This is a genomic window from Clostridium sp. (assembly GCF_036639235.1).
GTDB lineage: Bacteria > Bacillota > Clostridia > Clostridiales > Caloramatoraceae > Clostridium_AB.
Genome location: NZ_JAVWJB010000013.1, coordinates 1 through 47,160, shown reverse-complemented (window position 1 = coordinate 47,160; position 47,160 = coordinate 1). Strand labels below are relative to the sequence as shown.

At 33.2% G+C, this 47,160-nt stretch carries 48 protein-coding genes, 1 tRNA gene and 1 pseudogene; 44 read left to right on the top strand and 6 right to left on the bottom strand.

The annotated features are described in order from the left end of the window. From RR539_RS05465 to proB, 3 genes are all read right to left on the bottom strand, one after another. On the bottom strand, positions 1-788 hold a 788-nt coding region (locus tag RR539_RS05465; RefSeq protein ID WP_332474885.1), incomplete at its 3' end, for a tyrosine-type recombinase/integrase. 263 nt (positions 789-1,051) lie between these two features. Next, positions 1,052-2,308, bottom strand: coding sequence for a glutamate-5-semialdehyde dehydrogenase (locus tag RR539_RS05460; RefSeq protein ID WP_332474884.1), 1,257 nt, complete (start codon positions 2,306-2,308; stop codon positions 1,052-1,054). A gap of 18 nt (positions 2,309-2,326) precedes the next feature. Further along, positions 2,327-3,460: a glutamate 5-kinase gene (gene proB / locus RR539_RS05455; RefSeq protein WP_332483549.1), complete on the bottom strand. Its 1,134-nt coding sequence runs from the start codon at positions 3,458-3,460 to the stop codon at positions 2,327-2,329. 373 nt (positions 3,461-3,833) lie between these two features. Here proB and RR539_RS05450 point away from each other — a divergent pair, with 373 nt between their 5' ends. The 5 genes from RR539_RS05450 to RR539_RS05430 all read left to right on the top strand — a co-directional run bounded on the left by RR539_RS05450 (position 3,834) and on the right by RR539_RS05430 (position 10,620). Beyond that, the gene (locus RR539_RS05450; protein ID WP_442878393.1) at positions 3,834-5,270 is read left to right on the top strand and encodes a 2-isopropylmalate synthase; all 1,437 of its coding nucleotides are present in this window, start codon (positions 3,834-3,836) and stop codon (positions 5,268-5,270) included. Positions 5,271-5,293: 23 nt separating this feature from the next. Continuing rightward, the gene (locus tag RR539_RS05445; protein ID WP_332473487.1) at positions 5,294-7,219 is read left to right on the top strand and encodes an aconitate hydratase; all 1,926 of its coding nucleotides are present in this window, start codon (positions 5,294-5,296) and stop codon (positions 7,217-7,219) included. 29 nt (positions 7,220-7,248) lie between these two features. Beyond that, a complete protein-coding gene (locus tag RR539_RS05440) occupies positions 7,249-8,256 on the top strand; it encodes an isocitrate/isopropylmalate dehydrogenase family protein (protein ID WP_332473486.1) in 1,008 nt (335 codons plus the stop codon). 152 nt (positions 8,257-8,408) lie between these two features. Continuing rightward, a complete protein-coding gene (gene cls / locus RR539_RS05435; RefSeq protein ID WP_332473485.1) occupies positions 8,409-9,836 on the top strand; it encodes a cardiolipin synthase in 1,428 nt (475 codons plus the stop codon). 22 nt (positions 9,837-9,858) lie between these two features. Beyond that, positions 9,859-10,620, top strand: a complete 762-nt coding sequence (locus RR539_RS05430; RefSeq protein ID WP_332473484.1) for an exodeoxyribonuclease III — start codon at positions 9,859-9,861, stop codon at positions 10,618-10,620. A 61-nt stretch (positions 10,621-10,681) separates the two neighbouring features. Here RR539_RS05430 and RR539_RS05425 read toward each other — a convergent pair whose 3' ends face one another. Then, positions 10,682-10,999, bottom strand: a complete 318-nt coding sequence (locus tag RR539_RS05425) for a hypothetical protein (protein ID WP_332473483.1) — start codon at positions 10,997-10,999, stop codon at positions 10,682-10,684. Positions 11,000-11,156: 157 nt separating this feature from the next. Here RR539_RS05425 and polA point away from each other — a divergent pair, with 157 nt between their 5' ends. From polA to RR539_RS05260, 34 genes and pseudogenes are all read left to right on the top strand, one after another. Further along, entirely contained in the window at positions 11,157-13,724 is a 2,568-nt protein-coding gene (polA, locus tag RR539_RS05420; RefSeq protein WP_332473482.1) for a DNA polymerase I, read from the top strand. Beyond that, entirely contained in the window at positions 13,711-14,328 is a 618-nt protein-coding gene (coaE, locus tag RR539_RS05415; protein WP_332473481.1) for a dephospho-CoA kinase, read from the top strand. Before polA ends, coaE begins: the two co-directional genes overlap by 14 nt. Continuing rightward, entirely contained in the window at positions 14,321-14,866 is a 546-nt protein-coding gene (locus tag RR539_RS05410) for a lytic transglycosylase domain-containing protein (protein WP_332473480.1), read from the top strand. The genes coaE and RR539_RS05410 overlap by 8 nt, the downstream gene beginning before the upstream one ends. 139 nt (positions 14,867-15,005) lie before the next feature. Beyond that, positions 15,006-15,185 carry a MarR family transcriptional regulator gene (locus RR539_RS05405; protein ID WP_332473479.1) on the top strand — a complete coding sequence of 60 codons (180 nt, stop codon included), beginning with the start codon at positions 15,006-15,008 and terminating at the stop codon, positions 15,183-15,185. Between the two features lie 172 nt (positions 15,186-15,357). Continuing rightward, positions 15,358-15,876: a GNAT family N-acetyltransferase gene (locus RR539_RS05400; RefSeq protein WP_332473478.1), complete on the top strand. Its 519-nt coding sequence runs from the start codon at positions 15,358-15,360 to the stop codon at positions 15,874-15,876. Continuing rightward, positions 15,866-16,507, top strand: coding sequence for a lactate utilization protein (locus RR539_RS05395; RefSeq protein ID WP_332473477.1), 642 nt, complete (start codon positions 15,866-15,868; stop codon positions 16,505-16,507). Before RR539_RS05400 ends, RR539_RS05395 begins: the two co-directional genes overlap by 11 nt. A 58-nt stretch (positions 16,508-16,565) precedes the next feature. Then, entirely contained in the window at positions 16,566-17,222 is a 657-nt protein-coding gene (locus tag RR539_RS05390; RefSeq protein ID WP_332483551.1) for an SPOR domain-containing protein, read from the top strand. 179 nt (positions 17,223-17,401) lie between these two features. Beyond that, positions 17,402-17,668, top strand: a complete 267-nt coding sequence (locus tag RR539_RS05385) for a DUF4321 domain-containing protein (protein ID WP_332473475.1) — start codon at positions 17,402-17,404, stop codon at positions 17,666-17,668. Next, positions 17,643-18,251, top strand: a complete 609-nt coding sequence (locus RR539_RS05380; RefSeq protein WP_332483552.1) for a Maf family protein — start codon at positions 17,643-17,645, stop codon at positions 18,249-18,251. The genes RR539_RS05385 and RR539_RS05380 overlap by 26 nt, the downstream gene beginning before the upstream one ends. 4 nt (positions 18,252-18,255) lie before the next feature. Then, entirely contained in the window at positions 18,256-18,942 is a 687-nt protein-coding gene (gene radC, locus RR539_RS05375) for a RadC family protein (protein ID WP_332473473.1), read from the top strand. A 45-nt stretch (positions 18,943-18,987) separates the two neighbouring features. Then, complete coding sequence (locus RR539_RS05370) at positions 18,988-19,989, top strand: rod shape-determining protein (RefSeq protein WP_332473472.1); 1,002 nt, start codon at positions 18,988-18,990, stop codon at positions 19,987-19,989. 27 nt (positions 19,990-20,016) lie between these two features. Beyond that, positions 20,017-20,850, top strand: a complete 834-nt coding sequence (gene mreC / locus RR539_RS05365; RefSeq protein WP_332473471.1) for a rod shape-determining protein MreC — start codon at positions 20,017-20,019, stop codon at positions 20,848-20,850. Positions 20,851-20,858: 8 nt separating this feature from the next. Then, complete coding sequence (gene mreD, locus RR539_RS05360; RefSeq protein ID WP_332473470.1) at positions 20,859-21,374, top strand: rod shape-determining protein MreD; 516 nt, start codon at positions 20,859-20,861, stop codon at positions 21,372-21,374. A 23-nt stretch (positions 21,375-21,397) separates the two neighbouring features. Then, positions 21,398-23,908 (top strand): penicillin-binding transpeptidase domain-containing protein, encoded by a 2,511-nt coding sequence (locus RR539_RS05355; RefSeq protein ID WP_332473469.1) that lies wholly within the window; start codon positions 21,398-21,400, stop codon positions 23,906-23,908. 182 nt (positions 23,909-24,090) lie between these two features. Continuing rightward, positions 24,091-24,744 (top strand): septum site-determining protein MinC, encoded by a 654-nt coding sequence (gene minC / locus RR539_RS05350; protein ID WP_332473468.1) that lies wholly within the window; start codon positions 24,091-24,093, stop codon positions 24,742-24,744. A 31-nt stretch (positions 24,745-24,775) separates the two neighbouring features. Further along, on the top strand, positions 24,776-25,573 hold the full coding sequence (gene minD / locus RR539_RS05345; RefSeq protein ID WP_332473467.1) for a septum site-determining protein MinD: 798 nt from the start codon (positions 24,776-24,778) through the stop codon (positions 25,571-25,573). 11 nt (positions 25,574-25,584) lie between these two features. Further along, positions 25,585-25,857: a cell division topological specificity factor MinE gene (gene minE, locus RR539_RS05340; protein ID WP_332473466.1), complete on the top strand. Its 273-nt coding sequence runs from the start codon at positions 25,585-25,587 to the stop codon at positions 25,855-25,857. A gap of 111 nt (positions 25,858-25,968) precedes the next feature. Beyond that, positions 25,969-27,078: a rod shape-determining protein RodA gene (rodA, locus tag RR539_RS05335; protein WP_332473465.1), complete on the top strand. Its 1,110-nt coding sequence runs from the start codon at positions 25,969-25,971 to the stop codon at positions 27,076-27,078. A gap of 11 nt (positions 27,079-27,089) precedes the next feature. Then, the gene (gene mgsA / locus RR539_RS05330) at positions 27,090-27,461 is read left to right on the top strand and encodes a methylglyoxal synthase (protein ID WP_332473464.1); all 372 of its coding nucleotides are present in this window, start codon (positions 27,090-27,092) and stop codon (positions 27,459-27,461) included. A gap of 109 nt (positions 27,462-27,570) precedes the next feature. Continuing rightward, positions 27,571-27,852 (top strand): hypothetical protein, encoded by a 282-nt coding sequence (locus RR539_RS05325; protein WP_332473463.1) that lies wholly within the window; start codon positions 27,571-27,573, stop codon positions 27,850-27,852. Between the two features lie 14 nt (positions 27,853-27,866). Further along, a pseudogene (locus tag RR539_RS10890) lies at positions 27,867-28,289 on the top strand (site-2 protease family protein); the annotation flags it as partial. A gap of 204 nt (positions 28,290-28,493) precedes the next feature. After that, the gene (locus RR539_RS05320) at positions 28,494-28,739 is read left to right on the top strand and encodes a hypothetical protein (RefSeq protein ID WP_332473462.1); all 246 of its coding nucleotides are present in this window, start codon (positions 28,494-28,496) and stop codon (positions 28,737-28,739) included. After that, on the top strand, positions 28,702-30,558 hold the full coding sequence (locus RR539_RS05315) for a TIGR03960 family B12-binding radical SAM protein (protein WP_332473461.1): 1,857 nt from the start codon (positions 28,702-28,704) through the stop codon (positions 30,556-30,558). The genes RR539_RS05320 and RR539_RS05315 overlap by 38 nt, the downstream gene beginning before the upstream one ends. Continuing rightward, positions 30,539-31,237 (top strand): TIGR03936 family radical SAM-associated protein, encoded by a 699-nt coding sequence (locus RR539_RS05310; RefSeq protein ID WP_332473460.1) that lies wholly within the window; start codon positions 30,539-30,541, stop codon positions 31,235-31,237. Before RR539_RS05315 ends, RR539_RS05310 begins: the two co-directional genes overlap by 20 nt. Positions 31,238-31,250: 13 nt before the next feature. Next, on the top strand, positions 31,251-32,729 hold the full coding sequence (locus tag RR539_RS05305) for a ribonuclease E/G (protein ID WP_332473459.1): 1,479 nt from the start codon (positions 31,251-31,253) through the stop codon (positions 32,727-32,729). Between the two features lie 148 nt (positions 32,730-32,877). Further along, the gene (rplU, locus tag RR539_RS05300; protein ID WP_332473458.1) at positions 32,878-33,189 is read left to right on the top strand and encodes a 50S ribosomal protein L21; all 312 of its coding nucleotides are present in this window, start codon (positions 32,878-32,880) and stop codon (positions 33,187-33,189) included. 41 nt (positions 33,190-33,230) lie between these two features. Then, positions 33,231-33,494 carry a 50S ribosomal protein L27 gene (gene rpmA, locus RR539_RS05295; protein WP_332473457.1) on the top strand — a complete coding sequence of 88 codons (264 nt, stop codon included), beginning with the start codon at positions 33,231-33,233 and terminating at the stop codon, positions 33,492-33,494. Positions 33,495-33,624: 130 nt separating this feature from the next. Further along, entirely contained in the window at positions 33,625-34,896 is a 1,272-nt protein-coding gene (gene obgE, locus RR539_RS05290; RefSeq protein WP_332473456.1) for a GTPase ObgE, read from the top strand. 13 nt (positions 34,897-34,909) lie between these two features. After that, a complete protein-coding gene (gene yhbY / locus RR539_RS05285; RefSeq protein ID WP_332473455.1) occupies positions 34,910-35,221 on the top strand; it encodes a ribosome assembly RNA-binding protein YhbY in 312 nt (103 codons plus the stop codon). Positions 35,222-35,354: 133 nt separating this feature from the next. Then, on the top strand, positions 35,355-35,960 hold the full coding sequence (gene nadD, locus RR539_RS05280) for a nicotinate-nucleotide adenylyltransferase (RefSeq protein ID WP_332473454.1): 606 nt from the start codon (positions 35,355-35,357) through the stop codon (positions 35,958-35,960). Positions 35,961-35,965: 5 nt separating this feature from the next. Continuing rightward, positions 35,966-36,544: a bis(5'-nucleosyl)-tetraphosphatase (symmetrical) YqeK gene (gene yqeK / locus RR539_RS05275; protein WP_332473453.1), complete on the top strand. Its 579-nt coding sequence runs from the start codon at positions 35,966-35,968 to the stop codon at positions 36,542-36,544. Continuing rightward, positions 36,537-38,141: an LCP family protein gene (locus RR539_RS05270; RefSeq protein WP_332473452.1), complete on the top strand. Its 1,605-nt coding sequence runs from the start codon at positions 36,537-36,539 to the stop codon at positions 38,139-38,141. Before yqeK ends, RR539_RS05270 begins: the two co-directional genes overlap by 8 nt. Before the next feature lie 36 nt (positions 38,142-38,177). Continuing rightward, positions 38,178-38,519 (top strand): ribosome silencing factor, encoded by a 342-nt coding sequence (gene rsfS, locus RR539_RS05265; RefSeq protein WP_332474597.1) that lies wholly within the window; start codon positions 38,178-38,180, stop codon positions 38,517-38,519. 148 nt (positions 38,520-38,667) lie between these two features. Continuing rightward, a complete protein-coding gene (locus RR539_RS05260; RefSeq protein WP_332483554.1) occupies positions 38,668-39,051 on the top strand; it encodes a RidA family protein in 384 nt (127 codons plus the stop codon). Positions 39,052-39,098: 47 nt separating this feature from the next. Here the strand turns inward: RR539_RS05260 and RR539_RS05255 are convergent, their stop codons facing one another. Continuing rightward, positions 39,099-40,322, bottom strand: a complete 1,224-nt coding sequence (locus RR539_RS05255; RefSeq protein ID WP_332474599.1) for a D-alanyl-D-alanine carboxypeptidase family protein — start codon at positions 40,320-40,322, stop codon at positions 39,099-39,101. 109 nt (positions 40,323-40,431) lie between these two features. Between RR539_RS05255 and RR539_RS05250 the strand changes: the two genes are divergently transcribed. The 5 genes from RR539_RS05250 to RR539_RS05230 all read left to right on the top strand — a co-directional run bounded on the left by RR539_RS05250 (position 40,432) and on the right by RR539_RS05230 (position 45,708). After that, positions 40,432-41,115, top strand: coding sequence for a ComEA family DNA-binding protein (locus RR539_RS05250; RefSeq protein WP_332474600.1), 684 nt, complete (start codon positions 40,432-40,434; stop codon positions 41,113-41,115). 78 nt (positions 41,116-41,193) lie between these two features. After that, the gene (gene selD / locus RR539_RS05245; RefSeq protein WP_332500239.1) at positions 41,194-42,225 is read left to right on the top strand and encodes a selenide, water dikinase SelD; all 1,032 of its coding nucleotides are present in this window, start codon (positions 41,194-41,196) and stop codon (positions 42,223-42,225) included. A 16-nt stretch (positions 42,226-42,241) separates the two neighbouring features. Further along, complete coding sequence (gene selA / locus RR539_RS05240) at positions 42,242-43,624, top strand: L-seryl-tRNA(Sec) selenium transferase (RefSeq protein ID WP_332483557.1); 1,383 nt, start codon at positions 42,242-42,244, stop codon at positions 43,622-43,624. Between the two features lie 11 nt (positions 43,625-43,635). After that, positions 43,636-45,543 carry a selenocysteine-specific translation elongation factor gene (gene selB, locus RR539_RS05235; protein WP_332483555.1) on the top strand — a complete coding sequence of 636 codons (1,908 nt, stop codon included), beginning with the start codon at positions 43,636-43,638 and terminating at the stop codon, positions 45,541-45,543. A gap of 68 nt (positions 45,544-45,611) precedes the next feature. After that, positions 45,612-45,708, top strand: a tRNA-Sec gene (locus RR539_RS05230). Positions 45,709-45,838: 130 nt separating this feature from the next. Here RR539_RS05230 and RR539_RS05225 read toward each other — a convergent pair. Further along, a complete protein-coding gene (locus RR539_RS05225; protein ID WP_332500238.1) occupies positions 45,839-46,960 on the bottom strand; it encodes a site-specific integrase in 1,122 nt (373 codons plus the stop codon). Positions 46,961-47,160 lie beyond the last annotated feature (200 nt).

Genomic DNA, 47,160 nt, shown 5'->3' with positions numbered 1-47,160 from the left:
ATATCTCCACCATTCATAATCCATTTTTTAGCGAAGGTGTGCCTCCATCTATGGACACCAGTTTTAGAAATACCTCGTTTTCTATTGTAATCACATAAACTATGACTTAAAAGAGAGGGTTTTAGTTGCTCCCCATAAGCATTGCAGAATAGGTATTCGCCATCACCTCTTATTTTTAGATATTCAAACAGTATATATTTTAATGTAGGTGAAAGAGGAACTATTTGTTGCTTTCTATTTTTAGTATGTGTATAGGTAATTAGGTTATCATCAAAGTTAATATCTTTTACTTTAATATTAATTAAGGTAGATAATCTACATCCAGTAGAAAGTAAAAAATTAGATATAGTCCAATCTCTATACTCTAAAAAGGTACAATGTTTATTAGGTTTAGCAAGTAGTACATTTATTTCTTCATCGGTATAGGTTTCTATTATTGACTTATCTTCCTTAATAAGTTGAATATCGAATTTGTTAGTATATCCTATTTTCATAAAGTAATAGAAGATTGTTCTAGTACCACGAAGCATAGAATTAATACTTACATCTTTAATATTAAGTTCGTTCCTACAAAAGAATATTAAATCTTGTACTGTAGAGGGAGTTATATCACATGTAGGAAATTTGGAATCTAGTACCTTGTATAAATACCCACTTATTATTGTTTCATAATAGGAAATGGTTGCAGGACGAAGATTACGCATTTTGCAGTAAGTTATAAACTCATCTAATGCCTTATCTAGTGGAATTGATTCTACTGTAGTTGTAATTTTTACTCTTTTAGCCATTGGTTTAAACCTCCTTGAAATTAAAAAAACTCACAATCGACCTATTTAAAAAACTTAAATAATCGAGTGCGAGTAAATATATTTCTTTTAACTTCAAATTACTTTCAAACCTATATTAACACTAGACTCTATTACTAAAACATATAGTAATTTCTTTTGAGTCGAGTGCGTCTGCCATTCCGCCACATCGGCTTATCAATAAAATTATAGCATATTAATGAACCATAGTAAATAAAATGAAAAGGCTCCAAATGGAGCCTTTATTATTTTCTTATTTGACCGCTTCCATTAATAATATACTTAGTTGTAGTAAGTTCAGGAAGTCCCATAGGCCCTCTAGCATGAAGCTTTTGGGTACTGATTCCTATCTCAGCTCCAAATCCAAACATAAATCCATCTGTAAATCTACTTGATGCATTAACATATACAGCAGCAGAGTCAACTTGTGCTTGGAATTTACGGCTATTTTCGTAGCTATCAGTAACAATAACCTCAGAGTGTCCAGTGCTGTATTTGTATATATGCTCAATTGCTTCATCAATAGAGTCTACAACCTTAACAGAAATAATAAGGTCTAGGAATTCAGTTGCATAATCTTCTTCAGTTGCAGGGTTTGCATTAGGGTATAGTGAAAGCGTTTTTTCACATCCTCTAATCTCTACCCCCTTATCAGAAAGCATGCTGCAGATTTTTGGAATAAATTCATCAGCAACACCACTGTGAACTAAAAGAGACTCAGCAGCATTACATACTGAAGTTCTTTGGGTTTTAGAATTCATAATTATATCAGTAGCCATAGAAAGATCTCCAAAGCTATCTACATATATATGGCAGTTACCAGTTCCTGTTTCAATAACAGGCACTGAAGAGTTTTCAACAACAGTTTTTATAAGGCCAGCACCACCACGAGGAATAATTACATCTATATATTCATTTAGTCTAAGCATAGCGTTAACAGCTTCTCTATCAGATATATCAATAAACTCAATAGCCCCTTCTGGAACTTTAGCTTCGTAAGCATATTTTGAAATAACATCGATTATAGCCTTATTTGAGTTAATAGCCTCAGAACCCCCTCTAAGAATAACAGTATTACCTGATTTTAGACAAAGACCAGCTGCATCAACTGTAACATTAGGTCTAGCTTCATATATAATTCCGATAACCCCAAGTGGAACACGAACCTTACCTATTTGAAGTCCCTCAGCAGTTGTGTGCATTCCAAGTACTTCACCTACTGGGTCCTTTAAAGAAGAAACCTGTTCAAGACCTATTGCCATATCATTTATTCTATCTTTATTAAGCATAAGTCTATCTAGTAAGCCTTCATTAAGTCCCTTTGTACGTCCATTTTCAAGGTCCTTTTTATTAGCTTCAATTATAATTGAAGCATTTTCACGAAGACCCTTTGCCATATTTAATAGGGCAGCATTTTTTACTTTTGTATCTAGTGTTGATAATTCTCTAGCAGCAGCTTTACATTTAGAAGCCTTAGAGATTAAATAGTCTTTAATTTCCATAATATTTCTCCCATAAATTTATTTTAAGCAAACTAGATTATCACGGTGAACTATAACATCATAGTTTTTATGACCTAGTTTTGAATTTATTTCACAAGAATTAAGTCCTTTTATTAAATCGATTTCATATGAAGGATAGTTAACAAGTCCCCTTGCTATTTCTTCACCCTTGTTATCAAGTATATTAACTAAGTCTCCCTCGTTAAATGTTCCAGTAATCTCTATAACACCACTTGGAAGTAGGCTTTTGTTATCTATACAAATAGCAGGTGCAGCACCCTTATCTACCTTTATAGAACCCATAGGCTTCTTACCAAATGCAATCCATCTTTTTCTAGCTTGAAGAGGATGATCTGTTTGTTTAAACCAAGTACCAATTTCTTTACCTGAAACAATACCCTTAATAATTGATGGATCAGAACCATTTCCTATAACCATAACGCTTCCAGAAGAAACAGCTATTTTAGCTGCCTTAATTTTAGTAATCATTCCACCTGTACCAAGATTACTTCCAGCACCACCTGCACATTTTTCAACTTCTTCAGTTATTTCTTCAACAAAGTTTATTATCTTTGCATCAGGATTAGTACGAGGATTATCGTTATATAGTCCATCTATATCAGATAATAAAATAAGTAGGTCTGCTTCAACAAGACTTGCCACAAGAGCAGAAAGAGTATCGTTGTCACCAAACTTAATTTCATCAACTACAACAGCGTCGTTTTCATTAATTATAGGAATAACTCCCATTTCTAGTAGAGAAAAAAGTGCATTTCTAGAATTTAAAAATCTAACTCTATCAGTCATATCTTCCCTTGTTAAAAGTATTTGGCCAACAGTTTGTCCATATTCAGAAAATAGCTTCTCGTACATATGAAGTAGTAGTCCTTGCCCTACAGCAGCTGCTGCCTGTTTTTCTGGGATAGTAGTAGGACGCTTTTTCATTTGAAGTTTACCAATACCTGCACCAATAGCTCCAGAGCTTACAAGTATAACTTCATAGCCCATATTATGGAGATCGGCAAGCTGTCTTGTAATAATCTCTATTTGTGATAAATTAATTCTTCCATTTTCATATGTCAATGTAGAAGATCCAACCTTAACTACAATTCTTTTCACTTTTTTAATATATTCTTCTCGTGAGCTTAACATAAATTCCCTCCTTAATATACAAGGACATTTTATCATTTTAAAATACTATGTTCAATTAGAACTTAGTAACAATATGGTAGTAGGGAAAAATAGTATTAGATATATTCTATAAGAGAAAATGATGAATTCTGCCAGATAATAAAGAAAAGATAGTTAACATATTAGAATTAACATGTAAACTCTATGTAAATAGAGGGGTTTAACGACTTTATAATATTATAAAAATATAACAAAATAATCAAAAAAATCCTTGCATACAATAGTATATGTATTATATAATGTGTTTATACATTAGAGTATATTTGTATACAATTGTATTGAGGGGGATGGTAAAGTTATGAAAAAAATAGATATCAACGATAAAACTAATTTAATGAATTTATATAACAATAATATAGAGGTTGAAAATGTAGCTGAGGCTAATTTATATAGAGATATATTTCCTTATACGGAAATTCCCAAGATAATATTTGATAACAAGAATATACCTATGAATATGCCAAAAAATGTATGGATTACTGATACAACATTTAGAGATGGTCAGCAATCAATGTCTCCCTTTACAGTAGAACAAATATTAACCATATATGACTATCTACACAAAATGGATAATGGTTCTGGAATTATAAGACAAAGTGAATTTTTCTTATATACTGAAAAGGATAGAGAGGCTGTTATTAAGTGCATGGAGAGGGGTTATGACTTCCCTCAAGTTACGGCATGGATTAGGGCCCATAAGGAAGATTTTAAACTAGTTAAGAATATTGGACTGAAGGAGACAGGTATTTTAATGTCTTGTTCAGATTATCATATATTTAAGAAACTTAATCTAGATAGACAAAAGGCTATGGAAAAGTATCTTGAAATTGCTGAAGAAGCACTTAACCATGGAATTATACCAAGATGCCATCTAGAAGATATAACAAGGGCTGACTACTTTGGATTTGTAGTGCCTCTTGTAAAAGGGTTAATGGAATTATCAAAGAAGGCGAATATGCCTGTTAAAATAAGAGCTTGTGATACATTAGGACTTGGAGTTCCACATGACGGAGCTGCACTTCCTAGAAGTGTTAAGCAAATAATGCATGGATTTACGCACTACTGCAGTGTTCCATCAGAATGGATTGAGTGGCATGGACATAACGATTTTTATAACGTTGTTCCAAACTCAACTACTGCATGGCTTCATGGATGCTCTGGAATAAGCTCCACATTATTTGGTATTGGGGAGAGAACAGGAAATTGTCCTCTTGAGGCTATGATAGTTGAATATGGACAACTTAAGGGAAGTATTAAGGATATGGACCTTACTGTATTAACTGATATTGCAAGCTATTTTGAAAAAAGTTTAGGGTATGAAATTCCTCAAAAAACTCCTTTTGTTGGAAGTGATTTTAATGTAACTAAGGCTGGTATTCATGCTGACGGTATATTAAAGGATGAGGAGATTTATAATATTTTTGATACTGGAAAGATACTAAATAGACCAATACTTGTTGCTGTAAATGAATACTCAGGTCTTGCAGGTATTGCTGCTTGGATTAACACATATTTTAGATTAGACGATGATAGGAAAGTTAGTAAGAAGGATGACAGAATTAAAATCGTTAAGTCATGGGTAGATGAGCAGTATGAAGGTGGTAGAACATCAGTTATAGGAAATGACGAACTTGAAAAGATAGTAAAACTTACATTTGATGAGCTTGTTAATGAAACAACATCAGAAGTTATTGACTATAGCACATGTAAAAGTAAAAGAGGATCTTTTAGAGCAATGCAGGAAATAAGTGCAGATAACTCTAAAAGATAGGCATATATTAAGGAGGTAACCACATGGGATTAACATTAACGCATAAGATACTTAAAGACCATTTAGTTTCAGGAACAATGGTAGCAGGGGAAGAAATATCAATTAAAATTGATCAAACATTAACGCAGGACTCAACAGGTACAATGGCGTATCTACAGTTTGAGGCAATGGGTAAAGATAGAGTAGAAACAAAGAAATCAGTTGCATATATTGACCACAATACACTACAAACAGGTCCAGAAAATGCAGATGATCATTTATATATTCAAACAGTTGCTAAAAAGCACGGAATTTACTTCTCAAAGCCAGGTAATGGAATTTGTCACCAGGTACACCTTGAAAGATTTGGAATACCAGGACAAACTCTACTAGGATCAGATAGCCATACACCAACAGGTGGTGGAGTTGGTATGATTGCTATAGGAGCAGGTGGACTAGATGTTGCCGTTGCTATGGGTGGAGGAGCATATTACATTACAATGCCGAAGGTTGTTAAGGTAGAGCTAAAAGGAAAGCTTAATAACTGGGTAGCTTCAAAGGATATTATTCTTGAGCTTCTAGGAAGATTATCAGTTAAAGGTGGAGTTGGTAGAGTATTTGAGTACTGTGGAGAAGGTGTAAAAACTCTTACAGTACCAGAAAGATCAACTATTACAAATATGGGAGCAGAACTTGGAGCTACAACTTCAATTTTCCCAAGTGATGAAAAGACTCTAGAATTCTTAAAGGCACAGGGAAGAGAAGATGACTTTACTGCACTATCAGCTGATAGTGATGCTATATATGATGAGGAAGTAGTAATTGATTTAAGCACTTTAGAGCCAAAGGTAGCTTGTCCTCATAGCCCTGATAACATTAAGAATGTATCAGAAGTTAAGGGAACTAAGGTTAACCAAATTCTAATTGGTAGCTGTACAAACTCTTCATTCTTAGATCTTATGAAGGTTGCAAATATCCTAGAAGGTAAGAATGTTGCAGAACATGTATCACTAGCTATTGCACCAGGTTCTAAGCAGGTTTTAACTATGCTTTCACAAAATGGAGCTTTAACTAAGCTTGTTACAGCAGGAGCTAGAATTCTTGAAAGTGCTTGTGGACCATGTATAGGAATGGGACAATCACCTGCAACAGACGCAGTATCACTTAGAACATTTAATAGAAACTTTGAGGGAAGAAGTGGAACAGTTTCAGCTGGAATCTATCTTGTAAGTCCAGAACTTGCAGCAGCTTCAGCAATAACTGGTTACATTGAAGACCCAAGAGAAGTAGATGCAAGCCCAGTGGTTGAAATGCCTAAGGAATTTGTTATAAACGATAATTTAGTAGTTCCACCAGCAGAGGCTGGAAATGATGTTGAGGTTGTTCGTGGACCTAATATTAAGGAATTCCCAAAAGCTAAGCCACTAACTGAAAAAGTAGAAGGCACTGTTCTTACAGTTGTAGGAGATAATATTACAACTGACCACATTATGCCATCAAATGCTAAGCTTTTACCATTTAGATCAAACATACCATTCCTTTCAGAGCATTGCTTAGTACCATGCGATCCTGCATTCCCGGGCAAGGCTAAGGAGAATGGTGGTGGATTCATACTTGGAGGTTCAAATTATGGACAAGGTTCAAGTAGAGAGCACGCTGCACTAGTTCCACTATATCTTGGAATTAAGGGAGTACTTGCTAAGTCATTTGCTAGAATTCATATGGCAAACCTTATTAATAATGGAATTATGCCACTTGTATTCGAAAATGAAAGTGATTATGATAAGATTTCAGAAGGTGATAACCTTGTAATAAATAATGCTATAAGCCAAGTAGATACTGGTGTTATAGTAGTTGAAAATACAACTAAGGGTGAATCATATAAGATGATCCTAAACGTACCAGAAAGACAAAAGAACATGATTAAGTTTGGAGGATTACTTAACCTTACAAGAAATTCTGCAAACTAATAAATACATATGATAAAGGGGAGAAAAACATGGTATATGATATAACGCTTATCCCTGGGGATGGAATAGGACCAGAAGTTACAGAGGCAACTGTTGAAGTTTTAAAGCATTCAGGAGTAGATATTAACTGGATTCGTGTTAAGGCTGGGGAAGAAACAATAGCTACACATGGAACACCATTACCAGAAGAAGTTTTAGAAACTATTAGAAGAACTAAAATTGCATTAAAAGGACCTATAACAACACCAGTTGGAAAGGGATTTAGAAGTGTTAATGTAGGGCTTCGTCAATCACTTAACCTATATGCAAATGTTAGACCTGTTAAAACATATAAGGGAATTAAGTCAAGGTACGAGAATGTTAACTTAACAATAGTTAGAGAAAATACAGAAGACCTTTACGCAGGAATTGAGCATATGGTTGGAGAAGATGCAGCAGAGAGTATTAAGATTATTACTAGAAAAGCTAGTGAAAGAATAGTTGATTATGCATTTAACTACGCTATTAACGAAGGTAGAAAAAAGGTAACAGCAGTTCATAAGGCAAATATTATGAAGTGTTCAGATGGACTATTCTTAAGCTGCGCTAAGGATGTTGCTGAAAAATACCAGGATAGTAAGGTTGAATTTGAAGATATGATAGTAGATGCTATGAGTATGAGAATGGTACAAGTACCTGAAAACTATGATGTACTTGTAATGCCAAACTTATATGGCGATATATTATCAGATATTGGTGCAGGTCTAGTTGGGGGACTTGGAGTTACACCAGGAGCTAATATAGGAGATGGTATAGCAGTGTTTGAGCCAGTACATGGTTCAGCACCTGATATTGCAGGAAAGGGTATTTCTAATCCTACTGCAACTATATTATCCGCTGTAATGATGCTAAGACATATGGGTGAATTTGAGGCAGCAGACAAGGTTGAAAATGCTATTAAAATAGTTCTTGAAAAGGGCGAAAAAGTAACAGGAGACCTTGGTGGAAGTGCATCAACAAAGGAATTTACAGAGGCTGTAATAGCTGAAATGAAGTAATTAAAATAGCTACTGACAAAATTGTCAGTAGCTATTTGCTTATAATAATATTATTAATCAACAAATTAATAAAAATAAATGGTTTTAAATAATCATTATTACTGATAATATATAGGTAGATACTGGCTAAAATAGTTTGGGAGGATATGTTAATGAACAGCTTTGCTATTATAGCAACAATATTTGTAATACTTAATGCCACGTGTGTTTTATCTTTGGTATTCATTGAAAGAAGAGATATTGAAACAACATGGGCATGGCTCATAATACTTCTATTAATTCCAGGAGTTGGGTTTATAATTTATTTAGCACTTGGACAAAATTTAAGTAGAGAGAAAATATTTAGGGAAAAAATAACAATAGACTCTAATAAGGCAAAAAAATTCAACACAAATCTTATTGGACATAACGAAAATAAAAGCGTTAGAAAGTTTAAGGATCTTATTAGAATGAATTATAATGATGCAGGATGTAGACTTACTTGCAATAACACTGTAAGAACCTATACTAGAGGTGTTGATAAGTTTAATGATTTGATTGAAGACATTAATAATGCTAAGGAATTTATACATATTGAGTATTATATTTTTAGATTAGATGATGTGGGAATGAAAATAGTAGAGCTTCTAGGCAAAAAGGTTAAAGAAGGAGTTAAGGTAAGACTGCTTGTTGACGGAATGGGTTCAAGAGGTGTTCGTGGCAAAGGAGAGAAATATATAAAAAGTCTTGGAATAGAATTTTCGGTATTTTTCCCAGGATTTACAAGACTTATTAACCTTAGAATTAACTATAGAAACCACCGAAAAATAGTTGTTATAGATGGTAGTGTTGGCTATGTAGGTGGATTTAATGTAGGAGACGAGTATATAACTGGTGGGGAGCAGTTTGAATATTGGCGTGATACCCATATTAGAGTTGAAGGTGAAGCTGTTAAGGAACTTAACAAAAGATTCTCTCTAGACTGGGATTATGCAGCAGATGATGATATTGCAAACGATGGAAGGTATTATAAGGATATTAAGACTAATGAAGATGTATCTGTTCAAATAGTATCCTCAGGACCTGATAATACTGAGGAATTTATTAAGTATAACTACCTTAAGATAATTACTAAGGCAGAAAGAAACCTTTTTATTCAAAGTCCATATCTTGTTCTTGATAGACCAATGATGGAGGCTATTAAAATATCGGCACTTTCAGGTGTAGATGTTAGAATAATGGTTCCAGATAAGCCAGATCATTTATTTATGAAATGGGCTTTAAGTGCTAATATAGGAAGTTTAATAGATTCTGGTGTTAAGTTTTATAGATACCAAAAAGGGTTTATTCATTCAAAAACCATAGTTGCAGATTCATTAGTAGCATCAATTGGTACAGCTAATATGGATATTAGAAGTTTTAGACTTAATTTTGAGGTTAATGCCATTGTGTATGACCAAAGCTTTGCATTACATCAAGAAGCTATATTTATTGAGGACCAAAAGGACTCAGTAATTTATACTAAAACAGAATATGAGAATAGGAGTAGGTGGTTTAAAATCTGTGAATCAATTGTAAGATTACTATCACCTATTCTATAAAGGATTAAAGTAGGTGACAAATATGTTAATACATTCATGGAATGTTAATGGACTTCGTGCCATTATGGGAAAAGGATTTGTAGATTATATTAGTGAATATAATCCAGATATACTATGTATTCAAGAAACAAAGCTTCAAGAAGCTAACCTTACAGATGATATGACTAAGATAGAGGGATACTATTCTTATTTTTCACATGCATCTAAAAAGGGTTATAGTGGAGTTGCAACTTACACTAAAAAGAAGCCTATAAGTGTTAAGCATGGTATCGGAATTGAGGAATTTGATTCAGAAGGAAGAATATTAATTACAGAGTTTGAAGAGTTTACGCTGTTTAATATATATTTCCCTAATGGACAAAGAGATGATGAAAGACTTGATTATAAGCTTAGATTCTACGATGCACTACTTGATTATTGTAATAAGGAAGTAGAAAATGGCAAGAAATTAGTAATTTCAGGGGACTATAATACAGCTCATACTGAAATAGATATTAAGAATGCTAAGGCAAACGAGAAAACATCAGGATTCCTACCTATTGAAAGGGCATGGATGGATAAGTTTATAGCAAATGGATATACAGATGCATTTAGATATTTAAATGAGGATACTGTTAAATATTCTTGGTGGAGCTATAGATTTAAGGCAAGAGAGAGAAATACAGGGTGGAGAATTGATTATCACTTTGTATCTAATAATCTTCTTGAAAACCTAAAAGGGGCTGAAATTATAAATGAAGTTTATGGTTCAGATCATTGCCCTATTAGTATTGTAATAAAATAGAGAAAATAAATAGGCTATAGAAAATGAATTTAATTTCAGTTTCTATAGCCATTTTTAATTCTTACTTAGCTCTTTTTGGGTTAGGTTTTGGTCTACCTACTATTTCTTTGGTTTTAGCATTTGGGTTATTAGACCTTACAAGGTCCATAAACGTTAGGGCTAAAATAGTAATTAAAATAAAGAAAATAGTAGAAGTTATAAAGTTAGCATATAGTTGTGGGAAAAGTGCAGGTGTAAAGAATGTAGCTATTAGTAAAACTAAAACAACCCACTTGTTTAGTTTAAGTTTGCTAAAAATAAAAGGCTTCACCATATTGTAGACAATAAGTGCAACTACAGCTATAGCAAAAATAATTAATATTTGTTTTAAAAATGCCATATGTAATCCTCCCCTCAGTAATAAGTACTATTATAACAGACTTTTAACAATATGTGAAAAGTATATGCATGTAGTTTATGTTTTAATATTATTTAGTTATTGTTATAATATTAATTAAGAAAAAGTAATTGTTAATTATGTAAGGAGAGGTAGCTAAATGAGAACATTAGTTGTATTAGACGGAAATAGTATTATAAATAGAGCCTTTTATGCTCTTCCACCTATGAATAATTCCAAGGGTATCCCAACAGGAGCGGTATATGGTTTTACAAATATGCTATTTAAAATAGTAAATGACATAAACCCAGAATACATAGCAGCTACCTTTGATAGAAAATCCCCTACGTTTAGACATAAACAGTATAGTGAGTATAAGGCAGGAAGAAAGAAGATGCCTGATGAACTTAGAGTTCAAATGGAACCATGTAAGGACCTACTTAGATCCTTTAATATTCCAATATACGAAATTGATGGTTATGAAGCGGATGATATTATAGGAACTATCTCAAATAAGTTCGGAAGTGAAGAAACTAAGGTAATAATAATAACTGGAGATAAGGATTCACTTCAGCTAATAAGTGAATATACATCGGTTTACCTTACTAAAAAGGGTATTACTGAGATTGAAATGTGTAATAATGGATATTTAGAAGAGAAGTTCAATTTAGATACTACAGGATTTATTGAACTTAAGGGACTTATGGGAGATAAGTCTGATAACATTCCAGGGGTTCCTGGGGTTGGAGAGAAGACGGCTCTTAAGCTTTTAAATGAATATAAGGATATAAAAGGTATTTACGAGAATTTAGATAAGATTTCAGGAAAAAAGCTTAAAGAAAACCTTGAAAACAATAAAGAACAGGCATTTTTAAGTAAGGACCTTGCAACAATTAATTGTGATGTTCCTATGGAATTTAATTTAGAGGATATGTACTACAAGGAATTTAATCCAGATAATGTTGAGAATATGTTTGTAGAACTAGAGTTTAAGAGTCTAATAGGAAAGTTATCTAGTAAGATAGATAGTGTACAGGAAGAGGCTGTAGAACTTGATGATATTCGTACATATACAGATATTTCTGAGGTTATTTCAGTAATTAATGAAGATACAGTTCTTAACATAATTCCGAAGAAGGATAAAACAGGTTTACACGGGTTTATAGTTAATAGAGGATATTTTATAGACTCTGAGAATATAACTTTACTAAAGGATATATTTGAGGATCCAAACATAGAAAAAAGAGCCTATAACGGTAAAGATGTTTATAGTAGGTTATTTAAGAGTAATGTACAGATGAGGGGACTTGTATTTGATGCTGAAATAGCTGCATACATAATTAACCCATCAGAAAGCAAATATGATCTTAAGAGCATATTAACTAGGTATTCATCAATTAATGGGATATCTAGATATGATGAGGAAAGCAACGAAATATTAGTAGCATTCATTAGCAATATGGATTCTATTAAGGAAGAAATGCTTAAAGAAATAAAAGAGAAGGATATGTTCTATTTATACGAAAAAATAGAAATGCCATTAGTAGAAACCCTAGCTAGCATGGAAAGTATTGGATTTAAGGTAGATGAGTCTGTGCTAAGCACCTTAGGATTTACAATTAAAGAGGATCTTGCAAAACTTAAAAAGGACATTTATGAGCTTGCAGGGGAAGAATTTAATATAAATTCTCCAAAGCAGCTTGGTGTTGTTTTATTTGAGAAAATGGATCTTCCTGTTATAAAGAAAACAAAAACAGGGTACTCAACAGATGCTGAGGTTCTAGATCAGTTAATGGATAAGAGTGAAATTATTCCGAAGATTATACAGTTTAGACAGCTATCAAAGCTTGACTCAACTTATATAGAGGGACTTAAGCCATGTATTGGTGAGGATGGTAAGATACATTCAAGTTTCAATCAAACCATTACTACAACAGGAAGAATATCAAGTACTGAGCCTAATCTTCAAAATATACCTATTAAAATGGAAATAGGAAGACAAATAAGAAAGGCCTTTGTTCCTGAAAGTAGTGATTATATTATTATGGCAGCGGATTATTCCCAAATAGAACTTAGAATACTTGCACATATATCACAGGATGAAAATTTAGTATATGCATTTAATAATAATCAAGACATACATACTAGAACTGCATCAGAGGTGTTTGCAATACCTATGGATGAGGTTACTTCAACTCAAAGAAGTAATGCTAAGGCAGTTAATTTCGGTATAGTATATGGATTAAGTGACTTTGGATTATCAAAGGATTTAAAAATAACAAGAAAAGAAGCTAAAAAATATATAGATAATTACTTCGATAGATATACAGGTGTTAAGTCATACTTAGAAAATACTATTGCTGAAGCTAAGGAAAACGGCTATGTACATACTCTTATTAATAGGGTAAGATATATTCCTGAGATTTCTTCAAGTAACAAAATAGTTAAAAATCATGGTGAGAGACTTGCTATGAACACTCCTATTCAAGGAACCGCAGCGGATATAATTAAAATAGCTATGGTTAATGTTTATGAGAGAATTAAAAAGGAAGGTTTAAAGTCAAAACTTATTCTACAGGTACACGATGAGCTTATTTTAGAGGTTCATAAGGACGAGGTAGAGTATGTGAAGGATCTTCTTGAATATGAAATGAAACACACAATAAAGTTAAGTGTACCCCTTGAAATAAGTTTAAATACAGGTGAAAATTGGTATGAAGCAAAATAACTTTAAGGTTATAGGATTAACAGGAAGTATTGGCAGTGGAAAAAGTACTGTTAGTGGTATTTTAAAAAGTTTAAATATTAAGGTTATAGATGCAGATAAGGTATCAAGGGTTGCCGCAGAAGATGCTACTGTATTACTAAGACTAAAGGAAGAGTTTGGAGATAATATAGTAGATGAATATGGACACCTAAAGCGTAAGGAGCTTGGGAGCATTGTGTTTAGGTCTAAGGAGAAGCTTAATACTTTAAATAGCATTATTCACCCTGTAATGAGGGAGATTATTCTTAATGAGATTAAACTTTTAAAACTAACAGAAAAAATATGCGTTTTAGATGCTGCTATATTAATTGAATCTGGATTTGTGGATATGGTTAATGAGGTTGTGCTTGTATTAGCTAGTGAAGAAAAAATAATTACTAGAGTTCAAAAAAGAGACGGATATAACAAAGAATACATTAAAAAAATACTAGATACTCAAATGGACATTAATGAGAAGAAGAAGTATTGTAGTTATATAATTAATAATGATAAGGGAATTAATGAATTATATAATGAAGTAATAAAAATGTTAGTAGCACTAGATATGGAGGCTGTAGATGCTTAAGAAGTTTGCAAAGATACTATTAGTATTGCTTATTGTTATTATAGGACTAGTAGTATTTCACAAACCAATACTTAAACAAGTATATAATTTAGAACATAAAGAGACTATAGATAAATATTCATATGAGAATAATTTAGATAAATACTTAGTATATGCACTTATTAAGAAAGAAAGTAAGTACGATCCACTTGCTGTTTCTAAAAAAGGGGCAATGGGGCTTATGCAAATAATGCCTGATACAGGGGAATATCTTGCTAAGCTTACTAAGGAAGAGAATTTTGATATAATGAATCTTTATGATGTAGAAACAAACATTAAATTAGGTACATATTATTTATCAAAGCTTAAAGATGATTTTAACAATGATTTAGAAGCGGTATTAGCTGCATATAATGGGGGTGAGGGTAACGTTCGTAAATGGATGGCTGAAAATAACAACCATTTAGATGAGGATAAGATACCATTTAAGCAGACAAAGGATTATGTGAAATCAATAAAAAGAGATAGTAAAATATATAAATACCTATATAGTGAGTAGTAAAGGGCTGATGAACTTCATCAGCCTTTTTGAATTGTAATTATATAGAAATAAACTCTTTAAAATATTGACACCAATTAATAATTAATATAGAATTAATATTAATAGATAATAATTATTTTAAAGCGAGGTATTAATAATGAATATAAATGAAAAAGTTTTAGATATTTTAAGATCAAAGGGAGAGCCTATGAAGGCTGGTGAAATTGCTGAAGCATCAGGTCTTGAGAAGGGTGATGTAGATAAGGCATTAAAGGAACTTAAGAAAAATGAAGAGGTTAATTCACCTAAGCGTTGCTATTATTATATAGCTGAGTAAGAGTAATAATTTTATAAAAATTTTTAAGTCTGTAGATGTTCTACAGACTTTTTTATTATAAGTATTACAAAATCTATTTAAATAAAAGGATTTTAAAATAAGTTGTTGAATTAATAATTTATAGTAAACCTTCCAATTAGCTAAATAGGAAAAGGTGATGGATTTGATACCAGTGAATATAAAATTAGGGGACATTGTAGTAAAAGACATAATATATGAGGATCTTCCTAAAATACATAGTCTATTAAATGAGTCGGATGATACAAAATCATTACTAGGTAAAAAGGAAAGCCTACAGTTTGATGAGGTTAAGGAAAGATTTTTAGAATCATTATCAAGTGTGTCAGATTTTTTCTTAGGAATATATAAAGAAAATAATATTATAGGTATTATTAAGGGAAGGTTTGAAAATAAATCTAACACAGAGCTTTGGATTTTGACTTATTTGTTAGGGGAGAGTTATAGGGAAAAGGGAATTGGTACAGATACTTTAAAGGAAGTTGAAAAATGGTTTGATGAAAATTATTCAGTACACCGTTTTTGTGTTTTTGCCTATGAAGATAGAAATAGAGCAATTAATTTCTGGAATAAAAACGGATATCAATTTCTTAGAAAAACAAAGATAAAGCACCCAATCAACTCAGGGGCTGTTGTAATACTAGAGAAAAGGGGTGAGGGGTATGGACTTTAACACAAGATGGTTAAAGGATAACATACTTGAAAGAACAAAAGAATCTTTAGAGAGTAAGGGATATGAGGTTTTTATTGTAGAGAACGAAGTTAAGGCTAAGGAAACACTGTTATCTATTATTAAAAGTGGGTCTAAGGTAGCATGCGGAGGAAGTCAGACATTACTTGAATGCGGAATATTAGATGAGCTTAGAAGTGGAGATTATAATTTTTTAGATAGATATAAAGCAGGGTTAACAGATGAAGATATTAAAAAAATTCATAGGGAAGCCTTCTTTAGTGACTATTACTTAACAAGTACAAATGCACTAACTGAAAATGGTGAGTTAGTAAACTTAGATGGACTAGGTAATAGAGTAGCAGCAATGATTTATGGTCCTGAAAATGTAATTGTAATAGCAGGTGAAAATAAAATAACTAGGGATATAGATTCAGCTTATAATAGAGTTAGAAACTATACAGCCCCTATTAATTGTAAGAGACTTAATAAGTCAACACCATGTGTTAGGGCGGCAACATGTCTTAACTGTTCTAATGAGGGAAGAATATGCAATCAAATGGTTGTAACTTATAGACAAAACACACCTATGAGGGTGAAGGTAATATTAGTAAAACGAGACCTTGGATACTAAAGAATAGCCGCTGATAATTCAGTGGCTATTTTTATAAAGGCTATATTAGGAGGGATTTATGAAATATACACGTATAGAAATCAAAAGTAAGTTCTCAAAATATAAGGTGATTATATGCTTTAGCATTTTACTTCCCTTATCCGCTCTTTTAATAGGAAAGGTTCTTATAGATTATACAAAGGGTGAGGCAACAAGTATTGCTGTAAAACTAGATAGTTTTGATAGAGTATATTTTGTACAGCTAGGGGTATTTGAAAATAAGGATGGTGCTATAAAAAAGGTGGAGACTTTGAAAAGTAAGGGAATTAATAGTGTTATATTATCTGATGATAAGTATTTTAAAGTGATAAATCATATAGCATCAACTCCGAAAAAGCTTGAGGCTAAGAAATTAGAGTTTGAGGAGAAGGGAATAAAGTCATATATAAAGGATTTTCCTATTAATAGTCTAGAAACAGTTGAAAATGGGAATATAAAAGAATATAAAACATATGTTAAGGAATTTATATTATCAAGCATTGATTTAAAGGGGTCAGTGATGAATTCAAACTATAAAAAGATAATCGAGTTTGATTTATTAGAAGTTAATAAGAATTTAGTCGATAAGATTAATAGGCAGGCTAAGGAGATTGTTGATATTTATTCAACGAACGATAGCGAGAAAATAACAAAAAATATACTTGAGTTAATAGTTAATTTTAATAAATTACCATAGTTATTTGTAAAGTAATTGAGAAATTAAGAAAAGATTACGAAATTAAAACTTTTTGTGAAAGCCCCTAAATTACTTGTTTAATAATACTTAAAATGATAAACTAAAGTAGAAAGTTTTTGGGGTTTTTGCAAATACAAGTCGTAATCTCTTACTCTATATTTATAGTTAGGGGGTTAATTATGGGTGTTAAGTCAGGAAAGGGATATATTTACCTTTTTACACTAATAATAATTTTTGGACTTGCAGGATCGGCACTAGGAAATGCCCTAGGACAGAATTTTCAATATTTGTCATTTTTAGATTCTAACTATACTCTAGGAATGACTAGTCCTTTTCAAATAGACCTTGGTCTATTAAATTTTACATTTGGTATTAATTTCACTTTTAACATACTATCTATAGGTGGTATGATATTAGGATATGCACTATACAGAAAAATGTGGTGATAATATGAACATAATTTTAGCTTCAGCTTCTCCAAGAAGAAAAGAGATAATGAATTTATATGGACTTGATTATAAGGTTATTCCATCTAATGCAGATGAGGATATAGACATAGAGTGTCCATATGAAATGGTAAAGGCTCTAGCTTCTAAGAAAGCACAAAGCATAGGAGTAGATAACAAAGATGACCTTGTTATAGGTGCTGACACAATTGTATATCTAGATGGTAAGATATTAGGTAAGCCAAGTAGTGAAGAAGATGCTTTTAAGATGTTAAAATCTTTAAGTGGAAAGTCACACGAGGTTGTTACTGGAGTTTCAATTATATGTGAAAATAAGAATATATCTATAAGTGATTATGAAGTAACTAAGGTTTATTTTAAATGTCTTACTGACAAGGAAATTCAATCCTACATTGACTCGAAAGAGCCTCTTGATAAGGCAGGTTCCTATGGGATACAAGGTATAGGAAGTGTTTTTGTTGAGAAGATAGAAGGGTGCTATTTTAATGTAGTAGGACTTCCAGTAAACAAATTATATAATCTTTTAGGGAGAATCGGGGTAAATCTTTTAGAGAGGAAGTAGTGAATTGAATAATCCACTAAAAATAAAAGATATACCGATGGAAGATAGACCAAGGGAGAGACTACTTAGCTATGGACCAGAAGTACTCTCAAATTCAGAGCTTTTAGCTGTAATACTTAGGTGCGGAAACAAAAACCAAAGTGCAATTGATCTTGCAGGCAGTATATTAAGCTATGGAGAGGGACTTTCATACTTACAGTCTTGTTCTATTGATGAGCTTTCACAAATCAAGGGAATAGGATCAGCTAAGGCATCTATGATTAAGGCGTCAATTGAACTTGGAAAGAGAATTAGAAATCTTAAACAAACTGAAAAGATAACTATTACCTCACCAAAAGATGCGGCAATGGTTTTATTTGATGATATGAAATGGCTAAAGAAGGAGCACCTAAAGGTAGCTCTTTTAAACACTAAAAACCATTTAATTAAGGTGTGTGATGTTTCCATTGGAACACTTAACTCATCAATTGTTCATCCAAGAGAAGTATTCTACGAAGCAATAAAAAACACAGCAAATGCAATTATAATATATCACAACCACCCATCAGGAGACCCTTCTCCTAGTCGTGAAGATATTAATATAACCACAAGGCTAAAGGATGCTGGAAAGATAATGGGTATTGAGGTTTTAGATCATATTATTATTGCAGGAAGTGAATATTTAAGCTTTAAAGAAAAGGGATTACTTTGATTTAAGAAAATAGCGTAACTTTAATAACAGAAAGGGGAATATGACATGGCTTTTTTCGGAATTACAAAAGATATGGGAATAGATTTAGGAACAGCAAACACGCTGGTTTATGTTAAGGGTAAGGGGATTATACTTAACGAACCATCAGTTGTTGCAATTAAAAATGATAGCGTACAGAAGGTTCTAGCAGTTGGAGACCAAGCTAAGGACATGATAGGTAGAACACCTGGTAACATAGTTGCTATTAGACCACTAAGAGATGGGGTTATTGCAGACTTTGATGTTACTCAAACAATGCTTAGAATGTTTATTAAGAAGGTTACAAAGAATAGTTCATTTGTAAGACCTCGTATTGTTGTTTGTTACCCATCAGGAGTAACAACAGTAGAAAAAAGAGCTATTGAAGAGGCTACTAGACAAGCAGGAGCTAGAGAGGTTTACCTACTTGAAGAGCCAATGGCAGCAGCAATTGGAGCAGGACTTCCAGTTAATGAGCCAACAGGTAGCATGATAGTTGATATCGGTGGAGGAACTACAGAAGTTGCTATTATTTCACTTGGTGGTATTGTTACAAGTATGTCACTAAGAGTAGCAGGAGATGAGTTTGACACTGCTATAGTTAATTATATTAAGAAGGAATACAACCTAATGATAGGGGAAAGAACAGCAGAGCAAATTAAGTTTGAAATAGGCTCAGCTTATGCCCTAGAAGAAGAAAATACAATGGATATTAAGGGAAGAGACCTTGTTTCAGGACTTCCAAAGCTTATATCTATTACATCAGAAGAAATTAGAAATGCTATACAAGAACCAGTAGCATCAATTATAGAATCAATTAAATCAACACTTGAAAAGACACCACCAGAGCTTGCAGCAGATATTATGGATAAGGGTATTATGCTTACAGGTGGAGGAGCATTCTTAAGAGGACTTGATAAGCTAATAAACGAACAAACTCATATTCCAGTAAATGTTGCAGAGAACCCAATTGACTGTGTTGCTTTAGGCGCAGGAATGGCTCTTGATACTATTGATTTCACAAAATAAAATAGCATATTGGAAAGAGGGAAATTAATGAATTTTATAAAGAACAAGTTGCTAACAATAGTACTTGTTCTTTGTCTTGCATTTACTATCTTTATAGGAATTTCAGCTAACAAGGGTGAGAATACTGGGGTTTTTCAACAGGTGGTAACATCTGTTGTTGAGCCTATACAGAAATATGTTTATACAGCTGGGCAAAGAATAAGTAGTATGTTTCATTATGTTACATCTCTAGGAACTATTAGAACTGATAACGAAAAGCTTAAGAGTGAAGTTAGTACTCTTAACGGTCAGTTAATAGACCTTGAAAGATACAAAAGAGAAAATGAAGAACTTAAGTCAATGCTTAACTTTAAAAATTCAAATCCTACAGAGAATATGGTAGGGGCTAGGGTTATAGGAAAGGTTGGAGAAAATTGGTTTAACACGTTAGTTATAGATAAGGGTTCAAATGATGGAATTAAAAAAGGACAGTATGTAGTAACAGGAACAGGCTTTGTTGGTAAAGTGAAAGAAGTTACATCTACAACTGCCAAGGTTATGACTATACTTGATGAGAAGGCTAATATTCCTGTTAAGATATCTTCAACAGGGGAGCAGGCAATGGTTTCAGGAGCAGGAATTGCTAGTAAGTCTAAACAATCTAAGGTTAGATTTATACAGCCAGACTCAAAGATTAAGCCAGGAGATAAAATACTAACATCCAACGTAATTGCTGATGAGGATCAGTTGGCTAAGGATAATATTATAGTTGGAACTGTTACATCGGTTGAAGAAGAAAAAACTAACTTTATTAAGGTAGCTTATATTAGCACTGAAGTAGATTTTTCAACAATCGAAAATGTAATGGTTATGGTTAAGTAGGTGATAATATGCAAATGTATAAAAGATATATTCTTATATTCTTTCTAGCAATACTTCTAAATATATTACAGATAGGAATGATCTCATCTATAAGTATATTTGGGGTAAGCTTTGATTTAGTATTTGTATTTATTGTTTGCTATTCGCTTCTTAGAGAAGATGTTGAATGTGTAGTTTTAGCTCTTATATGTGGGCTTGTAAGAGATAGTTTTTATCCAGAAGTATTTGGACTTAACACAATTATATATATTTCAGCAGCCTATATACTTTGTCATATTGAAAAAAAGATATACAAAGACGCGGTGTTAATACCTATGATTTCTACTTTTATAGCTACAATTTATAAGGGGATATTTTACTATTCTCTATTATATGCAGTATCCATAAGATATAATTTTGTAGGACATTTTTTATATGTTGTTCCTATAGAGGCGATACTTAATTCTATAGTTAGTATTATAGTATTTAAGCTTGTAAGTAGAATTAACAGACTTAAATGTATGCACCAAGAGTGGAAGTTTTAGTATACATATAAAGGTGAGATGATATGAAGAAAACAACAACGAGGGCAACCTCTTTTTCTATAGCGGTTATACTTGTGTTTACCCTGCTTTTATCTAGATTGTTTTATGTTCAAATTGTAAAAGGTGATTACTATAAAACACTTGCAGAAGAGAAGGGTGAAAAGGAAATAATAGAGCCTGCACCTAGAGGAGATCTTCTAGATAGAAATGGGGAGAAAATAGCTGTTAGTAAGCAGGGGTATAATATTACCTTCTCAAACTATCAAGGTAAAACTAAAGAAAAAAAGGAAGATAAGGATAAGAGAATAAATGAAGCTCTTATTGAAACTATTAGAATTGTTACAAAGAATGGTAATGCAGATAAGCTTAACCTAACTTCTCTACCTATTGTATTAGAAGGGGATAAGTATGCATACAATTTTACTGCAACAAGTCAAGAACTTCGAGCTAAACTTACTAAGAATCTAAAAAAGGCACATGGAATAGATAAGATTGAAAGTGATGAGGCAAAGGAAACAGGTAAGCCTGTTGATTATGATATTAATAGGGTAGTTGAGGAAATTGGTATTAAGTTTGGAGTAGTCAATAAGGATACCAAGAAGTATAACTACGATATTACAAAGCCAGAAATGCTTCAACTTATAGCCCTTAGAACTGCTATTTCACAGGTAGCATATTCACAGTATAAAACAGTATATATTGCAAAAAACGTTTCACAACAAACAGCATTTGCAATAATGACTAAAAGTTCAGAGCTTCCAGGAATATCATATGAGGTTGCACCTATTAGATACTACCCAAATGGTGAAGTAGGTTCGGGATTTATTGGGTATCTTGGAAAAATAGGTGAGGATGTTGCTGAGAAGTATAAGGGTCTAGGTTACGATGTTAACAGGGAACTTATAGGTAAGCTTGGACTTGAAAAGGCACTTGAAAGTAATAAGGAACTTGGAATTAACTTAAGAGGAGAACCTGGGGTTCGTTATGTTAATGTTGATAAGTTTGGTCAAATTATTGGAGAAACTGCAACGCTTGACCCAATACCAGGAGATACTGTTAAGACTACAATAAATATGAATATCCAAAAGGTAGCTGAAAAGGCCCTAGATGATACTATGGCAAAGATTAGAGGAATGGCTAAGGGTGGAAATGCACAGCGTGGAGCTGCAATTGTTACAGATGTTAAAACAGGTGAAGTGTTAGCACTAGCAAGTAGGCCAGGATACGATCCTAATCTTTTTGCAGAAACAGGTTCACTTGCTGACCCTGAAATGTACAAGAAGTATTTTGTTCCAGAGAAAAATGAAGGTGATAGGTATGACGTTATACCTGCACCAATGTTTAATTATGCGACTAAGGGGGCGGTTCCTCCAGGGTCTATACTTAAGCCATTTGTTGGAATAGCAGGACTTGAAGAGGGAGTTGTTACTCCATCAGAAACTATTCTAGATACTGGTAAGTATCAGGGAATTAAGGGGATGGATGCATTTAAGTGCTGGATATATAAGTCAAAGCATCAAACCCATGGACATGTAAATATATCAAGTGCTATAGAAACTTCATGTAATATTTACTTCTTTGAGGTTGGTAAGAGACTTGGGTATGAAAGATTTAATAAATGGACTGCAAAATTTGGATTATCACCGGACCCTGTTACAGGGGATAGACCAAAATCAGGTATAGAGATTGAAGAGTCACCAGGTGAGGTTGGAAGTGAAGCAGGATTTAAGAGAACAAATCTTTCAATAGTTATGAACGATATATTAGGTCAGATTTCTCAAATAGATAATGGTGGTTATACTATAACTAAGGGAACTGATGAGTATAAGGCAATTGAAAATATGCTTGACACTGGAGAATACGACAAGGCAAAGCTTGAAGCTATAGGAATTACTAACCCTAAAGCTCAAAGAACTATAAAACTTAAGGTTAGCACATTTAAAAGAGAGTCAAGTAGTACAGGAGAACTTCTTAACCTATCTATAGGACAGGGTTCAACTCTACTAACACCTCTACAAATGATAGGTGCTATGAATACACTTCTTAACGATGGTAAGAGATACGGAATACATCTAGTTAAGGAAGTTCTTAATGTTGATGGAACAGTAAAACGTGAAATTAAACCTGAACTTTTAGAAGAGGTTACTATTAAGCCTGAGAACAAGAGAGCGGTACTTGAAGGTATGGCTAATGTTACATCAGGGGAGCATGGTACTGCAGCTTCTACATTTGCAGGATTCCCAATAAAAACAGGTGGTAAAACAGGTAGTGCTCAGGTTGGTGACATCCAGGCTAAAAACGGACGTAGTGCAACAGGATGGTTTATGGGATTTGCCCCATATGACAATCCTGAAATATCTGTACTTATTGTAATATATGATGCAGGAAGTGGTAGCTTTACAGCACCAGTTGCTAGGTCTATTTACGAGGAGTACTTTAAGGATAGGTTAAATACTAAGCCTAAGGAAGAAGATGCTACGACTCAACAGCAAACACCATTAAATCCAACGGAAAATGCATATACAGGTAATTAATAAAAAGGCAGGAATGCCTTTTTATTTTGTCTGAATATAAATTACCAGAGTATACAAAATAATCTAAATGTATTTTTTTATCATAATATGTATGTTAAAATAAGTACATATATGCTTAAAATAAAGAAGGAAAGACGTATCTTTTGGAGAAATATATAATATAGGCATCTGGAGGTTGCTACATGAAGAATGTAACTATTAAAGGGAGTAAAAACGGTATAACCATTTATATAGATTCAAATGACTTTGAATCTGTAAAAAAAGAAATAGTAGATAAAATAGAAAGAGGTAAGAACTTCTTCCTAGGTTCCGATATAATACTTAAGAGCACTGAAAATGGATTAGATAGTAGTGAGATTAAATTAATTATTAATTATCTTAAAGAAGAATTTAATATAAGTGCTAGTATTAAGGAAGAACTTAAAATTGAAGAGGTTAATGAGACTAAGAAGGAAGAGGCTAAGGAAAAGGTTTTCCAAGGCATATATGAAGGTCGCACCAAATTCTATAGAAGTACTATTAGATCAGGTCAAAAGGTTAATTATAATGGGAATATTATTGTTATAGGAGATGTTAATTCAGGAGCAGAAGTAATTGCATCAGGTAACATAATTGTTCTTGGAGTTTTAAGAGGAATTGCACACGCAGGCGCAAACGGCAACAGAAAGGCAATAGTTGCTGCATATTCACTTAAACCGACTCAGCTTAGAATAGATACATTAATAACAAGAGCCCCAGATGAACAGGATCTTTCTGGTAGCATTATACCAGAGGTTGCAAAGATTAAGGATGATTCTATAATAATTGAACCGTATTTACCAAATAAATACTTATAAAAAATACATATAATTTGGAGGGATATTTAAGATGGGAGTAGCCATAGTTATTACTTCAGGAAAAGGTGGAGTTGGAAAAACTACAACAACTGCTAATGTTGGTACAGCACTAGCAATGATGGGAAAGAGAGTTGTAGTTATTGATGCAGATATAGGACTTAGAAACCTTGACCTATTATTAGGTCTTGAAAATAGAATAGTATATAACCTAGTTGATGTTGTAGAGGAAACATGTAGATTAAAGCAGGCTCTTATTAAGGATAAGAGATTTGATAATTTATTCCTACTTCCTACAGCACAAACAAAGGATAAGACAGCAGTAAGTCCAGCTCAAATGCAAAAGCTTGTAAATGGGCTTAAGGAAGAGTATGACTATGTTATAATAGACTGCCCAGCAGGTATTGAGCATGGATTTGAAAATGCAGTTGCGGGGGCTGATAAGGCTATTATAGTTACAACTCCTGAAGTATCAGCTGTTAGAGATGCTGATAGAATAATTGGAAAACTTGAAGCTAAAGGACTTGAAAATCATGAGCTTATAGTTAATAGAATAAGACATGAAATGACTCTTAAGGGTGAAATGCTTAATATTGAGGACATGACCGACATTTTAGCAATAAAGCTTCTTGGAATAGTTCCTGACGATGAGAAAATAGTTGTTTCAACTAATAGAGGGGAACCAGCTGTTATGGATAACGACTCAAAAGCAGGACAAGCATATAAAAATATTGCAAAAAGAATCACCGGGGAAGAGGTACCACTTCTTAATTTAGAAGAGGAAAACAAAGGATTCTTTACAGCTTTAAAGAAAATATTTTCAAGGAAGTAGGAGGGTTATAGGTGGATTTATTTAAAATTTTTTCAAGAGAAAAACCTTCTAAAGATGTTGCAAAAGAGAGACTAAAGCTTATATTAATTCATGATAGAGCTAATGTTTCACCTCAATTTTTAGAAATGGTTAAGGGAGATATTATTAAGGTAATATCAGATTATGCTGAAATAGATGAAAAGGGATTAGAAATAAAGCTTACAAGAACAGATTCAGATTCAAATGAATCACCTGCACTTGTTGCTAATATTCCTATCAAGAAGATGAAAGAGGTAGGAAGATAATATACGGATTAAAAGGTAGGACTTGATGTTCTATCTTTTTTAATGTAAAAAATCCCTTGTTGTGATATAATCATTAGTACAATAAGGATAAACAATCATAGAGGTGTTATTATGTTCGGTAAAAATAGAATGATAAAACATATTGACTATAGTATAGTCTTCAGTTGTGTAGCTCTTATTATAATAGGTCTTATGACAATAAGTAGTGCTACCCATGCTTTTTCAGATGGAGGAAGCATGAGAAATCTTATAATGCAGGGTGCATTTGCTATAGTTGGAACTATTATAGCTATTGGTATTATAAGTGTTGATTATAATACTATAGGTGGGTACTATAAGCTTTTATATGCTCTTGGAATAGCATCACTTATTATTGTATTGTTATTTGGTAGTGAGAGAAATGGAGCTAAGGCATGGCTTGGTATTGGTCAATTTGGTGTTCAGCCAGCTGAGATATTTAAAATAGTTCTTATAATAGCAATAGCCAAGACCTTAGAAGATATTGATAATATAAATACATTTAAGAACTTTTTTAAGGTATCAGCAGTAGCGCTTATTCCTATGATATTAATTCAGATGCAGCCAGATACAGGAACTAATATGATATTTGCTGTAACTGTTTTCGGAATGATTTTCTATGCAGGACTTGATAAGAGAATTATATGGGGAGGACTTGGAGTTGGTATAGTTGGATTTGCAGCTATATGGTTTTTCGATATACTTAAGTCATACCAGAAATTTAGAATATTAGTATTTCTTAATCCTGAACTTGATATGTCAGGTGAGGGATATAATGCATACATAGCCAAAACCGCAATAGGAGCTGGACAATTTTTTGGGTCCGGACTTTATAGTGGTACCCTTACAGAGGGTAACTTTATTCCAGAGCTTCATACAGACTTTATATTTAGTGTGTTTGCTGAGGAATGGGGATTTTTTGGTTCGATAATACTTTTAGCTTTATATTTTAACATTATATGGAGAGGTATAAAAATAGCAAAAGAGTCAAAGGATAAGTTCGGTACATATCTTGTTATAGGTATTTTATCTATGTTTACATTCCAAATTCTACAGAATATAGGAATGGACCTAGGACTACTTCCTATTACAGGTATTCCATTACCATTTATAAGTTATGGAGGAAGTTCCCTACTTACAACTATTATTTCAATGGCCTTCTTGATTAATGTTGGAATGCGTAAACAAAAGATAAACTTTTAGGAGGGATTTAGTTGAATATAGCTTTAATTGCCCACGACAGAAAAAAGGATTTAATGGTAAACTTCGCAAAGAAGTATAAGGATCTACTTAAGGATCATACACTTTTTGCTACAGGAACTACAGGTATGAGAATATCTGAGGAAACAGGGCTTAAGATTCATAGATTTTTATCAGGTCCTATAGGTGGTGACCAGCAGATAGGAGCTAAGGTTGCATCAGATGAAATGGATATGGTTATATTCTTTAGAGACCCATTAACAGCTCAGCCACATGAGCCAGATGTTACAGCTCTACTTAGAATATGTGATGTTCATAATGTTTGCCTTGCAACTAACGAGGGTACAGCAGAGGCTGTTATTAAGACCCTAGTCCTTAAAAAGTAAATTTAATATTGAATACAAAAAGCTTAGGTTATTAACTTAAGCTTTTTTATTATAATTTTTTTAGGAAACCTTGAATATACATATATAAAGTATTTTTAGGGGGAAATAGTTGAATTATAACAGAGGGCCAATGCTAGGGGGAAACCCTAGGGTGAAAAAGGGCACATCATACATAGTAAAACTATCTAGACAGTTAACAGGGGTTCTTATAATAATACTAGTACTTATGATGTTTAAGTATAGTAAAACAGATGTATCAGAAAAGTTTAGCAAGATAATAGTTGATAATTTTTATTTAGATTATACGAAAAAGGTGGTTGAGGTTTATAACCAGTATTCTCCGGCGGTGCAAGATACCGTTGAAACATTTGTAAACAATGTTGGTAAGTAATTTTAGGAGTATATATGGATATAAAGAGAAATTTAACTTTTATAATTAAGGGGCTTTATTTAGTATTTTTAATATATCTGATTTTTAAAAGCCCCCTGCTTTTCCTTTTTGCAGGAATACACGAGGGGGTTCACTTATTAGTTGGAATAAAGCTTAAATATAGGCTTAGAAGAATATCATTATTACCATTTGGGTTTAGTTTATGTTTTAAGGAGGATTATGTTAAGCCCCAGCATAATATAGTCATTTCTATAAGTGGACCATTAACTAACCTGATTTTTTTTGGAATTTTTTATTTTATATTTTATATGTCACAGGAAAAGATTTTTTTAGATATGGCTATGGTTAATTTAGCATTATGTCTTTTTAATATATTACCTATTGGATTTTTAGACGGAGGAAGGGTTTTAAAGTCACTTTTAGCTATGTATGTTAGTATATTTTCTTCAAATTTAATTATAAATTTGAATGGAATAATATTTGGTTGTATAATGTTAGTGGTATCTTTATTATTATTTAATGGGCTAGGGAGTTTTTTACTAATATTAATTGGAATTAGTATAATATTTACAAGCTACTATGAAATAAAGTACCTAAAATTGAACATAATTAAAGATATCCTTTATAAAAGGTTTCAGGATATGAACCATAAAGGAGAATGTAGCATTAGATTTTATAGTGATAATATAAAAATCTTTAATATTTTAAAAAGATTAAAGTTTAATGTATCATATAATATAGCTAGTGAGTACGAAGAAACCCTTAGTGATAGGGATCTTATAGGATATTATTTTACTAAGGGAAACATTACTTTGAAAGAGTGTTTTATAGAACATAGGAGGAATATAAATGTTGAATATAAAAGACGAGATTCTTCTAAGTGTTGAAAAACCTGCTAGATATACTGGTGGAGAAGTAAACATGGTTAGAAAGAATATAGAGAATATTAAGGCTAGATTCGCAATGTGTTATCCTGATATTTATGAAGTTGGGATGAGTCACCTTGGGCTTAAGATTATTTACCACGTAATTAACCAAAGGGAAGATAGCTACTGCGAAAGAGCATTTACACCTTGGAGAGATATGGAGAAAGTAATGAGAGAGGAAGGAATTCCACTTTTCTCACTTGAAACAAAAACGCCACTTAAAAACTTTGATTTTATAGGATTTACTCTTCAATATGAAATGAGTTATACAAATATATTAAATATGCTTGAATTATCAGGTATTCCTATAAGAAGCGAAGATAGGGGTGAGGAGTTCCCTCTAATAGTATGTGGTGGACCATGTGCATACAATCCTGAGCCACTAGCCCTTGTTGCAGACTTTTTCCTACTTGGAGAAGGGGAAGATGTGCTTAATGATATTCTTGACGTATATACAAGATTTAAGGACCTTAAAAAGTCTAAGAAAGAATACTTAGAAGAAATCGCTAAGATTCAAGGTGTATATGTACCTTCATTCTATGATGTTGTATATAATGAAGACGGAACCATTAAAGATAGAATTCCTAAAAAGCCAGAATATCCAAAGGTTATAAAAAAGAGAATAATGGATAACCTAGACGAAACTGTATACCCTGATAAGATGATAGTTCCATTAATTGAAGTAGTACACGATAGAGTTATGCTAGAAACCTTTAGAGGTTGTACAAGAGGATGTAGATTCTGCCAAGCTGGTATGATATACAGACCTATTAGAGAGAGAAAGACAGATACTTTAATTGAGCTTGCTGATAAGCTAATTAAAGAAACAGGATATGATGAGATTTCTCTTACATCACTAAGTATTTGTGACTACTCAAATATCCAGACCCTAATAATGGGACTAATAGAGAAGTATAAGGAAGATAAGGTAGGTATTTCACTACCATCACTTAGAATAGATTCATTCTCAGTAGATCTTATAAATGAGATCCAAAAGGTTAGAAAAACAGGGCTTACATTTGCACCTGAAGCTGGTAGCCAGAGAATGAGAGATATAATTAATAAGGGAGTTGACGAAGAGGACCTTATTAAGTCGGTTACAAGTGCATTTGAGCTTGGCTGGAGTACAATTAAGCTTTACTTTATGATAGGACTTCCATTTGAAACTATGGAGGACGTTGAAGGAATAGGAGAACTTGCACTTAAGGTAGTAGATGCATACTATGGAGTTCCTAAGGAGCAAAGAAAGAAGGGACTTAAGGTTACAGTAAGTACATCTTCATTAGTACCTAAGCCGTTTACACCATTTCAGTGGGAGCCACAAAATACAAGGGAAGAGCTACTAGAGAAGCAAATGCATCTTAAGGACAAAATAAAAAATAGACATATAAACTATACATGGCATGATTCTCCTGTAAGTTTCTTAGAGGGAGTTGTGTCTAGGGGAGACAGAAGAGTTGGTGAGGCTATAATTAAGGCACACGAGCTTGGATGTAGATTTGATGGATGGGCTGAGTGTTTTAACTACGATAAGTGGATGGAAGCTCTAAAGCTTGTAAACGTAGATCCTCATTTCTATGCAAACAGAAGAAGAAGTCTAGATGAAGTGCTTCCATGGGACTTTATTGATATAGGTGTTACAAAAAGATACCTAATTAGTGAACTTAAGAAGGCAGAGGAAGCAGTTTTAACAAGAGATTGTAGACTTGGATGTACAGGATGTGGTATGACATCTTATTTAGAGGGAGGAAAGTGTTTCAATGGAGCGACTTTTAATTAAATTTACAAAGGGTGAAGATGTTAAGTTTATATCACACCTTGATACAATGAGAACAATTCATAGAGCTTTTAGAAGAGCAGGACTTCCTGTTTCATACTCAAATGGATTTAACCCACATCCGAATATATCAATTGCAGCACCTTTAACTTTAGGAGTTTCAAGTGTTGGAGAATATCTAGATGTTGAGTTTGATGAAGCCTTACCTGAAAAGGAAGTAATAGAAAGACTTAATAACAATCTACCATATGGTATGAGAGCTTTAAATGCTATATATATTAAAGAGAAGAAGGTTCCATCAATGGCAGCAGTTAATGGTGCTAAGTACACTATTATTATGAAGCATAGTGGAGTTTCTATGAAGGAATGTGATGAGGTATTAAAGAATATTATGAATGCTTCAGAAATCCTTAAAATGAAAAAGTCTAAAAAGGGACCTAAGGAAGTAAACGTTAGGGATCTTATTATAGATTTAACTATTGCTGGGTATAATAGTGAAGAGCTTGAAGTTGATGCTTTTGTTATGGCAGGTAGCAATGGAAGTCTTTCAATGGATATATTATCTTCTATTATTGAAGATTTTTCTGATAAGAAGATATTTGGATACCCAAGCCCGATCAGAAAGAATATCTTCACAAATAAAGATGGAAAGTGGATGGATTTATTAACTTTCTTTAAGTAGGATGTGAATATAATTGAAATTATATATTGATATTGGAATTGCACAAAGTAGGCTTCTTTTAATGGAGGATGGTGTGCCAGTAGACATATATATTAATGATCACACTTTAAAAAATACATCAGGTAATATATATAAGGGAAGAGTCGAGAATGTAGCCTCTTCCCTTAAATGTGCATTTGTGAATATTGGAGAAGACAAAAACGGTTTACTTCATTTTAGTGAGTGTAGCAATATGCCTAAAAAGGGTGATGAGCTACTAGTTCAAGTTACCCGTGAAGGGGTAGGGGATAAGGGTCCTAGACTTACAGAAAACCTATCAATTCCTTCAAAAAACATGGTGTTATTGATTAATGATAGTGATATTAATATATCTAAAAAAATACAAAACAAAAAAGTTAGAAATAACCTATTTAATATAGGAAAAACCCTTCTAAAAGAAGAGGATGGATTTGGAGTTATATTTAGAACTTCATGCCAAAACCTTGCTGAAAATGATATAGAAGAAGAGTTTAAAGATTTACTTAAACTCTCTAAGAATATACTTTCTAAGTGGAAGTTTATTAAGGGAAGTGTTAAGGTATATGATGGTGCTGACTTTATTGATCATATAAAGAGGGAGTATATAAGTCCTAAGATAACCGATATATATATTAATTCATTGGCAGAAATAGGTGTTATTAAGGAATATATTATAGATTATGGTTATGATTGTAATATTCACAATATAACAGAAACAAGAAAAGAAATGAATATTATACAGAAAACTATTAATAAAGCACTTGAGGATAAAATAGAAACAAGTAGCGGTAATATTATTATTGATGAAGCAGAAGCCTTTAGTATAATAGATGTAAATTATAACAAGATAGAAGGGGATACTTCTAAAGACAAGGGTCCTTTAAAGGGAAATTTAGATTGCTGTAGGGCTGTTGCAACAGCTATTAAGCTTAAAAATCTATCAGGTATTATTTTAGTTGACTTTGTTAATATGGAGGCAGAAGAAGATAATAATAGGGTTATAGATAGATTAACCAGTGAATTTTTTAAAAACAATGTTAAGGCTACAATACATGGCTTTACTAAACTATCTTTACTTGAAATAACAAGGGCTAAGAAGGCTTTAAGTCTACAAAGATTAGTATATAAAGATAGACATAAAAGTGTATTAAGAGGAGAATATTACCTTAAAAATTTAGAAGATAATGTGGTAGAATTAAATAGTAAGTCCCCACAAAAAGATTTTACTGTTTACGTTTCAGATGATATATTCAGCTGTAGCCAAGGAGTAGACTTTGAAAGGGAAATGCTAAGAATTCATAACATAAAAATAACCCTTAAATGCAAAAAAGACATTACTGGATATATTATTGATAATAATCACAATAGTGGATTTGCAAGGGTTAGTATAGGTTCAAAAAACATTTTAGGAAGTGTTTTAGAGCTTAAAGAAGATGGCGACAATATATACATAAAGTTACATAAAAATCAATAAAAAATAGGTAAATTACCTGTTTTATCTTATGTTGACAGTGAATTATATGTATGTTACAATGTAAGTCGTGAACCGCACGAAGCAGGCTTAAAAGATATTCGTATCTGCCTTGCTATAGGCGAGACTGGCAAGAGGAGGTGCATGTCAGATGTACGCAATCATTCAAACTGGTGGTAAGCAATACAGAGTTCAAGAAGGTGACACTCTTTTCGTAGAAAAGTTAGTTGCTGATGTTGATGGAACTGTAGAACTAACAGAGGTACTAGCTGTTTCAAAGGACGGTAAGTTAACTGTTGGATCACCAAAAGTTGAGGGTGCTAAGGTTGTAGCTAGCGTGGTTAAACACGGTAAAGCTAAGAAGATCATTGTTTTCAAGTTCAAGAGAAAGAAGGACTACAGAAAGAAGCAAGGACACAGACAACCATACACTCAGATTAAGATCGAAAAAATCGAAGCTTAATTATATTGAAATATAAAATCCCTTATTAAGGAGGTGGCATCATGGCACATAAAAAAGGTGTGGGTAGCTCCAAAAACGGTAGAGATAGTGAATCCAAACGTCTAGGCGCGAAGAGAGCTGACGGTCAATTTGTTCTTGCAGGAAACATCCTAGTTAGACAAAGAGGAACTAAGATTCACCCAGGTACAAACGTTGGTAAGGGCAAGGATGATACATTATTTGCTACTATCGACGGAATCGTTAGATTTGAAAGACTTGGAAGAGACAAGAAAAAGGTTAGCATATATCCAAGAATAGCTCAATAGTAAAAAGGCACCCGTTAGGGTGCTTTTTATATTGCATATGTCATTTTCCTAAAATTTTAAAAAGGGGTTATAAAAATATAACTTCTTGCCAAAGATATATTTAATATTAAATTGTAAATGAGGTGTTGCTATGTTTATAGATATAGCCAAGATATACATAAAAGCTGGTGATGGTGGACACGGTTCTTCATCATTTAGAAGAGAGAAATATGTTCCACTTGGAGGACCAGATGGAGGAGACGGAGGAGACGGAGGAAGCGTTATATTTGAAGTTAACGAAGGCCTTAGAACTCTTCTTGATTTTAAGTACAAGAGAAAGCATATTGCTGAAAGTGGGATTAATGGTGAATCTCAAAAGATGTACGGTAGAGCAGGAAAGGATCTTATTATTAAGGTACCACCTGGAACTCTTATTAAGGAAGAAGAAACAGGGAAGATTGTAGCTGACCTTAAGGAACATGGAGACAGAGTTGTAGCGGTTCGTGGTGGAAGAGGTGGAAAGGGTAATGCTAAGTTTGCAACTGCAACTAGACAGGCGCCTAATTTTGCACAACCAGGACTTCCAGGAGAAGAACTAAATGTTGTTCTAGAACTTAAGCTACTTGCTGACGTTGGACTTGTTGGTTTCCCAAATGTAGGAAAGTCAACTATGCTTTCAATGGTTACAGGTGCTAAGCCAAAGATAGCCAACTACCATTTTACTACTTTAACTCCGAATCTTGGAGTAGTAGATATTAAGGGGATTGAAAGTTTCGTACTTGCAGATATTCCAGGACTTATAGAAGGGGCACATGAAGGGGTAGGTCTAGGTATAGACTTCCTAAGACACGTTGAAAGAACAAGACTACTTCTACATGTTGTTGACGTTTCAGGAGTTGAAGGAAGAGATCCTATTGATGACTTTGAGAAGATTAATGATGAACTTAAGCTATACAATGAGAAGCTTTCAAGAAAGCCTCAAATTGTTGTTGCTAATAAGACAGATATAGCTGAAGATGAAGAAGGCTTTAACAAGCTTAAGGAATATGTTGAAGAAAGAGGAATGAAAATCTTCAAGATATCTGCAGCTACTAACACAGGACTTCGTGAACTTATGCTTTATGTTGGAAGTATACTTAACACTATTGAAGTTGAAGAAGACTTTACTGAAGAAGAAATGTACGTACCTGAAGAGAGAGCATTTAGCTTTGACGTTGAAATCGACGAAGAAGGGGTATACGTTGTTACAGGTTCCCTTGTTGATAGATTACTTCTACAGGTTAATATTTATGACAGTGAGTCAATTAAGTACTTCCATAGAACCCTTGAAAGAAGAGGCGTTATTGCAAAGCTTAAGGAAATGGGAATAGAAGATAATGATTTAGTTAGAATGGATGACTTTGAGTTTGAATTCGTAGACTAATAAGGGGGATAATATGTTAACTAGTAAGCAAAGAAGCTATTTAAGATCACTTGCAAATACTTTAGACCCAATATTCCAAATTGGAAAAGAAGGGGTACATGAAGAAAACGTTAAAGAAATTTCATGTGCACTTGAAGCTAGAGAATTAATTAAGATAGCAGTTCTTAAGAATTCTTTAACTGATGCTAGAGAAGCTTGTAACGAAATATGTGAAGCAATCGAAGCAGATCCAGTTCAAGTTATTGGAAACAAGTTTGTAATATACAGACCATCTAAAGAAAAGCAAAAGATAGAACTGCCAAAGCAAAAAAAGAAAAGTAACTAGGTTTAAGGAGCTAAGGTTTTAGCTCCTTAATTTATGCTTTAATTTAATTTCCTTTAAAACTATTAGAAATCAAAAAAATTTGATATAATAGTATAGTTATAATTATTCAGTTGTGTTGAGAAAGGCGGAATCTATGTTGAAGTTAGGTATATATGGAGGCACCTTTAATCCTATACATATAGGACATTTAATTGTGGCACAAAGTGTATTAGAATACTTAAATCTCGATAAGATTATATTTATTCCAGTTGGTAATCCACCACACAAGGATTCTAGGAATATAGTTAATGGTGTAACTAGAATAAATATGCTTAACAAAGCTATAGATGGGAATAGCTTTTTTGAGGTAAGTGATATTGAGGTTTTAAGAGAAGGAAAAACATACACATATGATACATTAACAGAACTTAGAGAGAAGTTTAAACAAGCTGAAATTAATTTTATTATTGGTTATGATACACTAATTGATATTGACACATGGCATAGGGTACATGAAACTTTAAATCTAGCAAGATTTATAGTTGTTAATAGAGATGGGGATAAAAGGTCTATTGAGAAGACTATAGAATTAACTAAAAATCGTTATGGTGGAGAATACGTCCTTGTTAATATTCCGAGTATTGGAATATCTTCCTCAGATATAAGAAGAAGAGTTAGAGAAGGAAAGAGTATTAAATACATGGTAACTAACGAAGTTAATCAATACATAACTGATAATAAACTATATAGAGGTGATTAATAATAATGCTTTATGATAAAATTAGAGAGTTTGCTAAGGCATCACTTAACGACAAAAAGTTTAACCACTGTTTAAGAGTTGAGAAAATGGCAGTAAGCCTAGCAAAACAATACGGCGTTGATATAGAAAAGGCAAAAATAGCTGCTATATCACATGATTGTGCAAAGTTTTTTTCACATGATAAGATGATTAACAATATGAAACAAAGTGGACAATACATAGACGAAATTCAATTAAGTGTTCCATACTTATTACATGGACCTGTTGCAGCAATTAGAATTAAAGAAACATTTAACGTTACAGATGAAGATATTCTTAACGCTATAAGATTCCATACAACAGGGCGTAAGGGAATGGGAATGCTTGAGAAGATAATATACATAGCTGATCTTATTGAAGAAGGTAGAGACTTTAAAGGTGTTGAAGAAATTAGAAAAGAGGCCTTTAAAAACATAGATAGAGCTTTAGTTATGGGATGCAATACAACTATGTCGTACGTTATGCTAAAGGGACAGGTTATCCACCCATCTACAGTAGAACTTAGAAATAGTATAATACTATGTGGAGGTAACAAGAGTGAGTAACGAATCAAGAAAAGATAAGCGTGAGCTAAAGAGAAAAAAGAGAAGCCCTTTTAAAATTTTCTTAGTTGTGTTATTATTAATCTTCGTTGGAGCTGGAGGTGCCTTTGCATTATATGTAAACCATCTAGGTAATAAGATAACATCTAATTCATCAGTAGAGGCTAAGCATGTAAAAAGCGGAGAAGCTATTAACTTTCTACTTTTAGGAGTAGATGCAGGAGATTATAACGGTAAGGATGAGCATCAAAGATCAGATACGATGATGCTAATTAGATATATTCCAAAAACAGATCAGGTATATATATTATCTATACCAAGAGATACAAAGGTTAAGATTAACGGTAAGACTCAGAAGATTAATGCAGCACATGCTATAGGAGGTCCTGAGCTTACAATTAAGACAGTAGAAGAGCTTTTAGATGTTGATGTTAACTATTATGGTAGCATTAACTACGAAGGGTTTAGAGCTTGTGTAGATGCTATTGGAGGGTTAACAGTTATTCCACCAAGAGATATGAAGTATAAGGCAAGCGATATACAGATTGACTTTAACAAGGGTGAAGAAGTTCATCTTGATGGAGAAAAAGCAGAGCAGTTTGTTAGGTGGAGAAAGAACAGTAATAATAATGGAGGGTATCCAACAGGAGATGTTGGGCGTGCTGAGACGCAGCAGGAATTTATGGTTAAGTTCCTAGAGAAGCTTAAGTCACCTGAAGGTATAACTAAGCTTATACCACTTATTAATACAGCTACAAGTTATGCTCAAACTAACATGGACCCATCGAAGATTTTAAGTTATGGGAAAGATTTAATGGATGTAGACCCATCAAAAATTGAGAAGATGGTTCTTCCAGGAGAAGCTTTCCATGACCCAGATGATAGAACATGGTATTATTTATTTCACGAAGAAAAGTCCCAGGATGTTCTAAATATATATAGAGGAATTACAGGACTATCATCAGGTGATAATAATACAACACCACTTAATAATGAAAATATAACTATTGATATATTTAATGCAACAAGTAAGTCAGGACTTGCAGCACAGTACCAGAAGAGATTTGAACAGCTAGGATTTAAAATTGGAGTAATTGGAACCTATGAAAATAAAGATGAGGTTACAAGAGTATTATACGGCGGGGAAGCTTATGGAATAAGTAACCTAAAGAACTACCTACAAAACGTTAAATACGTTAAGGAAAGTGGAAGAAAGCCTAATAGCGTTAAGATTGTACTAGGTAAGGATGCAATAGGTGAGGGAATTATGACTGGTTCAGACCAGGCTATTAACCAAAACAATAATAACTCACAGGGAGTATCAGCTGATAAGTCAAGCTATACAGTTAAAATACTAAATTCAACAGGTAAGTCAGGCCTTGCAGCTAAGTACAAAGAAATGCTTGAAACTAAAGGTTATAAGGTTATAAGCATTGATAACTCAAAGGGTAGTAAATTGAGCACTACCGAAATAGGGTACTCATTAAATCAAAACTTTGCAAACACTGTAAAGGGTGATTTAGGAGCTGGTAAGGTAACTCGTTCTAGTGATAATTCAGCAGATATAGTGATAATTCTAGGAACCGATGTTATTGACTAATAATATACTAAAATAAGCATTAGGGAGGTGTATGGTTTGAAAACATCATCAAATTTAGCATATGTAGCAGCAAATGCAGCAGCAGACAAGAAAGCAACAGATATTAGACTACTTAACGTTGAAGGGTTAACTACGGTAACAGACTTTTTCGTAGTATGTACTGGTAACTCAACTACTCAGGTTAAGGCTATTGCACAGGAAATTGAGTTCAAGATGGAAGAAGAGGGATTAGAAATAATCCACAAAGAAGGACATCAATTTGGTAGATGGATATTACTTGACTACGGATACGTAATTGCTCATGTATTCATTGAAGAAGAAAGAGAATTCTATGGAATAGAAAGACTTTGGTCAGATGCTGAAGAAATAATATTCTAATTAATATAAGAGGACAGTAATGTCCTCTTTTTTAATTTTTTGATCTAAAGATTAATGAATTAGAGCTTAATTATATAGAAAAATAATGTTTTTAATAAGAAATTATGTTAATATATGAATATATTTTTTATTTATAGGGGGAACCAATATGTCAAAAGAAATTATAAACACAAGTAATGCACCAGCTGCAATTGGACCATATTCACAGGCGGTTAAGGTAGGAGATATGTTATTTACATCAGGTCAAATACCACTAGACCCTGCAACAGGTGAACTTGTTAACTCAAATATTGAAGAGGCAACAAGAAGAGCACTTGATAACCTGAAGGCAGTTGTTGAGGCTGGGGGAAGTAGTCTTGACAAGGTTATAAAAACTACTGTATTTCTAAAGGATATGGATGATTTTGTAGTTGTAAATGGTATTTACGCTGAATACTTTACAGTAGAAATGCCAGCTAGATCAGCTGTTCAAGTTGCTAGATTACCAAAGGATTCATTAATTGAAATTGAAGCTATAGCACTTGCTAAGTAATAAAAAAAGGCGGATATCATTTTGTTATGATATCTGCCTTTATAATTTTATCTTCTATTCTTTTTAATTTTAATATTAAATAAAAGGAGTATAGCAAGTAAAACTGCTATTCCTGCACACAGGAAAACAATATATTTACTTAATGTTGGTTGTGAAAGTTTATCAAAAACCTTATCAACCTTAGTTTTATATTCCTTGTCAGCTGTTAAATTAATTGTTTTATATGTATCACCATTTACTGAGACCTCAAGCTTTGCAACTACATCTCCCACATTAAATGATTTCTTGTCTATATACTTAACATTAGTTTTAACAGTTGCAGGTTTTGATTTTTCATCAAGGTATGTTACGTCCTCAGTTGGTATTAAGTTAATATCTTCTTTGCCCTTAAGAGTCATAGGAGCGAATACATCGCCCTTTTTAATTATGGTTTTTGTTTCATAATTAGTGAATCCATAGTCTAGAAGAAGTTTTGTATCATCATAACACTGGGTACCATTTTTTAAGCATACAACAAGTAGGCTTGTACTACCCTTAGTTGCTGACCCTACAAAGGTATGTAAAGATCTTTTAGTGAAACCAGTTTTTATTCCATTAGCCCCATCATACTTATATCTTTGTGTTGCTATAAGTTTGTTGTGATTAATAAGAAATCTAGTTTCGGCAAATTGAGGAGTTGGCGCTATTTGGTAGGAAACCGTTGAAGATATCTTTCTAAATGTAGGGTTCTTCATAGCTTCCCTAGCAATTAGTGCAAAATCTTTAGGTGTAGTATAGTGGTTATTATCATTAAGCCCATGAGGGTTAGAAAAATTCGAATTAACAGCACCTATTTCTTTAGCTCTTTTATTCATTTCCTTAGCAAACTCTTCTTTTGAACCTGAAATATATTCAGCAAGAGCAGTACCAGCATCATTACCAGACTTAAGCATAAGCCCATGTAATAGCTGTTCTACTGTCATAATTTCTCCTTCTTTAAGATATAAGCTACTTCCCTCTTCAAGTGTAGGATTCTTAGTAGTAGTTATCTTATCTTGGAGATTGCCCTTTTCGATAACAATTAAAGCTGTAAGTACCTTAGTTATACTTGCAGGTTCGTATTTAGTGTTTTCATTTTTAGATGCTAGCACCTTGCCAGAGTCAATATCCATTAAAACATATCCATCTGAGGTTATGTTAGTTGGAACAGGAGCTTTAGCCTGTACACAGTAGAAAAAACTCAGCATAAAAACTAGCATTAGCGAAAGAATTTTAAATGCTTTTTTTATCATAATTTCCTCCTAAAGTAAAATAACAGCTTTTTATATTATAACAGAATTTTAGGAAAAGTGCAGACTAAATTTCATTATTATGGTAATCATTTATAATGAGGTGATTTATATGAATATTAATATATCCAAAAAGCAAAGGGTAGGTATAGTAGTGTTTATAGCTATACTGATTGGAATTGCTTCTTTTATTTATTTTACAAATAGACCGAATACTAATGGTGATGAGATACATACTAATAGAACCCTAGTGGAAAATCCTCCTAAAGAGGAGGTAGTAAGCGTGTCTAAAGATAAAAGTGAACCTATCTATTCAACAAAAATGATTAAGGCATATGTTTGTGGCTATGTTGTAAGCCCAGGGGTATATGAAGTGTCAGGTGGAGATAGGCTAGTTGACTTAGTAAGTAGAGCAGGAGGACTTACTAAGGATGCAGACCCTAAGGGGATTAATTTAGCACTTGAGGTTAAGGATCAGGGGTATTATAGAATCCCAGGAGTTAACGAAATTTCAAGTGGTCAAATAGAAAATGGAGCTACTGCTACATCTAAAGACTCTGCATTATCTACTAGTGGAGGTATTAAGTCAGAGTCTAAGGGTGAGACCATAAACATTAATACAGCAGATAAAGAGCAGTTAAAAACTCTTCCAAGGGTTGGAGATGCTATTAGCCAAAGAATAATAGATTATAGGGAAAAAGAAGGTAATTTCAAAAGTATTGAGGATATTAAAGAAGTAAGTGGTATAGGTGACAAGATGTTTGAGAACCTAAAAGACAAAATAACAGTAGAATAATGTTGAATATATCTTATATATTGATATACAATAGTCATGTATGTAAGTTTTACATAATTACTTCCGAGGAGGATTATCATGAAAGATATTAAGTTAACTCATATGACAGAATCATCAGGATGAGCAGCTAAGATTGGACCAGACGTCCTTGCACAGGTTCTGTGCAAATTACCGAAAGTTTCTGACCCAAACCTTATAGTTGGAATAGACACATCAGATGATGCTGCAGTATATAAGATAAATGAAGACACAGCAATTATACAAACACTAGACTTTTTCACACCTATTGTAGACGATCCATATATGTTTGGGCAGATTGCAGCGACTAACTCACTTAGTGATATATATGCTATGGGAGGTACGCCTACAATTGCACTTAACATTGTATGTTTCCCTAATTGCCTTGATATAGAGATACTTGGAGAGATACTTCGTGGTGGTGCTGATAAGGTTAAAGAAGCAGGTGCTATTATAGTTGGAGGACATACAGTAAGTGATAATGAACCTAAGTATGGTTTATCAGTTATGGGACTTGTTCACCCAGATAAGGTATTTGCTAACTCTAATGCAAAACCTGGTGAAGTTATGGTTATAACAAAGCCTATTGGAACTGGAGTTATTAATACAGCTATTAAGGGAGAACTTGCACAGGCAGCACATATAGAAGAGGCATCAAATCACATGGCTACCCTAAACAAGTATGCAGCTGATATTGCAAGGGACTATAATATTAGTGCTTGTACAGATATTACTGGATTTGGACTTGCAGGACATGTATATGAAATGGCCAAGGGTGCTAATGTTTCTATTACAATAGAAAGTAATAATGTACCTTTTATGAATGGTGCAGTAGAATATGCCAAAATGGCTATGATACCAGCTGGAACATACAAAAATAGAAATTTTGTTGGTGACAATTTTGAGTCATCAGTTAAGGATATTTATATAGAGGATCTGATTTTTGACCCACAAACATCAGGTGGATTACTATACACACTTCCAGAGAATGAGGCTATAAGACTTGTTAAAGAGCTTAAGGATAATAATATAGACTCATCTATTATTGGATTTGTTGAGGAGAAGAAAGACAAGTATTTATACATTAAATAATAGGGGGATAATAATGATGGAAAAAAGAGAACTTCTGAAAGCCCTTCCTAAAGTAGACGTTTTACTAGAGAATAGTGAGATTAATTCTATTAACGTATCAAGAAATATTATTGTTGAAGGTGTTAGAGAAACAATAGATTTATATAGAAAGAATATTCTAGAAGATAAGATAACTAGCTATTCTATAGAAGATATAATTAGAGATATTAAGGTTCTTGTTAAGAAGAAGTCATCAATGCATTTAACTAGAGTTATTAATGCAACAGGAACAGTACTTCACACTAACCTTGGTAGAGCTGTTATAGCTCAAAGTGCAATTGATGCTGTTATTAATGTATCCCGTGGATTTAATAATCTTGAGTATGACCTTGATCTAGGAGAGAGAGGGTCAAGATATTCCCACGTTGAAGAACTTATATGTAAGATTACAGGTGCAGAGGCAGCACTTGTTGTTAACAATAATGCAGCAGCTGTTATGCTTGCACTATCAACTATTTGTAAGGGCAAGGAAGCAATAGTTTCTAGAGGACAATTAGTTGAAATAGGTGGGTCATTTAGAGTTCCTTCTGTTATGGAGGAAAGTGGTGCTACACTTGTTGAAGTTGGAACAACTAATAGAACACATGAGTCAGACTATATTAATGCTATTAACGAGAACACAGGATGCATTCTAAAGGTTCACCAAAGTAACTATAAGATTCTTGGGTTTATTAAAGAACTTGAAGTTGAAGAGTTTGTTGAAATAGGTAAGAAAACAGGTGTAACTATTATTGAAGATATTGGTAGTGGTGTGTTTATAGATATGTCAAAGTATGGATTAACACATGAACCTACAGTTCAAAACAGCATTAAAAAAGGTGTAGATGTTGTTACATTTAGTGGAGACAAGATGCTAGGTGGACCTCAGGCTGGAATAATAGCTGGTAAGAAGGAATTTATTCAAAAAATGAAGAAGAACCAACTTACAAGAGCACTTAGAATAGATAAGATGACACTTGCAGCACTAGAGGCAACACTTAGACTATACCTTGACGAGGACCTTGCAATGCAGGAGATTCCAGGACTTAATATGCTAAGTAAGAAGGCAGAAGACCTTAAAAAAGATGCTACAAGACTAGCTAAATCATTAAGAACTAAGATTAAGGATAGGGCAGATATTAGTGTAGAAAAAGACTTTTCACAGGTTGGTGGAGGGGCTATGCCTCTTGAGAGATTAGATACGTATACAGTAACTATATCACCAAAAACCCTAAAGAGTATTGAACTTGAGAAAAAGCTTCGTGAAGCTGATATACCAATAGTTACGAGATTATACAAAGATACTATTATTATTGATGTTAGAACTCTATTTAAGGATGATTACAAAATAATAACAGATACACTATCAAGTATTATTTAAAGGAGGGTACTATGCAGCATATTGTAGTAGGTACAGCAGGTCATATTGACCATGGTAAGACAACCCTTATAAAAGCACTTACAGGAAGAGAAACTGATACGCTTCAAGAAGAAAAGGACAGAGGAATATCAATAAACCTTGGATTTACTTACTTTGACTTCAAAAGCGGAAAAAGAGCAGGTATTATAGACGTTCCAGGACATGAGAAGTTTATTAAGAACATGTTAGCTGGAATCGGTGGAATAGATATAGTTGTACTTGTAGTTGCAGCAGACGAAGGTGTTATGCCCCAAACAAGGGAACATCTTAATATACTAGAACTACTAGACATTAAAAAGGGGGTTATAGCCCTAACTAAAAAGGATATGGTTGATGAAGAGTGGATTGAAATGATCACCTGTGACGTTAGAGAAGAGGTTAAGGATACATTCTTAAAGGATGCACCGATTATTCCAGTATCATCAATTACAAAGGAAGGTATAGAAGAGCTTATTGATACTGTAGATAAGATGACAGTAGAGCTTGAAGATAAGGATTTACATACTGAGTTTAGACTACCAGTAGATAGAGTATTCTCAGTTAGTGGATTTGGTACAGTAGTTACAGGAACACTTATCTCAGGAAGTATAGCAGAAGGTGACGAGTGTGCTATATATCCAGATGGAGAAGAGACTAGAGTTCGTGGAATTCAGGTACATGAAACAAGTGTAGACAAGGCATATGCAGGTCAAAGAGTAGCAGTTAACCTTGCTAATATTAAGAAGAACCAAGTAAAAAGAGGAGACTGTGTTGGTAAATTAGGAATTATGGAGACTACAATGATGATTGATTGTAGACTAAAATACCTAAAAGATGCAGCAAGAGACCTTAAGAATAGAGATAGAGTTAGGGTTTATCATGGAACAACTGAAATACTTGGAAGAGTAGTAATACTTGATAAGGAAAAGGTTAAGCCAGGAGAATCAGCACTAATTCAAATAAGACTAGAAGAGAAAATGGCACTTAGAAGAGGGGACAAGTATATTATAAGAAGCTATTCACCAATGGTAACAATAGGTGGAGGAACAGTACTAGACCCTAACCCTAAAAAGCATAAAACAGGTGATGTTAAGATCATTGAAGAACTTCTACTTAAGGAAAAAGGTTCGCCTGAGGAAATAGTTGCACAGGCACTTAAGGACACAAGTGCAAGTTTCCCTAAGATAGATGATTTAATAAAATCAGCAGGTAAGGGAATAGCAGGACTTGATGAAATAGTAGATAAACTAGTAGAAAAGGGAACGATAAGCAGACTTCCGCAAACAGATGGAGATGTATTCCTACACTTCTCATTTATTAATTCATTAAAAACAGAGTCTAAGAATATACTAGATGTGTATCATACACAGAATCCTTTAAAGGCAGGAATGCCTAAAGAAGAATTTAAAACAAAACTAGTAGGTAAAACAATTAAGCAAAAGCTATTTGAAGAAATAGTTAAGATTCTACAAGTGGATACAATAAAGCTTGGAACAACATTTGTAGCAAGTTCTGACTTTGAAATTAAGTTTGACAAAAGACAAACACAAATCAAGGAAGAAATACTTAAGACAATGAGGGATGCTAAGTATCAGCCACCAAAGCCTCAAGATATGCTTAAGGCATATGGTAAGGAAGAAAAAGCTGCCAAAATGGTATTTACATCACTTGTAGAATCAGGTCTTTTTGTAAGACTACCAGAGGAGATCTTCCTAATGAAGGAATACTTAGATGCAGCTAGAGAAATGGTTATTAACCACATTAAGGCTAATGGAGAAATAACAGCATCTGAGTTTAGAGACCTTGTAGGAACAAGTAGAAAGTATGCAGTACCTATACTTGAATACTTTGATAGTGAAAAAACAACAAAAAGAGTTGAAGACAAGAGAGTACTTGCATAGAAAAAATCTATAGCAAAGATTTCTTATTGAAACTTTATCTATAGCATGATACAATAATATTGTCCTAAGGGAGTGGATGGATGCTGGTGTGTCCTCCGGTCTTCAAAACCGGCTTGCGGCGTTAGTAGCGTCGTGGGTGAGTTCGATTCTCACACATTCCCGCCAATTGATATCACAGGGTTACAGCAATGTAGCCCTTTTTTATTTTTTGATATGAATTATGTTGAAAGGTCAATTTGGACACAATTTGGACACAAACGTTTTAAAGAGGACACACAGATGTGAATAGATATCCTTAAAACATTTCGTTTAATCGTGCTATAGCCTCACGCTGCATATTAGGTAAAACGTGAGAATAAGTATCTAGTGTTATTGAAATATTTGCATGGCCAAGTCTTTCAGATACTATTTTAGGATTAACTCCCTGCTTTAAAAGCATAGTTGCATGACTATGTCTTAAATCATGAAATCTTATCTTTGGGTAATTAGATCTTCTCATAAATTTTCTAAAAAGCTCACCTATATAAACAGGCTTGTATGGAATACCATCTTCAAAAGCACATACAAAGTCTTGATTATTATAAATATCCCTATTTAACATTATCAATTCATTTTGTTTCTTTCTATGTTCCTTAAGCTCTTTAATAGTTAGGTCCATCATAGCAATGCTTCTATTTGACTTTGAAGTTTTAGGAGATGCAAGAGCATAGTTGTTGCTGTTATCTATTTTTTGAAAGTTATATCTAACAGATATAAAACCATTAACAAAATCAACATCCTGCCATCTTAAAGCTGCAATTTCACCTTGTCTCATGCCAGTAGTAGCCCCTATAAGAATAGGAATATATAAGTTACTATTAGATTCCTTTAGGTCCTTTAGAACCTGATTAATAGTATCAGAATCCCATATACTCATTTCTACATGTTGAGGTCTAGGAGGCTTTACTGCACTTGCTGGGTTGTAGTTTAACATTTGCCAACCTACTGCATGTTTTAATGACATAGATAACATTCTATGTACTTTCAGTATAGTAGAGTTAGATAGGTTAGTTTTTTGTAAATCAGTATAAAACTTTTGTATATGCATAGGCTTTATACTTGAAAGTTCTAGACCACCTAACTTACTCACAATTTGATTTGCAAACTGAGTGTATCTTATGTAAGAGGATGGTGATACATTTGTCTTAGCATATGTTTCTAACCAATAATTTAAGTATTCTCTAAGACTGATCTTCTCGCATTCAAAGTATTCTCCATTTTCATATGAAGCAATAAACTCAGCTAAAGCAATTTGAGCTTCCTTCTTAGTTTTAAATCCAGACTTTGATTTTTGTTTTCTTTTTCCGGTTACAGGATCTAATCCTATATCGACTCTATAACGCCATGAATCCTTTCTTTTATCCACTGATCCTTTCAAATTTAATTCTCCTTTCTGAACATATGTTCTATTAATAGTTAAAAATATATAAATCAAATAAGTTGTTTTAGAGCCCTTTCTGGAATCTCTAAGGAACAAGCTATTTGAGATATAGTCAGTTCACACATTTCTACTTCATCAAGTTTTATATCATTTAGCTTTAGTGCAAAGTAATCTGCCTGTTTTTCAAGCTTATCAAT

Bases quoted from the DNA above. Each gene is read 5' to 3' on its own strand.
- RR539_RS05385 (WP_332473475.1), top strand. From the start codon at position 17,402: ATGGGTGTTAAGTCAGGAAAGGGATATATTTACCTTTTTACACTAATA.
- rpmA (WP_332473457.1), top strand. From the start codon at position 33,231: ATGGCACATAAAAAAGGTGTGGGTAGCTCCAAAAACGGTAGAGATAGT.
- nadD (WP_332473454.1), top strand. From the start codon at position 35,355: ATGTTGAAGTTAGGTATATATGGAGGCACCTTTAATCCTATACATATA.
- RR539_RS05440 (WP_332473486.1), top strand. From the start codon at position 7,249: ATGGTATATGATATAACGCTTATCCCTGGGGATGGAATAGGACCAGAA.
- yqeK (WP_332473453.1), top strand. From the start codon at position 35,966: ATGCTTTATGATAAAATTAGAGAGTTTGCTAAGGCATCACTTAACGAC.
- minD (WP_332473467.1), top strand. From the start codon at position 24,776: ATGGGAGTAGCCATAGTTATTACTTCAGGAAAAGGTGGAGTTGGAAAA.
- rodA (WP_332473465.1), top strand. From the start codon at position 25,969: ATGTTCGGTAAAAATAGAATGATAAAACATATTGACTATAGTATAGTC.
- minC (WP_332473468.1), top strand. From the start codon at position 24,091: ATGAAGAATGTAACTATTAAAGGGAGTAAAAACGGTATAACCATTTAT.
- RR539_RS05250 (WP_332474600.1), top strand. From the start codon at position 40,432: ATGAATATTAATATATCCAAAAAGCAAAGGGTAGGTATAGTAGTGTTT.
- RR539_RS05380 (WP_332483552.1), top strand. From the start codon at position 17,643: ATGCACTATACAGAAAAATGTGGTGATAATATGAACATAATTTTAGCT.
- selA (WP_332483557.1), top strand. From the start codon at position 42,242: ATGGAAAAAAGAGAACTTCTGAAAGCCCTTCCTAAAGTAGACGTTTTA.
- RR539_RS05395 (WP_332473477.1), top strand. From the start codon at position 15,866: ATGGACTTTAACACAAGATGGTTAAAGGATAACATACTTGAAAGAACA.
- RR539_RS05425 (WP_332473483.1), bottom strand. From the start codon at position 10,999: ATGGCATTTTTAAAACAAATATTAATTATTTTTGCTATAGCTGTAGTT.
- RR539_RS05445 (WP_332473487.1), top strand. From the start codon at position 5,294: ATGGGATTAACATTAACGCATAAGATACTTAAAGACCATTTAGTTTCA.
- RR539_RS05255 (WP_332474599.1), bottom strand. From the start codon at position 40,322: ATGATAAAAAAAGCATTTAAAATTCTTTCGCTAATGCTAGTTTTTATG.
- RR539_RS05315 (WP_332473461.1), top strand. From the start codon at position 28,702: ATGTTGAATATAAAAGACGAGATTCTTCTAAGTGTTGAAAAACCTGCT.
- RR539_RS05260 (WP_332483554.1), top strand. From the start codon at position 38,668: ATGTCAAAAGAAATTATAAACACAAGTAATGCACCAGCTGCAATTGGA.
- RR539_RS05450 (WP_442878393.1), top strand. From the start codon at position 3,834: ATGAATTTATATAACAATAATATAGAGGTTGAAAATGTAGCTGAGGCT.
- rplU (WP_332473458.1), top strand. From the start codon at position 32,878: ATGTACGCAATCATTCAAACTGGTGGTAAGCAATACAGAGTTCAAGAA.
- RR539_RS05430 (WP_332473484.1), top strand. From the start codon at position 9,859: ATGTTAATACATTCATGGAATGTTAATGGACTTCGTGCCATTATGGGA.
- proB (WP_332483549.1), bottom strand. From the start codon at position 3,460: ATGTTAAGCTCACGAGAAGAATATATTAAAAAAGTGAAAAGAATTGTA.
- RR539_RS05320 (WP_332473462.1), top strand. From the start codon at position 28,494: ATGAACCATAAAGGAGAATGTAGCATTAGATTTTATAGTGATAATATA.
- coaE (WP_332473481.1), top strand. From the start codon at position 13,711: ATGAAGCAAAATAACTTTAAGGTTATAGGATTAACAGGAAGTATTGGC.
- mreD (WP_332473470.1), top strand. From the start codon at position 20,859: ATGCAAATGTATAAAAGATATATTCTTATATTCTTTCTAGCAATACTT.
- RR539_RS05355 (WP_332473469.1), top strand. From the start codon at position 21,398: ATGAAGAAAACAACAACGAGGGCAACCTCTTTTTCTATAGCGGTTATA.
- mreC (WP_332473471.1), top strand. From the start codon at position 20,017: ATGAATTTTATAAAGAACAAGTTGCTAACAATAGTACTTGTTCTTTGT.
- RR539_RS05405 (WP_332473479.1), top strand. From the start codon at position 15,006: ATGAATATAAATGAAAAAGTTTTAGATATTTTAAGATCAAAGGGAGAG.
- RR539_RS05310 (WP_332473460.1), top strand. From the start codon at position 30,539: ATGGAGCGACTTTTAATTAAATTTACAAAGGGTGAAGATGTTAAGTTT.
- selB (WP_332483555.1), top strand. From the start codon at position 43,636: ATGCAGCATATTGTAGTAGGTACAGCAGGTCATATTGACCATGGTAAG.
- polA (WP_332473482.1), top strand. From the start codon at position 11,157: ATGAGAACATTAGTTGTATTAGACGGAAATAGTATTATAAATAGAGCC.
- RR539_RS05390 (WP_332483551.1), top strand. From the start codon at position 16,566: ATGAAATATACACGTATAGAAATCAAAAGTAAGTTCTCAAAATATAAG.
- obgE (WP_332473456.1), top strand. From the start codon at position 33,625: ATGTTTATAGATATAGCCAAGATATACATAAAAGCTGGTGATGGTGGA.
- cls (WP_332473485.1), top strand. From the start codon at position 8,409: ATGAACAGCTTTGCTATTATAGCAACAATATTTGTAATACTTAATGCC.
- RR539_RS05370 (WP_332473472.1), top strand. From the start codon at position 18,988: ATGGCTTTTTTCGGAATTACAAAAGATATGGGAATAGATTTAGGAACA.
- RR539_RS05410 (WP_332473480.1), top strand. From the start codon at position 14,321: ATGCTTAAGAAGTTTGCAAAGATACTATTAGTATTGCTTATTGTTATT.
- RR539_RS05460 (WP_332474884.1), bottom strand. From the start codon at position 2,308: ATGGAAATTAAAGACTATTTAATCTCTAAGGCTTCTAAATGTAAAGCT.
- yhbY (WP_332473455.1), top strand. From the start codon at position 34,910: ATGTTAACTAGTAAGCAAAGAAGCTATTTAAGATCACTTGCAAATACT.